At 71.2% G+C, this 53,357-nt stretch carries 48 protein-coding genes and 1 riboswitch; of the genes, 12 read left to right on the plus strand and 36 right to left on the minus strand.

Annotation, left to right across the window (positions count from 1 at the left end):
• Positions 1-110: 110 nt before the first annotated feature.
• The gene (locus tag AB0J36_RS25505) at positions 111-833 is read right to left on the minus strand and encodes a zf-HC2 domain-containing protein (RefSeq protein WP_355048256.1); all 723 of its coding nucleotides are present in this window, start codon (positions 831-833) and stop codon (positions 111-113) included.
• Entirely contained in the window at positions 830-1,345 is a 516-nt protein-coding gene (locus AB0J36_RS25510; RefSeq protein WP_357124632.1) for a sigma-70 family RNA polymerase sigma factor, read from the minus strand. The genes AB0J36_RS25505 and AB0J36_RS25510 overlap by 4 nt, the downstream gene beginning before the upstream one ends.
• A gap of 215 nt (positions 1,346-1,560) precedes the next feature.
• Here AB0J36_RS25510 and AB0J36_RS25515 point away from each other — a divergent pair, with 215 nt between their 5' ends.
• Positions 1,561-3,687, plus strand: a complete 2,127-nt coding sequence (locus AB0J36_RS25515) for a PhoX family phosphatase (protein WP_357392615.1) — start codon at positions 1,561-1,563, stop codon at positions 3,685-3,687.
• Between the two features lie 82 nt (positions 3,688-3,769).
• Here AB0J36_RS25515 and AB0J36_RS25520 read toward each other — a convergent pair whose 3' ends face one another.
• Positions 3,770-4,552, minus strand: coding sequence for an IclR family transcriptional regulator C-terminal domain-containing protein (locus AB0J36_RS25520; RefSeq protein ID WP_357123556.1), 783 nt, complete (start codon positions 4,550-4,552; stop codon positions 3,770-3,772).
• A gap of 154 nt (positions 4,553-4,706) precedes the next feature.
• On the opposite strand from AB0J36_RS25520, the gene AB0J36_RS25525 reads away from it, so the two are divergent.
• Entirely contained in the window at positions 4,707-5,939 is a 1,233-nt protein-coding gene (locus AB0J36_RS25525; protein WP_357392614.1) for an MFS transporter, read from the plus strand.
• A 48-nt stretch (positions 5,940-5,987) separates the two neighbouring features.
• Here AB0J36_RS25525 and AB0J36_RS25530 read toward each other — a convergent pair whose 3' ends face one another.
• The 26 genes from AB0J36_RS25530 to paaA all read right to left on the minus strand — a co-directional run bounded on the left by AB0J36_RS25530 (position 5,988) and on the right by paaA (position 33,384).
• The gene (locus AB0J36_RS25530; protein WP_357392613.1) at positions 5,988-7,073 is read right to left on the minus strand and encodes a polyprenyl synthetase family protein; all 1,086 of its coding nucleotides are present in this window, start codon (positions 7,071-7,073) and stop codon (positions 5,988-5,990) included.
• A gap of 90 nt (positions 7,074-7,163) precedes the next feature.
• Positions 7,164-8,717, minus strand: coding sequence for an NADH-quinone oxidoreductase subunit NuoN (gene nuoN / locus AB0J36_RS25535; RefSeq protein ID WP_357123547.1), 1,554 nt, complete (start codon positions 8,715-8,717; stop codon positions 7,164-7,166).
• Between the two features lie 115 nt (positions 8,718-8,832).
• Complete coding sequence (locus AB0J36_RS25540; RefSeq protein ID WP_357392612.1) at positions 8,833-10,368, minus strand: NADH-quinone oxidoreductase subunit M; 1,536 nt, start codon at positions 10,366-10,368, stop codon at positions 8,833-8,835.
• Positions 10,369-10,432: 64 nt separating this feature from the next.
• The gene (gene nuoL / locus AB0J36_RS25545; RefSeq protein WP_357175896.1) at positions 10,433-12,358 is read right to left on the minus strand and encodes an NADH-quinone oxidoreductase subunit L; all 1,926 of its coding nucleotides are present in this window, start codon (positions 12,356-12,358) and stop codon (positions 10,433-10,435) included.
• Positions 12,359-12,370: 12 nt separating this feature from the next.
• Positions 12,371-12,670 (minus strand): NADH-quinone oxidoreductase subunit NuoK, encoded by a 300-nt coding sequence (gene nuoK / locus AB0J36_RS25550; protein WP_355048264.1) that lies wholly within the window; start codon positions 12,668-12,670, stop codon positions 12,371-12,373.
• Complete coding sequence (locus tag AB0J36_RS25555; RefSeq protein ID WP_357123536.1) at positions 12,667-13,437, minus strand: NADH-quinone oxidoreductase subunit J; 771 nt, start codon at positions 13,435-13,437, stop codon at positions 12,667-12,669. Before AB0J36_RS25555 ends, nuoK begins: the two co-directional genes overlap by 4 nt.
• Positions 13,434-14,075, minus strand: a complete 642-nt coding sequence (gene nuoI, locus AB0J36_RS25560) for an NADH-quinone oxidoreductase subunit NuoI (protein ID WP_357175894.1) — start codon at positions 14,073-14,075, stop codon at positions 13,434-13,436. Before nuoI ends, AB0J36_RS25555 begins: the two co-directional genes overlap by 4 nt.
• Position 14,076: 1 nt before the next feature.
• Positions 14,077-15,429, minus strand: coding sequence for an NADH-quinone oxidoreductase subunit NuoH (gene nuoH / locus AB0J36_RS25565; RefSeq protein ID WP_357175891.1), 1,353 nt, complete (start codon positions 15,427-15,429; stop codon positions 14,077-14,079).
• On the minus strand, positions 15,426-17,918 hold the full coding sequence (locus AB0J36_RS25570; protein WP_357123529.1) for an NADH-quinone oxidoreductase subunit G: 2,493 nt from the start codon (positions 17,916-17,918) through the stop codon (positions 15,426-15,428). Before AB0J36_RS25570 ends, nuoH begins: the two co-directional genes overlap by 4 nt.
• Positions 17,919-17,973: 55 nt before the next feature.
• Positions 17,974-19,290: an NADH-quinone oxidoreductase subunit NuoF gene (gene nuoF / locus AB0J36_RS25575; protein WP_357175888.1), complete on the minus strand. Its 1,317-nt coding sequence runs from the start codon at positions 19,288-19,290 to the stop codon at positions 17,974-17,976.
• Positions 19,287-20,498 carry an NADH-quinone oxidoreductase subunit NuoE gene (gene nuoE, locus AB0J36_RS25580; RefSeq protein ID WP_357175886.1) on the minus strand — a complete coding sequence of 404 codons (1,212 nt, stop codon included), beginning with the start codon at positions 20,496-20,498 and terminating at the stop codon, positions 19,287-19,289. Before nuoE ends, nuoF begins: the two co-directional genes overlap by 4 nt.
• Positions 20,495-21,820 carry an NADH-quinone oxidoreductase subunit D gene (locus AB0J36_RS25585; protein ID WP_357175883.1) on the minus strand — a complete coding sequence of 442 codons (1,326 nt, stop codon included), beginning with the start codon at positions 21,818-21,820 and terminating at the stop codon, positions 20,495-20,497. Before AB0J36_RS25585 ends, nuoE begins: the two co-directional genes overlap by 4 nt.
• A complete protein-coding gene (locus AB0J36_RS25590; RefSeq protein WP_357175881.1) occupies positions 21,817-22,554 on the minus strand; it encodes an NADH-quinone oxidoreductase subunit C in 738 nt (245 codons plus the stop codon). Before AB0J36_RS25590 ends, AB0J36_RS25585 begins: the two co-directional genes overlap by 4 nt.
• Positions 22,551-23,228, minus strand: a complete 678-nt coding sequence (locus tag AB0J36_RS25595) for an NADH-quinone oxidoreductase subunit B (RefSeq protein ID WP_007454590.1) — start codon at positions 23,226-23,228, stop codon at positions 22,551-22,553. Before AB0J36_RS25595 ends, AB0J36_RS25590 begins: the two co-directional genes overlap by 4 nt.
• A gap of 14 nt (positions 23,229-23,242) precedes the next feature.
• On the minus strand, positions 23,243-23,608 hold the full coding sequence (locus tag AB0J36_RS25600; RefSeq protein WP_007454588.1) for an NADH-quinone oxidoreductase subunit A: 366 nt from the start codon (positions 23,606-23,608) through the stop codon (positions 23,243-23,245).
• A gap of 135 nt (positions 23,609-23,743) precedes the next feature.
• Positions 23,744-25,021, minus strand: a complete 1,278-nt coding sequence (locus AB0J36_RS25605) for a geranylgeranyl reductase family protein (protein WP_357123514.1) — start codon at positions 25,019-25,021, stop codon at positions 23,744-23,746.
• A gap of 139 nt (positions 25,022-25,160) precedes the next feature.
• A complete protein-coding gene (locus tag AB0J36_RS25610) occupies positions 25,161-25,385 on the minus strand; it encodes a hypothetical protein (RefSeq protein ID WP_357123511.1) in 225 nt (74 codons plus the stop codon).
• 114 nt (positions 25,386-25,499) lie between these two features.
• Positions 25,500-26,210: a demethylmenaquinone methyltransferase gene (locus AB0J36_RS25615; protein WP_357123508.1), complete on the minus strand. Its 711-nt coding sequence runs from the start codon at positions 26,208-26,210 to the stop codon at positions 25,500-25,502.
• Between the two features lie 128 nt (positions 26,211-26,338).
• Positions 26,339-27,589: an LPXTG cell wall anchor domain-containing protein gene (locus AB0J36_RS25620; protein WP_357392611.1), complete on the minus strand. Its 1,251-nt coding sequence runs from the start codon at positions 27,587-27,589 to the stop codon at positions 26,339-26,341.
• A gap of 364 nt (positions 27,590-27,953) precedes the next feature.
• The gene (gene mqnC, locus AB0J36_RS25625; protein ID WP_357123502.1) at positions 27,954-29,144 is read right to left on the minus strand and encodes a cyclic dehypoxanthinyl futalosine synthase; all 1,191 of its coding nucleotides are present in this window, start codon (positions 29,142-29,144) and stop codon (positions 27,954-27,956) included.
• 73 nt (positions 29,145-29,217) lie between these two features.
• Positions 29,218-29,613, minus strand: a complete 396-nt coding sequence (locus AB0J36_RS25630; RefSeq protein ID WP_357175875.1) for a hypothetical protein — start codon at positions 29,611-29,613, stop codon at positions 29,218-29,220.
• Positions 29,610-30,719: a 1,2-phenylacetyl-CoA epoxidase subunit PaaE gene (paaE, locus tag AB0J36_RS25635; protein ID WP_357392610.1), complete on the minus strand. Its 1,110-nt coding sequence runs from the start codon at positions 30,717-30,719 to the stop codon at positions 29,610-29,612. Before paaE ends, AB0J36_RS25630 begins: the two co-directional genes overlap by 4 nt.
• The gene (paaD, locus tag AB0J36_RS25640) at positions 30,716-31,222 is read right to left on the minus strand and encodes a 1,2-phenylacetyl-CoA epoxidase subunit PaaD (protein WP_363661198.1); all 507 of its coding nucleotides are present in this window, start codon (positions 31,220-31,222) and stop codon (positions 30,716-30,718) included. The genes paaE and paaD overlap by 4 nt, the downstream gene beginning before the upstream one ends.
• Complete coding sequence (gene paaC, locus AB0J36_RS25645; RefSeq protein WP_357123489.1) at positions 31,219-31,944, minus strand: 1,2-phenylacetyl-CoA epoxidase subunit PaaC; 726 nt, start codon at positions 31,942-31,944, stop codon at positions 31,219-31,221. Before paaC ends, paaD begins: the two co-directional genes overlap by 4 nt.
• A gap of 76 nt (positions 31,945-32,020) precedes the next feature.
• Positions 32,021-32,308, minus strand: coding sequence for a 1,2-phenylacetyl-CoA epoxidase subunit PaaB (gene paaB / locus AB0J36_RS25650; RefSeq protein ID WP_266248073.1), 288 nt, complete (start codon positions 32,306-32,308; stop codon positions 32,021-32,023).
• Positions 32,305-33,384, minus strand: a complete 1,080-nt coding sequence (gene paaA / locus AB0J36_RS25655) for a 1,2-phenylacetyl-CoA epoxidase subunit PaaA (RefSeq protein ID WP_357123485.1) — start codon at positions 33,382-33,384, stop codon at positions 32,305-32,307. The genes paaB and paaA overlap by 4 nt, the downstream gene beginning before the upstream one ends.
• Positions 33,385-33,755: 371 nt before the next feature.
• Between paaA and AB0J36_RS25660 the strand changes: the two genes are divergently transcribed.
• Positions 33,756-34,745, plus strand: a complete 990-nt coding sequence (locus AB0J36_RS25660) for a hypothetical protein (RefSeq protein WP_357175872.1) — start codon at positions 33,756-33,758, stop codon at positions 34,743-34,745.
• A complete protein-coding gene (locus AB0J36_RS25665; protein ID WP_357392608.1) occupies positions 34,745-35,707 on the plus strand; it encodes a hypothetical protein in 963 nt (320 codons plus the stop codon). The genes AB0J36_RS25660 and AB0J36_RS25665 overlap by 1 nt, the downstream gene beginning before the upstream one ends.
• Positions 35,708-35,821: 114 nt before the next feature.
• On the opposite strand, the gene AB0J36_RS25670 is transcribed toward AB0J36_RS25665, so the two are convergent.
• The 3 genes from AB0J36_RS25670 to AB0J36_RS25680 form a co-directional block, all read right to left on the minus strand.
• Positions 35,822-36,673 carry a menaquinone biosynthesis protein gene (locus tag AB0J36_RS25670; RefSeq protein ID WP_357392607.1) on the minus strand — a complete coding sequence of 284 codons (852 nt, stop codon included), beginning with the start codon at positions 36,671-36,673 and terminating at the stop codon, positions 35,822-35,824.
• 136 nt (positions 36,674-36,809) lie between these two features.
• Complete coding sequence (locus tag AB0J36_RS25675) at positions 36,810-38,120, minus strand: MFS transporter (RefSeq protein ID WP_357175867.1); 1,311 nt, start codon at positions 38,118-38,120, stop codon at positions 36,810-36,812.
• Between the two features lie 42 nt (positions 38,121-38,162).
• Positions 38,163-38,744 (minus strand): winged helix-turn-helix domain-containing protein, encoded by a 582-nt coding sequence (locus AB0J36_RS25680; RefSeq protein ID WP_363661199.1) that lies wholly within the window; start codon positions 38,742-38,744, stop codon positions 38,163-38,165.
• A 237-nt stretch (positions 38,745-38,981) separates the two neighbouring features.
• Between AB0J36_RS25680 and AB0J36_RS25685 the strand changes: the two genes are divergently transcribed.
• The 7 genes from AB0J36_RS25685 to AB0J36_RS25715 all read left to right on the plus strand — a co-directional run bounded on the left by AB0J36_RS25685 (position 38,982) and on the right by AB0J36_RS25715 (position 46,642).
• Complete coding sequence (locus tag AB0J36_RS25685) at positions 38,982-40,232, plus strand: DUF222 domain-containing protein (protein ID WP_357123467.1); 1,251 nt, start codon at positions 38,982-38,984, stop codon at positions 40,230-40,232.
• A gap of 361 nt (positions 40,233-40,593) precedes the next feature.
• Positions 40,594-42,915, plus strand: coding sequence for an AAA family ATPase (locus AB0J36_RS25690; RefSeq protein ID WP_363661200.1), 2,322 nt, complete (start codon positions 40,594-40,596; stop codon positions 42,913-42,915).
• Between the two features lie 234 nt (positions 42,916-43,149).
• Complete coding sequence (locus tag AB0J36_RS25695; RefSeq protein WP_357392604.1) at positions 43,150-43,791, plus strand: transporter; 642 nt, start codon at positions 43,150-43,152, stop codon at positions 43,789-43,791.
• The gene (locus tag AB0J36_RS25700; RefSeq protein WP_357392603.1) at positions 43,788-44,114 is read left to right on the plus strand and encodes a transcriptional regulator; all 327 of its coding nucleotides are present in this window, start codon (positions 43,788-43,790) and stop codon (positions 44,112-44,114) included. The genes AB0J36_RS25695 and AB0J36_RS25700 overlap by 4 nt, the downstream gene beginning before the upstream one ends.
• Complete coding sequence (locus AB0J36_RS25705) at positions 44,111-45,034, plus strand: ABC transporter ATP-binding protein (protein WP_357392602.1); 924 nt, start codon at positions 44,111-44,113, stop codon at positions 45,032-45,034. Before AB0J36_RS25700 ends, AB0J36_RS25705 begins: the two co-directional genes overlap by 4 nt.
• 11 nt (positions 45,035-45,045) lie before the next feature.
• A complete protein-coding gene (locus AB0J36_RS25710) occupies positions 45,046-45,783 on the plus strand; it encodes an ABC transporter permease (protein WP_357123452.1) in 738 nt (245 codons plus the stop codon).
• A 94-nt stretch (positions 45,784-45,877) separates the two neighbouring features.
• The gene (locus AB0J36_RS25715) at positions 45,878-46,642 is read left to right on the plus strand and encodes a VOC family protein (protein WP_357175845.1); all 765 of its coding nucleotides are present in this window, start codon (positions 45,878-45,880) and stop codon (positions 46,640-46,642) included.
• 22 nt (positions 46,643-46,664) lie between these two features.
• On the opposite strand, the gene AB0J36_RS25720 is transcribed toward AB0J36_RS25715, so the two are convergent.
• The 4 genes from AB0J36_RS25720 to AB0J36_RS25735 form a co-directional block, all read right to left on the minus strand.
• On the minus strand, positions 46,665-47,453 hold the full coding sequence (locus AB0J36_RS25720) for an ABC transporter ATP-binding protein (RefSeq protein WP_357123446.1): 789 nt from the start codon (positions 47,451-47,453) through the stop codon (positions 46,665-46,667).
• Positions 47,450-48,547, minus strand: coding sequence for an iron ABC transporter permease (locus AB0J36_RS25725; protein ID WP_357123443.1), 1,098 nt, complete (start codon positions 48,545-48,547; stop codon positions 47,450-47,452). Before AB0J36_RS25725 ends, AB0J36_RS25720 begins: the two co-directional genes overlap by 4 nt.
• A gap of 31 nt (positions 48,548-48,578) precedes the next feature.
• Complete coding sequence (locus AB0J36_RS25730; RefSeq protein WP_357175840.1) at positions 48,579-49,508, minus strand: ABC transporter substrate-binding protein; 930 nt, start codon at positions 49,506-49,508, stop codon at positions 48,579-48,581.
• Between the two features lie 110 nt (positions 49,509-49,618).
• Positions 49,619-49,682, minus strand: a riboswitch (cobalamin riboswitch).
• A gap of 165 nt (positions 49,683-49,847) precedes the next feature.
• The gene (locus AB0J36_RS25735; protein ID WP_357123437.1) at positions 49,848-51,725 is read right to left on the minus strand and encodes a M14 family zinc carboxypeptidase; all 1,878 of its coding nucleotides are present in this window, start codon (positions 51,723-51,725) and stop codon (positions 49,848-49,850) included.
• A gap of 212 nt (positions 51,726-51,937) precedes the next feature.
• Here AB0J36_RS25735 and AB0J36_RS25740 point away from each other — a divergent pair, with 212 nt between their 5' ends.
• Positions 51,938-53,275 (plus strand): C39 family peptidase, encoded by a 1,338-nt coding sequence (locus AB0J36_RS25740; RefSeq protein WP_357123434.1) that lies wholly within the window; start codon positions 51,938-51,940, stop codon positions 53,273-53,275.
• Positions 53,276-53,357: the final 82 nt, after the last annotated feature.

The following is a 53,357-nucleotide window of genomic DNA, read 5'->3' on the forward strand; positions in this document are numbered from 1 at the left end:
GCCCCCCACCACCATTTGGGCCGGCCAAAAAACCCCAACCACAAACCCCCCCCCCCACGGGGTGGGGGCGGGGGTGGGGGGCGGGGTGGGGGGCGAGCCTGGGGGCGGGGTTAGGGGACTGCGTAGGTGAGCAGGGGGGTGCCGTCGGCTCGTTGGAGTTCCACGCTGACCAGCTCCGCGTCGGTGAAGCGGGTCATGCCGGTGAACACCAGGTCGTCGCCGGGCGCGGCGAGCCAGGAGCCGATCTGTTCGCTCGCGCCGCTCGGGCCCTTCGCCACCAGCCGGAACGGGTACGCCTTGCCGTAGCTCGTCCGCGCGTCGTACCCGCAGTGCATGGTGATCTCGGTGCCCCACTTGCTGCCGGTCAGACCGATGTCGGCGTGCACCGGACCGGCGAGTGCCACCGGCCGCATGGCGACCATCGACACCTGCGGGGCGGGGCGCGAAGTGCCCTGCGCCCCCGGGTCAGGCGGCGGGGCGACCGGTCGGGGCAGCACGGCAGCCGTTCCCACGCCGACCACCAGGGCCAACGCGGCGGCGGCCAGCGTCGTCAGGGCGTACCGGCGACGGGTCCTGGTCCGTTCGCGGCGCCGGCGCGCCCGGGCCTCCTCGAGCAGCGCGGGCGCCCGGGGCGCGGTCGGCGGTGGCAGGAACTGTTCCAGGCCCGCCGGGTCGAGGCGGCCGAGCAGTCCCGGTAGGACGGCGATCTCGGCGACGGCATCCCGGCACGAGGCACAGCCGGCGAGGTGCCGCTCGTAGGCCGCCCGCTCGGCGGGGGCCAGGGCGCCCAGCACGTACGCGCCGTCGTCGTGCGCGAACTCGCACCGGGTCATCCCGTCACCCCCATCTCGGCCAGGACCAACCGTAGTGAGCGCAGCGCGTAGTGGGTGCGTGACTTGACGGTTCCCGGCGGCACCCCCAGCCGCGACGCCGCCTCCGCCACCGACCGCCCCTGGTAGAAGCACTCCACCAGGACTTCACGGTGGGTCGGGCTGAGCCGGTTCAACGCCTCGGCGACGGTCCACGCCTCGACGGCGCGCTCGGCCTCGTCGACGACCTCCGGCGGCTCGGGAATCTCGTCGGTGAACACCTCACCGACCCGCGTGGAGCGTCGACGCCAGGCGTCGATGGCCAGGTTGCGGGCGGTCGTGAACAGCCAGGCCCGCACGGAGCCACGTCGTGGGTCGAGGGACTCGGGATGCCGCCAGGCCCGCAGCAGCGTCTCCTGCACCAGGTCCTCGGCCCGCTGCCGGTCGCCGTTGACCAGCCGCAGGGCGTGTGCGTACAACGCCTCCGCGTGCTCGTCGTGCAGCGCCCGCAGCAGTTGGGCGTCATGGTCGCTGATGGCGGTCTCCTCACTTCCGGCGCGGGTCCGGCGGTGCGTCCGCCCGGGAATACGTGTGGTGACGCCGAACGGTTCAGCCCGAGGTCAGACCACTGGTGGCCGGGCAGGTGTTCACGCCTGGTTCACATCGCGGCCGACGACCGCTCACCGCGTCCTCCTAGCGTCCGGCTGGTACGCCGCCTGTCGCGCCACCCACTCACCTGGAGGCTTCTCCCATGAGCGACCGTCCCCGGCTGCTCCCGCTGTTGACCGGCAAGCGCCACGGCACCCGTGACGCCATGACCTGCCTGTACCGCTGCGGCAACGCCTGTGACCACCCGGTACCGAACACGTCCGAGAACGCGTACTTCGGTGACGTGGTGGACGCGGAGGTCTCCCGGCGCGGCGTGGTCCGGGCCGGCGCGGTCGGCGCCCTGGTGCTCGGCTTCGGCGGCGCGGCGGTCGGCGCGCTGGCCGGCGCGGCCCCCGCCAGCGCGGCCCCCACCACCCCGGACGTGCCGGAGAACTTCGGCTTCGGCCGTCCCACCACGGGTGTCGGCAGCGGCGCGCTGACCTTCAAGCCGATTCCGCCGAACAAGCTGGACACCCTGGTCGTGCCGAACGGCTACGACCACGCCGTGGTGATCAAGTGGGGTGACCCGGTGCTGCCGGGCGCGCCGGCGTTCGACCTGCACCACCAGAGCGCCGCCGCGCAGTCGAAGCAGTTCGGCTACAACAACGACTTCGTGGGTGTGCTGCCGCTGGACAAGCAGGGCAGGAGGGCGCTGCTCGTGGTCAACCACGAGTACACCAACGAGGACCTCATGTTCCCCGGGTTCCCCGGCCTGGACGGACTCTCCGTGGAGCAGCTGCGCACCGCAATGGCCGCGCACGGCATGTCCGTGGTGGAGCTGGAGCGGGTCGGCGGCACCGGGCAGTGGAAGCCCGTGGGCAACGGCCGCCGGCCGTACAACCGGCGGGTCACCGCGCTGAGCACCAAGTTCGACCTGACCGGCCCGGCCGCCGGCTCGGCCTGGCTGAAGACCGCCGCCGACCCGAAGGGCCGTACGGTCGTCGGCACGCTGAACAACTGCTCCGGTGGCGTGACCCCGTGGGGCACCGTGCTGTCCGGCGAGGAGAACTTCAACCAGTACTTCGTCGGCGCCGACGCCGCGCCGGCCGACCTGAAGCCGAAGTTCGACCGCTACGGCATCACCACCACCGCTCGCTACCCCAGCGGCAGCCGCAAGTGGGAACGCGCCGACGAGCGCTTCGACCTGGCCAAGCACCCCAACGAGGCGCACCGGTTCGGCTGGGTCGTCGAGATCGACCCGTTCGACCCGGAGAGCCGTCCGCGCAAGCACACCGCGATGGGTCGCTTCAAGCACGAGGGCGCGAACGTCATCGTCGCCAGGGACGGCCACGTGGTCGCGTACATGGGCGACGACGAGCGGTTCGACTACCTGTACAAGTTCGTCTCGGACAAGAAGTTCCTCAAGGGCAACTCCTGGGCCGCCCGCAAGCACAACCTGACCCTGCTGGAGTCCGGCACGCTCTACGTCGCGCAGCTCGACCAGACCAGCGCCGCCGAGATCGACGGCTCCGGCACGCTCCCCACCGACGGCGCGTTCAACGGTCGGGGTCGCTGGATCAAGCTGGTCAGCGGCAACCGGTCGTTCGTCGACGGGATGACCGCCGCGGACGTGCTCACCTTCGCCCGGCTCGCCGGTGACAAGGTCGGCGCGACCAAGATGGACCGTCCCGAGGACGTCGAGCCGAGCCACCTCACCGGCAAGGTGTACGTGGCGCTGACCAACAACACCGACCGCGGCAAGGCCGGCAAGGCGGCCGCGGACGAGGCCAACCCGCGCAACGCCAACAAGCACGGGCAGATCCTGGAGCTGGTCGAGGAGCGCGACGACAACACGGCGGAGACGTTCGCCTGGTCGCTCCCGATCGTCTGCGGCGACCCGACCGACCCCTCGACCTTCTTCTCCGGGTACGACAAGACCCAGGTCTCGCCGATCTCCTGCCCGGACAACGTCGCCTTCGACGCCACCGGCAACCTGTGGATCTCCACCGACGGCAATGCGCTGGGCAGCAACGACGGCCTCTTCGCCACCGCGGTCGAGGGTCCGGAGAAGGGCCACCTCAAGCAGTTCCTGACCGTGCCGATCGGCGCGGAGACCTGCGGTCCGTTCATCACCGGCGACAACCGCTCGGTGTTCGTCGCGGTGCAGCACCCGGGCGAGATCACCGGCGCGTCGGTGGAGAACCCGGCCTCGAACTGGCCGGACGGCGACTACGCCAAGCCGGGCGTGGTGGTCACCTGGCGCCTCGACGGCGGCCCGGTGGGCAGCTGACGTTCCCCTGGCGGTTCGGCGCCGGACCGCCCCGAGAGGCCCTCTCCCAGCCCGGGAGAGGGCCTCTGGCGCGTCCGGCGGGTCAGTGGTCGGCGGCGATGCCGTCGGCGACCGTACGGGCGACGGTGAGCAGCTTCGCGCGTACGACACGGGCGGAGGTCATCATCTCGCTCGCGGGCAGGGCGCAGGCCAGCACGACCCGACGTTCCATGTCCTTGTCGGGTGCGACGAGCACCGCCGCGCAGGCCACCCCCTGGCGGAACTGTCCCAACTCCAACTGCATCCCCCGGCGGTCACCGGCGGCCAGGTCGGCCTCGAACGTCTCGGTGGCGGTAAGCGTGGCGCTGGTGAAGGGACGCATGCCGTACTCGCGGAGATAGCGGAAGCGCTGCTCGGCGGTCAGGGTGGCGAGCAGGGACTTGCCGAGAGCGGTCGCGTGGGCCCCCTCGTCGAAGCCGGGAACGAGATCTTCCAGATACGGCGAACGGTGCCCCTCGGCCACCGCCGTGATGGCGACCTGACCGCCGACGAACCGACCCAGGAAGTGGCTGTAACCGGTGTCGACGGCGGCGCGTCGCAACGTCTCGCCGACCACCGGTGGACCCCGGAACGCGGTCACCAACTCGCGGTAACGGTCGGCCACCTCGAGACCCACGATGTACGTGCCGTCCTCGCGACGGATCACGTAACCCTCGTACGCGAGGGTGCGGACGAGGTGGTAGGTGGTGGCCACGGTCAGCTCACACCGTCGGGCGATCTGCTTGACGGTCAGGCCCTTCGGGGCACGACCGACCGACTCGAGCACCCGCAGTGCTCGGGACACGCTGCGGATCAGGTCCGAAGGTTCTGCCAAGGGGTCGCGCACAACCACCTCCGCCGCCGGGGACTTACACCATATGAAAAACAGGCCGCGTGCGAAATGCCTGTTCGGGTCGAGGATGCCAGATCACCATCCACTCCTCGTACACCAGCGGTCACCAGGAGTTGCCTGAGCGCGACTCGCGTAGGTTTGCCTCACGATGACCCACACCGTCCTCACCCCCGCGCCCGTCCGCACCCGCCCCATCCGGGCCAGCGCCGGCGCCGTGGTCACCACCGTGGCCTGCGTACTGCCCGTCTTCCTGCTCGGCGGCCTCGCCGTGCAGATGGGTGCGGATCTCCGCTTCTCCCCCGCCGGGCTTGGCCTGGCCGTCTCCGTCTACTTCGGCGTGAGCGCGCTGACCTCGGTGCCCTCCGGACGCCTCGTCGAGCGGTACGGGCCGGCGCTGGTGGCCCGCTGCGCCATCGTGCTGGCCTCCGGGTCGATGCTGGCCGTGGCAGCGCTCGCCCGCTCGTACGAGGCGCTGCTCGCCCTGCTGGCGCTCAGCGCCGCCGCGAACGCCCTCGGCCAGCTCGCCAGCAACGCGGCGCTCGCCGAGCACGTCCCGCCGCGGAGGCAGGGCCTGTCGTTCGGCGTCAAGCAGGCGGCGATCCCGGTCTCGACGCTGTTGGCCGGCGCGGCGGTGCCCACCATCGCGCTCACCGCCGGCTGGCGTTGGGCGTTCGTGGTGGCGGCAGTCGCGGCGCTGACCACGCTGCCGGCCGTACCCCGGCAGGTGTCCGGTCGTGCGCGTCGGGCCGACGGGACGCGCGGAGGCCGGGCCACGACGGCCCTGGTGGTCGTCGGCGCGGCGGCGACGTTGGCGGCGGGCGCGGCCAACGCGCTCGGCACCTTCCTGGTCGACTCGGCCGCCGCCCGGGGCCTCTCGCCTGCTCTGGCCGGCCTCACCCTGACCCTGGGCAGCGCGGTCTGTGTCGTCGCCCGGGTGGGCGCTGGCGGACTGGCCGACCGGCGGGCCAACGGTCACGTCGCGCTCATCGCCGCGATGCTGGTGATCGGGGCGGTCGGGCTGGGCCTGCTCGCGGTGGCCGGCCCGGTGCCGCTGGTGGCGGGCGTGGTGCTCGGGTTCGGTCTGGGCTGGGCCTGGCCCGGCCTCATGACCTTCGCGGTGGTCCGGCTGCACCCGCAGGCTCCGGCCGCCGCCACCTCGATCACACAGACCGGGGTGTACGCGGGCGGCTGCCTCGGCCCACTGAGCCTCGGCCCGCTCGCCGCCCACCTGGGCTACCCGACAATGTGGGCCACGGCCTCGGTGTCGATGCTGCTGGCCGCCGCCCTGATGCTGACCGCCAGCCGCCTCCTACCAACCCCTCACCCCCGAGCCGGTGATCATGAAGTTGTTGCCCCATCACACGGCGTGTCGAGGCAATAACTTCATGATCAACGAAGCTGGGGGTGCCGCGCTGGAGGGGCGTGCTGGTCAGCTTGTGCGGTCGGCTATGTAGTCGCAGAGCGACTCCAGGGCCTGGCGGGACGAGTTCGCGGGGAGCGGGGCCAGACAGGCGCGGGCGTCCTCGGCGTAGCTGCGCACGGTCTCCCGGGCACGCTTGAGCGCCGGGCTCTCCCGCAGCAGCCCCAGCGCCTCGGCGTGCAGCGCGTCGTCGGTCAACGGACCGGTCGCCAGGATCTCCCGCAGCCGCACCGAGGAGGCGTCGGAGTCGTCGGCCGCACGGGCGTAGAGCACCGGGAGCGTCGGGACCCCCTCGCGCAGGTCCGTGCCGGGCGTCTTGCCCGACTGCACCGACTCGGACGCGATGTCGAGCAGGTCGTCGGAGAGCTGGAAGGCGACGCCGATCGTCTCGCCGTACCCGGCGAGCGCCTCGACGTGCTGCGCCGGAGCGCCACTGAACATGCCGCCGAAGCGGGCCGACGTGGCGATCAGGGAGCCGGTCTTCTCGGCGATCACGCTCAGGTAGTGCGCGACCGGGTCGTCGCCGGCACGCGGCCCCACCGTCTCGGCGATCTGCCCGTGCACGAGCCGGGCGAAGGTGCGCGCCTGCAACCGGACGGCCTCCGGGCCCAGGTCCGCCGCGATGTCCGCGGCGCGGGCGAAGAGGTAGTCGCCGACCAGGATGGCGACCGAGTTGGTCCAACGCGAGTTGGCGCTCGGCGCACCCCGCCGCACGTCCGCCTCGTCCATCACGTCGTCGTGGTAGAGGGTGGCCAGGTGCGTGAGCTCCATCACCACGGCCGCCGGGACCACCCGCGCGCCCGTGGGATCGCCGAACTGGGCACCGAGCGCCACCAGCAGCGGCCGGAACCGCTTACCCCCGGCGTCGAGAAGGTGCCGGGCCGCCTCGGAGACGAACGGGTCGGCGCTGGCCACACTCGCACTCAGCTCGACCTCGACCGCTTCCAGCAGGCCCAGCACGGATGCCTCGACGCGGGGATCGGCGAGATGAAGGCCGAGCGCGCCGAACTGACTCATGCTCGCCCGACCCCGGCGACCGCCGGAACCGGTGGCACCTGAACGCTCGCCAGCCGGAATCACCACACCATCAACCATGCCACACCCGTTCTACCTGCTCCGGATCGGGGATACGCAGCGGGGGCCGGCACGCTGTCGCGCGCCGGCCCCCGGTGGTAGAGCCACGTCTCACCGCACGAATTCGGCGGCTCCGGTAGCCAGGTCGAGCAGCGGCGCCGGGGCGACACCCAGCACCAGGGTGGCCAGCACGCCGATCATCAGGGCGGCGGAGGTGAGCCCGCCCGGCACGGTCACGGTCGGGGTGGACTCGCCCGGCTCGGACAGCCACATCATCACCACGACCCGCAGGTACGGGAACGCGAGCACCATGCTGGTCAGCACACCGGCGATCACCAGCCACGCCTGACCGCCCTCAAGGGCCGGCCCGAAGATGGCGAACTTGCTGGTAAATCCGCTGGTCAGCGGGATACCGGCGAAGGCCAGCAGGATGAACGTGAACAGCGCGGCGAAGAACGGCGAGCGCCGGCCCAACCCCGCCCACCGGGACAGGTGGGTGGCCTCGCCGTCAGCGTCCCGGACCAGGGTCACCACGGCGAACGCGGCGAGCACCGAGAAGCCGTACGCGACCAGGTAGAACATCGTGCCGGACAGCCCGTCCTTGCTCGGGGCCAGCACGCCGACCAGCAGGTAGCCGGCGTTGGCGATCGAGGAGTACGCGAGCAGCCGCTTGATGTCGGTCTGGGTGACCGCGAGCACCGCGCCCAGGAGCATGGTCAGCACCGCCACCGCGCCGAGGACCGGGGTGAAGTCCCAGCCCCCGCCCTCGAACGCGACGTGGAAGACGCGCAGCAGGGCGCCGAACGCGGCGACCTTGGTGCAGGCCGCCATGAAGCCGGTGACCGGGGTCGGCGCACCCTGGTAGACGTCCGGGGTCCAGACGTGGAACGGGGCCGCGGCGGCCTTGAAGAGCAGACCGATGGCGAGCAGCGCCATGCCGGCGAAGAGCAGCACCGGGCTGGCCGGAGACTCACTCACCGCCGCGTTGACGGTCGCGAAGTCGACACCGGCGGAACGGCCCGGAACGCCCGCGGTGAAGCCGTAGATCAGGGCCACACCGAACAGGAAGAACGCCGAGGCGTACGCGCCGAGCAGGAAGTACTTCATCGCCGCTTCCTGGCTCAGCAGCCGCCGGCGGCGAGCCAGCGCGCAGAGCAGGTACAGCGGGAGGGAGAAGACTTCCAACGCGATGAACATGGTCAGCAGGTCGTTCGCCGCCACGAAGATCAGCATGCCGCCGATGGCGAACGTGACGAGCGGGTACACCTCGGTGAGGCCGTTGCGGCCCTCAGCCTGCTTCCGGTCGTCGGCCGACTCCGCCGTCACGGCGGCCTGGGCGACGAACGCGCCGCCCCGCTCGACGGAGCGGTCGCCGATCAGGAGCAGCGCCATGGCCGCCAGCACCAGGATCGCGCCCTGGAGGAACAGCGTCGGCCCGTCCACCGCGATGGCCTGACCGGCCGTGATGAGCCGGTCGTCGGCGTTGAGGACCACCATGGTCAGCGCGGCGAGCACGGCCAGCAGTGCCAGCGTCAGCTGCACCAGGTGTCGCGAGCGCCGGGGCACGAAGGCCTCGACCAGCACGCCGAGCAACGCGGTGCCCAGCATGATCAGGATCGGGGCGAGCGCCGCGTAATCGAGCGACGGCAGTTTCAACTCGGTCACTGTGCCGACCTTTCGTTCGCGACTGCGGGGCTCCGCTGCGCTGCACTCCTCGCGCTCACCGATGCCGACCTTTCGTTCGCGACTGCGGGGCTCCGCTGCGCTGCACTCCTCGCGCTCACCGGCCTGCCTCCTGGAGAGTGCCGCCCACCGATGGGGCGGGGTCGGTCCTGCCGATGTCGTCCATGGTCGCCTGGACGGCCGGGTTGATCACGTCGGTGACCGGCTTGGGGTAGAAGCCGAGCAGCACGATCAGCGCGATCAGCGGGGCGACCACGACCTTCTCCCGCAGGCTGAGGTCCCGGCGCATACCGTCGACCTCGGTCAGCGCCGGGTTGAGCGTGCCCTGCGTGGTGCGTTGCACCATCCACAGCACGTACGCCGCCGCCAGGATGATGCCGACCGTGGCGATGACCGCCACCGGCTTGTTCACCGTGAACGTGCCGATCAGCACCAGGAACTCGGAGATGAACGGCGCGGTCCCCGGCAGGGCGAGCGAGGCCAGACCGGCGAAGAACAGCACACCGGCGAGCACCGGGACCAGCTTGCCGGCACCACCGAAGTCACTGATCAGCGCCGAGCCACGCCGGGCGACGAGCATGCCCACCACGAGGAAGAGCAGGCCGGTGGCCAGGCCGTGGTTGAGCATGTAGAGCACCGCGCCGGTGCCGGCCTGGGTGGTGAACGCGAAGATGCCCACCCCGATGAACCCGAAGTGCGCGATCGAGGTGTACGACACCAGCCGCTTGAGGTCGTTCTGACCGACCGCCAGCAGCGCCGCGTAGATGATGCCGATCACGCCCAACGCCAGCGCCCAGGGCGCGAACCACTTCGACGCCTCGGGGAACAGCGGCAGGCAGTAGCGCAGGATGCCGAACGTGCCGACCTTGTCCAGCACACCGACCAGCAACGCGGCGGCACCCGCCGGGGCGGCGCCACCGGCGTCCGGCAGCCAGGTGTGGAACGGGAAGAACGGGGCCTTGATGGCGAACGCGAGGAAGAAGCCGAGGAACAGCCACCGCTCGGTGCCGGTGCTGATGTCGACCTGCGAGAGCGCCTGCCAGTCGAACGTCTTGCCACCGACCACCCACAGGCCGATCACCGCGGCCAGCATGAACAGACCGCCGACCAGCGAGTAGAGGAAGAACTTCACCGCCGCGTACTGCCGCTGGTGGCCGCCGTAGCTGCCGATCAGGAAGTACATCGGCACGAGCATGACCTCGAAGAACACGTAGAACAGGAAGACGTCGGCGGCCGCGAAGACGCCGATCATCGTGCTCTCGAGGATCAGCAGCAGCGCGAAGTAGACCGGGATGGACCGCTTCGACGACTCGGCGTCGTGCCAGGACGCCAGGATCACCAACGGCACCAGCACCGCGATCAGCATCAGCATCACCAGCGCGATGCCGTCGGCGGCGAAGGTGAAGTTGACGCCCCAGTTCGGGATCCAGGTGTACGACTCCCGGAACTGGAACCGGTCACCGACGGCGTTGAAGCTGACCCACATCACCACCGAGAGCACCAGTACCAGCAGCGACCAGGCGAACGCCACCTGCTTGGCCAGCTCGGGCCGGTGGCGCGGCAGGAAGGCCACCGCCAGAGCGCCCACCAGTGGCGCCACGGTGAGCACCGAGAGGAACGGGAAGTTGGACATTATGCGGCCTTACCTCCGTGGTGGATGCGTGGTCCGCCGGCGGGGGCGGGCGTCTTCGGGTCGGTCATGCCAACCACCCCGCCTGCACCGCGAGGAACGCCGCCATCACCAGCAGCGCGCCGGCCAGGATCGAGGTGGCGTACGAGCGGACGAAGCCGGTCTGCATCCGCCGGAGTCGACCCGAACCCCCGCCGACGGCGGCGGCGAGCCCGTTGACGAGACCGTCGATGCCCCGGTTGTCGAGGAAGACCAGCGCCCGGGTGAGGAAGATGCCCGGCTTCTCGAAGACCGCCTCGTTGACGGCGTCGGTGTAGAGGTTGCGTCGGGCGGCGGTGACCAGGATCCCGGCCGGCTGCGGCGCGGTGGCCGTGCCGGCCCGGAACAGGAACCAGGCCAGGCCGGCGCCGAGCACGGTGACCAGCAGCGACAGCGTGGTGATCACGAGGTGCGAGAGGACCGGCTCGTGCTCCGCGTGCTCGCCGCCCAGACCGGCGGTGGACGTCAGCCAGTCCGGCACGGAGGTGGAGAGCAGGAAGCCGGCGCCGACCGAGCCGATCGCCAGCAGGATCAGCGGAATGGTCATCAGCTTCGGCGACTCGTGCGGGTGCTCGATGTCCTCGGTCCACCGCTTCGGACCGTGGAACGTGAGCACGAACAGCCGCGTCATGTAGAACGCGGTCAGGCCCGCACCGAGCAGCGCGGCACCGCCGTAGAGCCAGGCGGTCCAGTCCTCCCGCTCGAAGGCGGCCACGATGATCGGCTCCTTGGAGAAGAAGCCGGAGAACGGGAACATGCCGATGATGGCCAGCCAGCCCATCATGAACGTCAACCAGGTGACCTTCATGTACGTCGACAGCCCACCGAAGCGGCGGATGTCCACCTGGTCCTTCATGCCGTGCATGACCGAGCCGGCGCCCAGGAACATGTTGGCCTTGAAGAAGCCGTGCGCCAGCAGGTGCACGATGGCCAGCGCGTACGCCCCGCCGCCGAGACCGACGCCGAGGAACATGTAGCCGATCTGGCTCACCGTCGACCAGGCGAGCACCCGCTTGATGTCGTCCTTGGCCGCGCCGATGATGCAGCCCATCAGCAGGGTGAGCGCGCCGACGCTGACCACCACGAGCTGGAGCGTCGAGTTCGCGGAGAAGATCGGGTTGGAGCGGGCGATCAGGTAGACACCGGCGGTGACCATGGTGGCGGCGTGAATGAGCGCCGACACCGGGGTGGGGCCCTCCATCGCGTCCGGCAGCCACGCCTGCAACGGGAACTGGCCGGACTTACCGGCCGCGCCGAGCAGCAGCAACAGGCCGAGGACCAGCACGGTGGTGCCGGTCAGTGAGCCGACGCCGTTGAAGACCTCGTCGTACTGGGTGGTGCCCAGGGTCGCGAACATGATGAAGATGCCGATGGCGAGGCCGGTGTCACCGACCCGGTTCATCAGGAACGCCTTCTTGCCGGCCGTGGCGGCGCTCGGCCGCCCGTACCAGAAGGAGATCAGCAGGTACGACGCCAGACCGACGCCCTCCCAGCCGAAGTAGAGCATCACGTAGTTGTTGCCGAGCACCAGCAGCAGCATGGCGGCGACGAACAGGTTGAAGTACGCGAAGAACCGGCGGCGACCCGCGTCGTGCGCCATGTACTCCACGGCGTACAGGTGGATCAGGAAGCCGACGCCGGTGATGAGGAGCACGAAGACGGCGGCCAGCGGATCGAACAGCAGGCCGAAGTCGACCCGCAGGTCACCGACCGCGATGAAGTCCCACAGGCTCAGCTCGACCGACTTGTTCTCCAGGCCTCGTAGCTGGAAGAAGGACGCCAGCCCGAGCACGAACGCGGCGCCGATGGCCGCGACGCCCAACCAGTGCCCCCAGCGGTCGGCCCGCCGGCCGAGCAGCAGCAGGATGGCCGCGCTGACCAGCGGGATCGCCACCAGCAGCCAGACGCCCCCGAGCAGCCCCGTGGCCTGGGCGTATTCCACAGTCTCTTCCACCGGTGGACCCCTTTAGTACTTCAGCAGGTTGGCGTCGTCGACGCTCGCCGAGCGTCGCGTCCGGAAGATGGCCATGATGATCGCGAGGCCGACCACGACCTCGGCGGCGGCCACCACCATCACGAAGAACGCCATGATCTGGCCGTTGAGGTCACCGTTGATCCGGCTGAAGGTGACCAGCGTCAGGTTGGCCGCGTTGAGCATCAGCTCGACACACATGAACAGCACGAGCGCGTTGCGCCGGACGAGCACCCCGGCGGCGCCGATGGTGAACAGCACCGCGGCCAGCACCAGGTAATAGTCAGGAGTCACCGGTCGGTCCCCTTCAGAGTGGTCTCCTGCGCGGTCAGCTCACGCACCGGCAGGATGTCCGGCGTGCTCCGCTCGGTGAGCCGGCCGTCCGGCAGTCGCGCCGGGGTGGCCACCGAGGAGGAGGTCGCGAAGACGCCGGGGCCCGGCTTGGGGCCCGGGTAGTTGCCCGGCGCGAAGCGGGCCCGCATGGTCGCCGGCTGGTCCATCTTGTCCTGCTTGCGCCGCTCGACGTGCGCGAGCACCATGGCGCCGACCGCCGCGGTGATCAGCAGCGCCGAGGTCAGCTCGAACGCGAAGACGTACTTCGTGAACAGCAGGCGGGCGATGCCCTGCACGTTCCCCTCCGCGTTGGCCTCGTCCAGGCCGACGGCGGTGGAGCCCTCGACGGCCCGGTAGAGGGCGCCGCCGACGAGGCCGGCGAAGCCCAGCCCCAGCACGATCGCGGCGACCCGCTGACCGCGCAGGGTCTCGATCAGCGAGTCGGACGCGTCCCGACCGACGAGCATCAGCACGAACAGGAAGAGCATCATGATCGCGCCGGTGTAGACGATGATCTGCACCATGCCGATGAACGGCCCGGCCTGGAGCACGTAGAACACGCCCAGGCAGAGCATGGTCAGCACCAGCCAGAGCGCCGAGTGCACCGCGTTGCGGGCCGCCACCATCCCGATCGCGCCGATCAGCGCGAGCGGCGCGAGGATCCAGAAGGTGACCTGCTCGCCGCCGGACACCCCGCCCGCCGCGGCGAGCACCGTAGACGTGGTCATGCGTTCTCTCCCTTGCCGACCGCCGCACGCTGGGCGGCCTGCTCGGCGCCCGGGAACGTCACGCCGGGGTGCTCCTCGACCTGGTGGCGGCCAGGGCCCATCGGTGACGTCTCGGCACCGGCGGAGGTGCCCGGGTTGTCCAGCGCGCCGACGTAGTAGTCCTTCTCGCTGTCACCCAGCCGCATCGGGTGCGGCGGCTGCTCCATGCCCTCCAACAGCGGGGCGAGCAACTGCTCCTTGGTGAAGATCAGGTCCTGTCGGTTGTCCCGGGCCAGCTCGTACTCGTTGCTCATGGTCAGCGAACGGGTCGGGCAGGCCTCGATGCAGAGTCCGCAGAAGATGCACCGCGCGTAGTTGATCTGGTAGGTGCTGGCGTACCGCTCACCCGGCGAGAAGCGCTGCTCGTCGGTGTTGTCGCCGCCCTCGACGTAGATCGCGTCCGCCGGGCAGGCCCAGGCGCACAGCTCGCAGCCGATGCACTTCTCCAGGCCGTCCGGGTGCCGGTTGAGGATGTGCCGCCCGTGGTAGCGCGGCGCCGAAACCGGCGGCTTGAACGGATAGTCGGTGGTGACGACCTTCCTGAACATGTGCGAGAAGGTGACACCGAATCCCTTGAACGTTCCGGTGATCGCGCCCACGTCACACCTCCCTGGAGTCCGAGCCGGCGACGATGTTGGCCGGCTCCCGCTCGGCGACCACGCGCGTGATACGCGGGCTCGGTGGTACCTGTAGATCCATCGGCGGCAGCGGGAAGCTCCCGTACGGCCGGCTGTCGACCTGCTCCTGCGTGGTCGGCTTCGGCTGCGGCTTCCGGCTCGGCCAGAAGAGCGTGGCGAGCAGCAGGATGCCGGCCGGGATACTCACGGCGATGACCTTGCCGCGGGTGTCCCAGTCCTCGATCGAGCGCAGGCCCGACAGGACCAGGATCCAGACCAGGTTGATCGGCAGCAGAACCTTCCAGCCGAAGCGCATGAACTGGTCGTAGCGCAGTCGGGGCAGCGTGCCGCGCAGCCACACGAAGACGAAGACCAGCGCGATCACCTTGCCGAAGAACCAGAGCATCGGCCACCAACCGGAGTTGGCGCCCTCCCACAGCGTGATCGGCCAGGGCGCCCGCCAGCCGCCGAGGAACAGCGTGGTGGTGACCGCGGACATGGTCACCATCGCGACGTACTCGCTGAGCATGAAGAGCGCGAACTTCAGCGAGCTGTACTCGGTCATGAAGCCGGCGACCAGCTCGGACTCGGCCTCGGGTAGGTCGAACGGCGCCCGGTTGGTCTCACCCACCGTGGCGATGAAGAAGATGACGAAGCTGGGCAGCAGCAGGATCGCGTACCAGCCCGGGGCCGGGATCTCGGTGCCGAAGATGGTCAGCCGGGTGGCGTCACCCTGTGCGGCGACGATCCCGCTGGTACTCATCGTGCCGGCGGTCATGAAGACCGCCACGATGCTCAGGCCCATCGCGACCTCGTACGAGATCATCTGGGCGCTCGACCGGAGACCACCGAGCAGCGGGTACGTCGAGCCGGAGGCCCAGCCGCCCAGCACGATGCCGTAGACGCCCATCGAGGAGCAGGCCAGCAGCAGGAGCACGGCCACCGGCACGTCGGTGACCTGCAACGGCGTGTGGTGGCCGAAGATGCTCACCATCGGGCCGAACGGCACCACCGCCAGCGCGGTGACCGCGCAGATCACCGAGATCGTCGGTGCGAAGAAGTAGACGACCTTGTCGGCCGCCTTCGGGAGGATGTCCTCCTTGAAGGCCATCTTCAGGCCGTCGGCGAGGGTCTGCAACAGGCCGAGCGGGCCGACCTGGTTCGGGCCGGGCCGCACCTGCATGTAACCGACCACGCGCCGTTCGAACCAGACACCGAGCAGGGTGGCCAGCAGACCGAACGCGAAGGCGAAGACAATCTTGCCGAGAACCAGCCACCACGGATCCCGACCGAAGTCGGCAAGCGTCGGGTCCTGAGCCAGGACGATCGAGTTCACTGGTTACCCCCAGAACTGAGGATGGTCTCGTCGGCCGCCACGCGCCCGGCCGGGATGGCCGTACCCGATGCGGGAACGGAGATCCGGACGACCGTGCCGGACGTCGCCCCGAGGCTGCGTCGCACGGTCGAACCGGGTGAGTTCGTGGGCAGCCAGACCACGCCGTCCGGCATCTCGGTGATCTCCGCCGGCAGGGTCAGCGCGCCCCGGTCGGTGCCGACCGTGACCGCGTCACCGTCGGCGACACCGAGCGCCTCGGCGGTGCCCTTGCCCAGCCGGACCACCGGCGGGCGGGCGGTGCCGGCGAGGTTCTCGTCGCCCTCGGTCAGGGTGCCGTTGTCGACGAGCTGGTGCCAGGTCGCCAGCACGGCCTCCCCGGCGGCCGGGTGCGGCACGGTGCCCGGCGACACCGACGGCGCGGACGGCCGGGACATGCGCGTGGCCGGCAGCGAGCCCAGCTCGCGGCGGACACTCGGCACGTCGGCGGTGCCGAGGCTTACGTCGAGGAGCGCGGCCAGCGCGTCGAGCACCCGCCCGTCGGTCATCGCGGCGGTGTTCAGCACCGCCTCGAACGGACGCAGCCGGCCCTCCCAGTCGAGGAAGCTGCCGGCCTTCTCGACCACCGGGGCGACCGGCAGCACCACGTCGGCCCGCCGGGTCACCGCGCTGGCGCGCAGTTCCAGGCTGACCAGGAACGGCACCGCGTCCAGCGCGGCCTCGGCCAGCCGCGGGTCGGCCAGGTCGGCCGGGTCGACGCCGCCGACCAGCAGCGCGCCGAGCTGTCCGTTGGCCGCCGCCGCCAGGATGCCGTCGGTGTCCCGACCGGCCTGGCTGGGGATCACCCCGGCCGGAATGTCCCACGCCTCGCCCAGTTCGGCCCGCGCGGCCGGCTCGGTGACCAGCCGGCCCCCGGGGAGCAGGTTGGGCAGGCAGCCCGCGTCGACCGCGCCGCGGTCACCCGCGCGCCGCGGCACCCAGGCCAGCTTCGCACCGGTACGCCGGGCCACGTCCGCCGCGGCGGAGAGCCCGCCCGGCACACCGGCCAGCCGCTCACCCACGATGAGGATCGCGCCCGGCGCGCTCAGCGCCTCGGTGACCGTGGCGTGCTCGGCGAGCACGCTCGCCTCCTCGCCCGGCACGACCCGGGCCAGCTTGGCGCCGAGCTTCTCCAGGCCGCGGGTGGCGAACGGCGCCAGCGCGTACACCGTCAGGGTCTTCTTCAGGTACGCCTTGCGCAGCCGCAGGAAGAGGATCGGGCACTCCTCCTCCGGCTCCAGGCCCACCAGCACCACGGCCGGCGCGTTCTCCACGTCGGTGTAGGTGACGTCGGTGACCCCGGCGACCGAGCTGGCCAGGAAGTCGGCCTCCTCGCGGGAGACCGGCCGGGCCCGGAAGTCGATGTCGTTGGTGTTCAGCGCGACCCGGGCGAACTTCGCGTACGCGTAGGCGTCCTCGACGGTCAGCCGACCGCCGGTGAGCACCGCCGTGCCCTGGCCGCCCTCGCGGGCCGCGTGCAGCCCTTCGGCGGCCCGGGTCAGCGCCTCACTCCAGGACGCCTCCCGCAGCTCACCGGTGTGCTCGTCGCGGACCAGCGGGTTGGTCAGGCGGTCGGCGGCCCGGGTGTACTGGAAACCCCACCGACCCTTGTCGCAGTTCCACTCCTCGTTCACGGCCGGCTCGTCACCGGCGAGCCGGCGCAGCACCTTGCCGCGCCGCCAGTCGGTGCGCTGCCCGCAGCCGGCCGAGCAGTGCTCGCAGACGCTCGGGCTGGACACCAGGTCGAACGGACGGGCCCGGAACCGGTACTGCGCGCCGGTCAGCGCCCCCACCGGGCAGATCTGCACGGTGTTGCCGGAGAAGTAGGAGTTGAACGGCACGTCACCGTCGTCGCCCTGCTCGCCGTACGCGTCGTCCCGGTAGATGTTGATTTCCTCGGCGGACGACCGGCCCATCAGGTCGATGAACTTGTCGCCGGCGATCTCCTCGGAGAACCGGGTGCAGCGCTGGCAGAGCACGCAGCGCTCGCGGTCCAGCAGCACCTGGCTGCTGATCGCCATCGGCTTCTCGTACTCGCGCTTGTGCTCGTGGAAGCGCGAGTCGGTGCGGCCGGTGGACATCGCCTGGTTCTGCAGGGGGCACTCGCCGCCCTTGTCACACATCGGGCAGTCCAGCGGGTGGTTGAGCAGCAGCAGCTCCATCACCCCCTCCTGCGCCTTCTGGGCGACCGGGGAGGTGAGCTGGGTCCGGACGACCATGCCGTCGGCGACGGTCTGGGTGCAGGAGGCGACCGGCTTGCGTTGCCCCTCCACCTCGACCAGGCACTGCCGGCACGCGCCGGCCGGGGCCAGCAGCGGGTGGTCGCAGAACCGGGGGATCTCGGTGCCCATCTGCTCGGCGACCCGGATCAGCAGCGCCCCCTTGGGGGCGGTGACCTCGACGCCGTCGATGGTGAGGGTGACGGTCTCGGTCTGCTTGGCTACGTCGGTCATCAGAGTCGCCCTTCATTCGCGACTGCGGGACTCGCAAGCTCGTTCCTCGCGCTCATCAGTGCGCCCCTACCAGGGTCTTCTCCGACAGCATGGGAGCTTTACGACCCTCGATGTAGTCGAGGTAGTCCTGCTTGAAGTACTTCAGCGACGAGGTCACCGAGCTGGTCGCACCGTCACCCAGGCCGCAGAACGAGCGGCCGAGGATGTTGTCGCAGGTGTCCAGGAGGGTGTCCAGGTCCTCGTGGGTGCCCTGGCCGGAGAGGATCCGCCGGTAGACCCGGACCATCCAGTAGTTGCCCTCCCGGCACGGGGTGCACTTGCCACACGACTCGTGGTGGTAGAACTCCAGCCACCGGTACGTCGCGTAGACCGGGCAGTCCTGGTCGGAGAAGATTTGCGTGGCCGTGGTGCCCAGGATCGAGCCGGCCGCCGCCACGCCCTCGAAGTCCAGCGGCACGTCCAGGTGCTCGGCGGCGAGCAGCGGGGTCGACGATCCACCCGGGGTCCAGAACCGCAGGTTGTGACCGGGCTGCATGCCGCCGGCAAGTTCCAGCAGCTCCCGCAGCGTGACACCCATCGAGCACTCGTACTGGCCCGGGTTGGCGATCCGGCCGGAGAGCGAGTAGATCATCGGTCCGGAGGACTTCTCGGTGCCCATGGACTTCCACCAGTCGGCCCCGCCGAGCACGATCGGCGGGACGCTGGCGATGGTGCCGACGTTGTTCACCACCGTCGGGCTGGCGTACAGGCCGTGGGTGGCCGGGAACGGCGGGCGCAGCCGGGGCTGCCCCCGGAACCCCTCCAGCGAGTCGAGCAGCGCCGTCTCCTCGCCACAGATGTACGCCCCGGCGCCGGAGTGCACGACCAGCTCCAGGTCGAAGCCGCTGCGCAGGATGTTGCGACCCAGGTAGCCCTTGTCGTACGCCTCCTGGACGGCGTTGCGCAGCCGCCGGGCGGCGTGCACGGCCTCGCCCCGGATGTAGATGTAGGCGCGGCTGGCCCGGATCGCGTACGACGCGATGATCACGCCTTCGACCAGCGCGTGCGGATCGTGGGTCATCAGCGGGAGGTCCTTGCAGGTGCCCGGCTCGCCCTCGTCGGCGTTGACCACCAGGTAGTGCGGCTTGCCGTCCCCCTGCGGGATGAAGCCCCACTTGAGACCGGTGGGGAAGCCGGCACCGCCACGACCGCGCAGCCCGGAGTCCTTGATCAGCTGGATCAGGTCATCCGGGTGGGCCTTGAGGGCCTTGCGCAGCGCGGCGTAGCCGTCGAGCTGCTCGTAGGTGCCGATCCGCCAGGCGTCCGGTGACAGCCAGCGCTTGGTCAGCACCGGCGTCAGCTTGGCCAGCGTCTCCGGGCGGGGAGTGGTCACTTGTGGGCCCCCGTTTCGCTCGCGGCGGCGGGGTCCGTGCCATCCGCGTCCGCCGACGCTTCGGTGAGGTTGCGCTCCTGCGCGCCGGTCGAGTCACCGGCGGGCTTACCGTCGCCGGCCGGGGCGTTGGCCGCCGCGCCGGCGGCCTGGGCCGCCTGCGCGTCGCGCGGTCCCGGCGGCGAGGTCTCCGCCGGCACCTTCGTGCCGGGCGCGTCCGGCACGGCCGTCTCCGCGTCGGGCTGCCGGGTCTCGGCGGTACGCACCTGCGGCGACTTGTCGTCCGGCGCCTTCACGTCCGGTGCGGTGCTGCCGGTGGCCGCCGCCGGCTCGACCCGCTCGGCGGTGCCGGCCGTACCCGTGGGGGTGGCCGCGCCGTCGCCGCTGGTGACCGGGGTGGCGGGGGCCGCAGCCGGGGTGGCCGCTCCGTCGCCGCCCTTGACCGGCGCGGTGCTGGCCTCGACGGGTGCCGGCTTGGCGGCCTCCGCCTTCGCCTTCGCCTCGGCGGCTGCCTTGTCGGCCTCGGCCTTGCTGCGGATCGGGGTGTTCGGGTCGAAGCCCGGCACCGAGACGCCGTGCTCCTGCGCCAACCGCAGACCCCGCAGGGTCGGCTCACCCGGACCGCCGTCGGCGACCGCGCCCTCGCGCTCGTCGGCGAAACCGGCGAGCTGCACCGCCATCTCCTTGAGCGTGCACAGCCGCGCGCCGCGCGTCGGCATGGGCCGGCCGCCCGCGCGCAGCTCGTCGACCACACCGACCGCCGTGGACGGGTCCACGCCGTCGAAGAAGTCGTAGTTGACCGTCATCACCGGGCCGTAGTCACAGGCCGCCAGGCACTCGGCGTGCTCCAGCGTGATGGTCCCGTCGGCGGTCGTCTCGTCGTGCCCGACACCCAGGTGCTCCGCGAGGGTGTCGTAGACCTCCTGGCCACCCAGCACGTTGCACATCGTGTTGGTGCAGACGCTGACCAGGAAGTCGCCGGTGGGCTTGCGCTTGTACATGGTGTAGAAGGTGGCCACGGCCCCGACCTGGGCCTTGTTCAGCCCCAGCACCTCGGCGCAGAACGTCACCCCGGCCGGGGAGACGTACCCCTCCTCGGACTGGACCAGGTGTAGCAGCGGCAGCAGGGCCGAGCGGGACCGGTCCGCCGGGTAGCGGGCGATGATCTCGCGTGCCCGCTCCCGCGTCTCGTCAGTGAACGTCGTCGTCATCGGTCACAACCACCCATCACGGGATCCAGCGAGGCGCCGCCGGCGATCACGTCGGCGATCAGGCCACCCTCGGCCATCGCCGGGAGGGCCTGGAGGTTGACGAAGCTCGGCTCCCGGTAGTGCACCCGGTAGGGCCGGGTGCCACCGTCGGAGACGGCGTGCACGCCCAGCTCGCCGCGCGGCGACTCGATGCCGACGTACACCTGGCCGGGTGGGACCCGGAAGCCCTCGGTGACCAGCTTGAAGTGGTGGATCAGCGACTCCATCGACTGACCCATGATCTTCGCGACGTGCTCCAGCGAGTTGCCCATGCCGTCCACGCCGATGGCGAGCTGCGCGGGCCACGCGATCTTGCGGTCGGCGACCATCACCGGGCCCGGGCGCAGCCGGTCCAGCGCCTGCTCGACCAGCTTCATCGACTCACGGATCTCGGCGAGCCGGACCTGGTAGCGGCCCCACACGTCGCCGTCGGGGTGGGTCGGCACGTCGAACTCGTACGTCTCGTAACCGCAGTACGGCATGGTCTTGCGCAGGTCCCAGGCGAGCCCGGCCGAGCGCAGCACCGGACCGGTGATGCCGAGCGCCACGCAGCCGGTGACGTCCAGCACCGCGACGCCCTTGGTCCGCTCGGTCCAGATGGGCTGACCGGAGAGCAGGTCCTCGTACTCCTTGAGCTTCTTTGGCATCATCTTGAGGAAGTCGCGGATCTTGCGGATCGCGTCGTCCGGCACGTCCTGCGCCACACCGCCCGGCCGGACGTACGCGTGGTTCATCCGCAGGCCGGTGATGGTCTCGAAGATGTCGAGGATGTACTCCCGCTCGCGGAAGCCGTACAGCATGATCGAGATGGCGCCCAGCTCCATGCCGGTGGTGGCCAGCCAGACCAGGTGCGACGAGATCCGGTTGAGCTCCATCATCAGCACGCGGATGGTGGTGGCGCGCTCGGTGACGTCGTCGGTGATGCCGAGGAGCTTCTCCACCGCGAGGGCGTACGCCGTCTCGTTGAAGATCGGGGAGAGGTAGTCCATCCGGGTCACGAACGTCGAGCCCTGGACCCAGTTGCGGTACTCGAGGTTCTTCTCGATGCCCGTGTGCAGGTAGCCGACGACCGAGCGGGCCTCGCGGACCGTCTCGCCCTCCAGTTCGAGGATCAGACGGAGCACCCCGTGGGTGGACGGGTGCTGCGGCCCCATGTTGACCACGATGCGCTCGTCGTTGATCGGGTCGGTGCCCGACACGACCGTGTCCCAGTCCCCACCCGTGACGGTGAAGACCCGGCCCTCGGTGGTCTCGCGTTCGGTCGCGTAGTTCGACGTGGTCACTGGTAGGACCTCCTCCGGTCCGGCGGCGGAATCTCGGCGCCCTTGTACTCGACGGGCACGCCACCGAGCGGGTAGTCCTTGCGCTGCGGGTGGCCCTCCCAGTCGTCCGGCATGAGAATCCGGGTCAGGTTGGGGTGGCCGTCGAAGACGATGCCGAACATGTCGTACGCCTCCCGCTCCTGCCAGTCGGCCGTCGGGTAGACGGCGGTGACGCTGGGCAGGTGCGGAGACTCGGCGGAGACGGCGGCCTCCAGCCGGATCCGACGCCGGTAGGTCATCGAGGTGAGCAGGTAGACCACGTGCAGCCGGCGCTCGTCGGCGCCGAGGTAGTCCACCCCGGACACCGAGGAGCACAGCTCGAACCGCAGCGCGAGGTCGTCACGCAGTACCTGGCAGACCTCGGCGATCCGCTCGGGGCGGATGTGCAGGGTCAGTTCGCCCCGGTCGACGACCACCTTTTCGATGGCGTCGCCGAAGGCCGGGTACGCCTCCTCCAGCGCGTCGCGGACCTCGTCGAAGTACCCGCCGTACGGCCGGGCGGCCTCCTCGATCGGCTGGCGCGGGCGGACCAGGCCGCCGTAGCCGGACACGTCACCGGTGCCCTGGTTGCCGAACATCCCGCGGCCGGCCGGGCTGGCCGGCGGGTACTCGGCCGGGGCGGTCGCGCTGGCGCCGGGCGGCGTTACCGGCACCGGCACCCCGCCGTCGTTGGTCTTGTCCGTGGGAGACGTCATTTCGGGCCTGCCTGCGGGTGGAGATGGTTCTGGGCGTTCATCCAGTTCTCGATCCGCAACTGCTCCTCGCGCCCCTCGCGGACCGCCTGGGTCCACTCGGCACGCCGGGCCTTGTCGTTGCGGTAGGAGGACGGCATCGAGCCGTACGGCACGACCGGGACGTCGCCGCGCTCCTGGCGGGCCGCCAGCATCTTGCGACCGTTCGGGCCCAGCGGCTCGTACATGATCTTCTCGCGGAGCTTGAGGATCGCGTCGATGAGCATCTCCGGCCGGGGCGGGCAGCCGGGCAGGTACATGTCGACGGGTACGACGTGGTCGACGCCCTGCACGATGGCGTAGTTGTTGAACATGCCGCCGCTGCTGGCGCAGACGCCCATCGAGAGCACCCAGCGGGGCTCGGCCATCTGGTCGTAGATCTGGCGCAGCACCGGCGCCATCTTCTGGCTCACCCGGCCGGCCACGATCATGAGGTCGGCCTGTCGGGGCGAGGCCCGGAAGACCTCCATGCCCCAGCGGCCCATGTCGTAGTGCGGACCACCGGCGGCCATCATCTCGATGGCGCAGCAGGCCAGGCCGAAGGTGGCGCCCCACACGGACGACTTCCGAGACCAGTTGACCAGCTTCTCCACCGAGGTGAGCAGGACGCCGGCGGGAAGCTTCTCCTCGATGCCCATCTGACGTTCCTTCCTCAGTCCCAGTCCAGGCCGCCGCGCCGCCACACGTAGGCGTACGCGACGAAGACCGCGACGATGAACAGGACCATCTCCACGAAGCCGAAGATCGGCAGAGCGTCGAACGAGACCGCCCAGGGGTAGAGGAAGATGATCTCGATGTCGAAGACGATGAAGAGCATCGCCGTCAGGTAGAACTTGATCGGGAACCGCCCGCCGCCGACCGGCTGCGGGCTGGGCTCGATGCCGCACTCGTACGCCTCGAGTTTGGCCTTGTTGTAGCGACGGGGACCGGCGAAGCGGGCGGCGCCGACGGAGAACAGCGAGAACGCCGCGGCGAGGGCGAACAGCCCGATGATCGGTGCGTAAGGCGAGAGCGACATCGTTTTCTCCTGCTCGTCCTTCCCTGCCGTCAGTGCTTGACGAAAATCACACTATTCACGTCCCTCGCGGTGGCTGCCGGCGGGGGTCGATCTTTGTCGGCTCCGAGGCTGTGACCAGCACCGATGCCGTCCCAACTAGACGGCTGGCGCCGCCTTCGTCATCGCATTGATGACCCGGTCCATCGCGTCCCCACCCCGGGGGTCGGTCAGGTTGGCCAGCAACTTGAGGACGAAACGCATCAGCGTCGGATGGGGCATGCCGTGTTTGGTGGCGATCCGCATGATCTCCGGACGGCCGATCAGTTTCACGAAGATGCCACCGAGGCGGTAGTAACCGCCGAGGCGGGCCTTCAGCTCGTTCGGGTACGCCAGGAGCGCCCGCTCCCGCTCCGGCCCGGCCGGCCGCGCGAGCGCCTGCACCGCCACCTCGGCGGCCAGTTCGCCGGACTCCATCGCGTACGCGATGCCCTCGCCGTTGAACGGGTTGACCATGCCGCCGGAGTCGCCGACCAGCAGGACGCCACGGGTGTAGTGCGGCACCCGGTTGAAGCCCATCGGCAGGGCGGCGCCGAGGATCGGGCCGTCCGCGTTGGTCTCGTCGGTCATCCCCCACTCGGCGGGGGTGTTGGCCAGCCAGTCGGTGAGCAGCCGGCGGTAGTTGGTCTTGCCGAACGCGGAGGACGAGTTGAGCACGCCGAGGCCGACGTTGACCCGCCCGTCGCCGAGCCCGAAGATCCAGCCGTACCCGGGCAGCAGGTTGTCGCCGCTGTCCTTGCTGCGCAGCTCCAACCACGACTCCAGGTAGTCGTCGTCGTGCTTGGCCGGCGAGTGGTAGTAGCGGCGGACGGCCACGCCGATCGGCCGGTCCTCCCGCTTGGCGAGCCCGAGCGCGAGCGGGAACCGACCGGAGACGCCGTCGGCGGCCACGACCAGCGGGGCGTGGAAGGTGGCGGGCTCCTTGCCGGGCCCCACCTCCGCCTGCACGCCGGTCACCCGGCCGTCGTCGTCGAGCACCGGGCCCAACACGTTGACGTTGGTCCGCAGTTTGGCGCCGGCCGCGACCGCGCGCTGGGCGAGCAGGTCGTCGAAGTCCAGCCGGGTACGGACCAGCCCGTAGTTCGGGAAGCTGGCCAGCTCCGGCCAGTCCAGTTCCAGGCGTACGCCGCCGCCGATCACCCGCAGGCCCTTGTTGTGCAGCCAGCCGGCCTCGGGCGAGGTGTCCACGCCCATCCGGATGAGCTGGCGCACCGCGCGCGGGGTCAACCCGTCGCCGCAGACCTTCTCCCGGGGGAACTCGGTCTTCTCCAACACCAGAACCCGTACGCCGTGCCGGGCCAGGTGGTACGCAGTCGCCGATCCACCGGGACCGGCGCCAACGACGATGACATCGGCGTCGTGTTCCACCGCGGTCATTCGCGCCTCCTCCCGCACGCTCGTGAAATGCTTCACAAGCCAGACGGGACGAGTGTATGACCGGCGTCATACCTGCGCAGGATCAGGGGTACCTAACTCGCCGATGTGACAGCCGACGACCGTCCACAGCAGCCGACTGTCAGGCCGGGCTGGGCGCGTCCAGGCCGGCGTCGACCCGGATCGTCTCCGGCAGATGCTCCCGTAGCGCGCCGCCCGCCGCCCGGTCCAGGGCGGCCAGCACCTCGGCGACCACCTGCCGGACGTCCGTCGGGTCCGCGCCGGCCAGCGCGCGCAACTGCGTGATGAGTTCGGCCGCGTCGTCGTCGGTGGCGGCCACCGGGCTCGCCGGGTCTGCTCCGGTCATGCGGACGAGCGTACGGCGCAAAGTGGACTAAAGTCGGATATTCCTGAAACGCGCAAGCGTCTCGCGTGCTACGCGCGGACGTCTCGCCGGGCTACGTCCGGACGTGTCGCCGGGCTACGCGCGGACGGCCCGGTGCAGCGCGACCACACCGCCGGTCAGGTTGCGCCATCCCACCCGACCCCACCCCGCCGCGGCCACCCGCCCGGCCAGCGCCGCCTGGTCCGGCCACGCCCGCACCGACTCGGCCAGATAGACGTACGCGTCGGGGTTGCTCGACACCGCGCGGGCCACCACCGGCAGCGATCGCATCAGGTACGACAGGTACACCGTCCGGAAGACCGGGTTGATCGGGGTGCTGAACTCGCACACCACCAGCCGACCACCCGGCCGGGTGACCCGGGCCAGCTCGCGCAGCGCCGCGTCGGTGTCGTTGACGTTCCGCAGGGCGAAGGAGATGGTCACCGCGTCGAAGCTCGCGTCGGCGAACGGCAGCCGCAGCGCGTCACCGGCCAGCAACGGCACCTCGGGACGCACCCGCTTGCCGACCTGGAGCATGCCCAGCGACAGGTCCGCCCCCACCGCGTACGCCCCGGACTGGGCCAGCTCGCGGGTCGACACACCGGTGCCCGCTCCCACGTCCAGCACCCGCTCACCCGGTCGCAGCCCCAGGGCCGCGCGGGTGGCCCGCCGCCAGGAGCGGTCCTGCCCGAAGGCGAGCACGGTGTTGGTCAGGTCGTAGCGCTCGGCCACGCCGTCGAACATCGCGGCGACCTCGTGCGGTTGCTTGTCGAGACTGGCGCGCTGGCCCTGCGGGGTACGGCTCACCCCGTCCACTCTGCCAGCCCCGCGCGAGCCCTCGGCCGCTGGGTCCGCGTACCCCACGGTGGTCGGCGCCGCCGATATGCGCGAGGGCGGGGTGGTCGCCCACCCCGCCCTCGCGTCGCGCCTGCGGGTCAGTCGGTCGACGTCTCGTCGCCGGGAGCGACCATGACGACCTTGCGGCGGCGGGAGAGCACCAGCAGCGCCCCGCCGACGAGCAGGATCAGACCACCGATGCCGCCGATCAGGCCGGCCTGCACACCGGTGACCGGCAACCCGCCGCCACCGGAGCCACCGCCGCCGGTGGTCGGCGACGTGCTCGTGCCCGGCGTCGTCGTGCCGCCCGGAGTCGGGGTCGCGGTCGGCGTCGGGGTCGCGGTCGGCGTCGGGGTCGGCTGCGCGCTGAGGTCGATGAACACGTCGAACTGCGCGGTGTTGTCCACCTCGTCGGTCTCGGTGAACGCCCGGCGCTGCGCGCCGGAGGCGTCCCGCGGCGCCTCCTCGGGGCTGCCCTGGGTGGCCTCGAGACCGGCGGCCCAGACGAACCCGGGCCGGAGCACCGACTCGGTGACGTCCTCGCCGACCTTCACCCGGACGTCGGCCGTGTAGAACTGCCCAGGCTTCAGCACGACGCCACTGTCCTCGCAGTAGGCGTTGGCGAAGCCGCCCAGCGGCTGCTCGACGCAGCCCTCCGGCAGCTTGGCGAAGGTGACGCCGGCCGGCAGCGTGATCCCGTACGCCACGCCGGTCGCCTTCTTGCTGCCGTCGTTGTAGACCGCCCAGTCCAGCGGCGCGCTGTCGCCCCGCTTGACCGGCTTGAGGCCGGACTCGCCCGCCTCGTCGCCGTCCACCGTCACGTCGGCGTAGACGTCCTGCACCCAGGTGGTCAGGTCGTAACCCGGCTTGGCGACGGTGATGTCGTGCCGCACCTTGTTGTCCCGCGGGTTCGGGTCGGCGGTGGCCGAGCTGATGCTGACCACCAGCGTGCCGGCGTCGCCGCGACCGCCGGTCGAGAAGATCGGAATACCGAAGTCCTCCGTGGTGCCGGCGGCCAGGTCGCCGAGCAGGCAGGTGAAGGTCGTGCCCTTGAGGTCACAGCCGTCCGGCGCGAGGACGCCGACCTTGCGGTTCTTCAGGCCCTTCGTCTCCACGGTGACCCGGACGTCCTTGGCGTCGACCGCGCTTCGGGTGTTGTCGACCTGGAACTTGAACGGCTTGGCCTTGGCCGCCTTGACGCCCTGAGCCAGCTCGTAGCTGAGCGGCACCAGGGCCAGGTCGGCCTGGTCGGCGGCGTGCGCCGGGGCGGCGACGGTGGCCACGCCACCGGCCGCGAGCAGGGCCACGACGCCGGCACGAACCAGGGCCGAGCGGTGGAACGCTGTCATCAGTCCCCCGGGGGTAGGGAAGAAAATAGGATCGGTTGCGCCGAACGAGCGGACGTTATCGGAGGTCGATCTCCCACGCCAGCGTGGCGGCGGGTTTTCAACCGTCCGGCCTGGACCCGGCACACGGATCGGGCGGGATGGTCACCCATCCCGCCCGTACCGCCGTGCGTTATGTGAACGACCCTCATGGGCCGATGGAGGACGCGCCTCAGGCAGACGGCCGCACGCTATCCGCCGACGATCATCTCCACCAGACCCGCACCGGGCTATGCGCCGGCGAGCCGACCGGGAGGACCCGTACCGCCGAGTGGACGCAAGCGGAAGCAGGATCCCCGGTCAGCCGAACGGCCGGCCGCGACGTACCTCAGTTGACCTCGACGAGCGGCAGCGACCGGCCCGCGCCGCCGCCGGGCAGCGCGATCGACGAGAAGTGCGAGACCACCCGCTCGTCGGTCGGGTCGTCGGCCGGCGTGTGGTGCACCGCCAGCCGGTTGTAGAGGGTGTCGCGCTGCGCCGGGATCCGGTCGGCAGAGCGGATCATGCCGATCAGCTCGTGCAGGTTGGAGCGGTGCCGGGCGCCGGCGGAGGAGATCACGTTCTCCTCCAGCATGATCGAGCCGAGGTCGTCCACGCCCATGTGCAGGGCGAGCTGCCCGACGTCCTTGCCGGTGGTCAGCCAGGACGCCTGCAGGTGCGGCACGGTCTCGAAGAAGAGCCGGGCCACCGCGACCAGCCGCAGGTACTCGAGCGTGGTCGCCTGCGTACGACCCTTGAGGTGGTTGTTCTCCGGCTGGTACGTCCACGGGATGAACGACCGGAACCCGCCCGTACGGTCCTGCACGTCGCGGATCATCCGCAGGTGCTCGATCCGCTCGGCGTGCGTCTCGCCGGTGCCCATCATCATGGTCGCGGTCGACTCGACACCCTGCCGGTGGGCCAGCTCCATGACCTCCAGCCAGCGCTCGCCCGACTCCTTGAGCGGGGCGATGGCCCGGCGCGGGCGCTCGGGCAGCATCTCCGCGCCGGCGCCGGCGATCGAGTCGAGGCCGGCGGCCTTGATGCGGGCGATGGCCTCGTCCAGGCTGACGCCGGAGACCTTGGCCATGTGCAGGATCTCGCTCGGCCCGATCGAGTGGATGACCAACTGCGGGTACGCCTGCTTGACCGAGGAGAACAGCTCCTCGTAGTACTCGACGCCGTAGTCCGGGTGGTGCCCGCCCTGGAGCATCACCTGGGTCGCGCCCAGCTCGACCGCCTCGCCACAGCGACGCAGGATCTCTTCGGTCGGGTGCGTCCACCCCTCGGCGTGCTTCGGCGCGCGGTAGAACGCGCAGAACTTGCACGCCGTCACGCAGACGTTCGTGTAGTTGATGTTGCGATCGATCAGGTAGGTGACGACGTTGTCCGGATAGCGCCGCCGGCGCACCGCGTCCGCCGCCTCGCCCAACGCGTGGAAGGGCGCCTCGGTGTAGAGCAGCAGGGCTTCCTCGGGCGTGATCCGCCCGCCGTCCGCGCCACGCTGCAGGATGTCGTCGATCTCCCGGCTCACCGTCACAACCCCGAGCCTACGTCGCCTCACCCGGCTCGACCGCCAGGCCCCGTCGAGGTGCGGCACGTCCCACAGCCGGTCAGCTCTCGCGTACCTCGATGCGTATGTCGTAGGTGTCCCGCAACTCTGCGGCGAGCACCGGGCCCGCCCACGCCGGCACGTACGCCTCCCACCACGGCTCTTCACGCTGCGCCGGCATCCGCTGCTCGGAGAGCACCGCCCGGAACCGCTCATCCGCCGCCGCGACCCGCTCCCGAACCCACCCCATCTGCGGAAAGCCGAACAACCGTTCGTCGGTCAGCACCCTGTCGATGGTGTGCCGGATGCTCAGGTCGAACCAGTACTCGTCGAGGATGTCGTCGTAGCCCTCCTCGCAGAACTCGACGACCTGCTCCCACCCCTCCACGAGACCGGTCGGACGCTGGCCCCCGGTCACCTCGGCGAACCGTTGCACGAACTGCCGGTCGTCGGTCATGCGTCGTAGTCGACCGTGAGCTTGTCGGTGGTCGGGCTGGACTGGCAGGTCAGCACATAGCCGGCGGCCACCTCGTCCGGCTCCAGGGCGTAGTTGCGGGCCATCGTGACCGACCCGTCGACGACCTTCGCCTTGCAGGTCGAGCAGACACCGCCCTTGCAGGCGTACGGCAGTTCGCCGCGCACCTTCAACGCGGCGTCCAGCACCCGCTGCTCCCGGCCCATGGTGAAACTCGACGAGCGGCCGTCCAGGACGATGGTGACGTCCGTCCCGACGCCCGGCTGCTCGGTGGGACGCGCCACCGGCTCGGGCGGCGCGTCGACGTGGAACAGCTCGGTGTGCACGGCCGACTCCGGCAGACCCCGCGCGGTCAGCACCTCCCGGGCGTCGACCACCATGCCGTACGGCCCGCAGAGGAACCATTCCTCGATCAGCTCGCCCGGGACGATGGTGCCCAGCAGGCGCCCCAACCGTTCGGCGTCGATCCGTCCGGACAGCAACGGCGACTCGCCCTGCTCCCGGGACAGCACGTGCACCAGGTGCAGCCGGGACGGGAACCGGTCCTTCAGGTCGGCCAACTCCTCGGCGAACATCACGGTGTTCGCCGTGCGGTTGCCGTACACCAGGGTGAAGGTGCTGGCCGGCTCGACGGCCAGGGCCGTCGCGACCAGCCCGAGCACCGGCGTGATGCCGGAGCCGGCGACGACCGCGCCGTAGTGGCGGACCCGGTCCGGCGCGAACGCCGTGGTGAAGGCGCCCAGCGGGGGCAGCACCTCGACCGTGTCGCCGCCGCGCAGCGCGCCGCACGCGAAGGCCGAGAAGGCGCCGCCGGGAACCTCCCGCACCCCGATCCGCAGCCGGCCGCGCCGGCCCAGGTCGTCGGGGGTGGAGCAGATGGAGTACGACCGGCGCACGTCCTCGCCGTCGTCGGTCACCCGCCGCACCGTCAGGTGCTGCCCCGCCTGGAAGGCGAAGGTCTCCCGCAACTCCTCGGGTACGGCGAAGGTGACCGCCACGGAGTCGTCGGTGAGCCGGTCGACGGCGGCGACCGGCAGCGGGTGGAAGGCCGGCCGGCGACGGACCGGCCGGGAGATGGTGACTGTCACAGCGCCTTCAGGTGGTCGAAGGGTTCGGAGCAGGAGCGGCAGCGCCACAACGCCTTGCAGGCGGTCGAGCCGAACCGGCTGACCTGCTCGGTCTCCGGGGAGCCGCAGAGCGGGCAGCGGACCGCGAGGGTCAGCGCCACCACGTCCGGGGCGGACGCCGGGGCGGGCGGGGCGATCCCGGCGGACGCGAGCTTGGCCCGCCCGGTGTCGGAGATCCAGTCGGTGCTCCACGGTGGGCTGTAGACCGTTCGCACGTCGACGTCCGGGTAACCGGCCTTCGCCAGGGCACGGCGCACGTCGGCCCGGATCACGTCCATGGCGGGGCAGCCGGTGTAGGTCGGGGTGATGGTGACGACGACCCGACCGGTGATCCGGTCCTGCTCGACCTCGCGGAGGATCCCCAGCTCGTCGATGGTGATCACCCGGATCTCCGGGTCCACCACGCTCGCCGCCGCCGTCCACGCGTCGGTCCGACTCCGCTGTGCGGTCGCTCCCGCGCTCACCACTGCGCCCCCGGGTGGGCGCGGTGCAGCACCTGCATCTCGGCCAGCAGGTAGGACAGGTGCTCGGTGTGTACACCGGCCCGCCCGCCGGTCGGCGCCCAGCCGCGCTCGGGACGGGTGAGCGTCGCCTCGGCCAACACCGGACCGACGACCTCGTCGAACGCCGGCCACAGACCCGCCGGATCGACCGGCGCCGCCGGGTCCGCCCCGAAAAGCTCATGGGTGTACGGCCAGACGTGGTCCACGGCCTCCTGCATCCGGCGGTGCGACTCCTCGGTGCCGTCACCGAGCCGCCTCACCCACAGCGCGCCGTGGTCCAGGTGGTACGCGGACTCCTTGCGCGCCTTCGCGCCGATCGCGGCCAACCGCTCGTCCGCGCAGCCGGCGAGCGCGGTGTAGAGCGGCACCTGGTACGCCGCCAGGAAGAACAGCTTCGCCATGGTCACCGCGAAGTCGCCGTTGGGCAGCTCGACCAGGAGCACGTTGCGGAACTCGCGGTCGTCGCGCAGGTACGCGAGCGCGTCCTCGTCCCGACCTGCGGCTTCCAGCTCACCCGCGTACGACAGCAGCAGCCGGGCCGCGCCGAGCTGGTCGAGGGCGATGTTGGCGAGCGCGATGTCCTCTTCCATCTCCGGCGCGCGGGTCGCCCACTCGGCCAGCCGCTGGGCGGCGACCAGCGCGTCGTCGCCCAGGCCGAGAGTGAAGGCGAAGGGCCCGTTCACGCCACCACCTCGCTCCGCTCGGCGGCGACGCGAAGCGCCCCGTTGCTGGGCTGGCTGGTTCGCTCGCTCCGCTGGCTCACAGGTGTGCCACCCCGTCCGGGACCTCGTAGAAGGTGGGGTGGCGGTAGACCTTGTCGGCGGCCGGGTCGAAGAAGGCGTCCTTCTCGTCCGGGCTGGACGCGGTGATCGCGCCCGCCGGCACCACCCAGATCGACACGCCCTCCTGGCGGCGGGTGTATAGGTCACGGGCGTTGCGCAGGGCCAGCTCGGCGTCCGGGGCGTGCAGGCTGCCGACGTGGGTGTGCGACAGGCCCCGCCGTGCCCGGACGAAGACCTCCCACAGAGGCGAGTGTTCGTTGCTCACGCGGCCACCTTCTCCCTCGCGTCGGCCCGCTTGGCGGCGTACGCCGCGGCGGCCTCGCGTACCCATGCGCCGTCGGCGTGGGCCGCCCGACGGTGCGCCATCCGCTCCCGGTTGCACGGTCCGTTGCCCTTGATGACCCGCATCAGCTCGTCGTAGTCCGGCTGGCTGTAGTCGTACGCCTGCCGCTCCTCGTTCCAGCGCAGGTCGTCGTCGGGAATGCGGAGCCCGAGGACCTCGGCCTGCCCGACGCACATGTCGACGAAGCGTTGGCGCAGGTCGTCGTTCGAGAAGCGCTTGATCTTCCAGGCCATCGACTGGGCGGAGTGGGTGGAGTCGCCGTCCGGCGGACCGAACATGGCCAGCGACGGGTACCACCAGCGGTCGACCGCGTCCTGGGCCATGGCCTTCTGCGCCGGGGTGCCGTGCGCGAGGGTGTGCAGGATCTCGTACCCCTGGCGCTGGTGGAACGACTCCTCCTTGCAGACCCGGATCATCGCCCGGGCGTACGGCCCGTAGGAGCAGCGGCACAGGGGCACCTGGTTGACGATTGCCGCACCATCCACCAGCCAGCCGATCGCGCCCACGTCGGCCCAGGTCAGGGTGGGGTAGTTGAAGATCGAGCTGTACTTCTGCCGGCCGTCGAGCAGCAACCGGACCAGTTCGTCGCGGCTGATGCCGAGGGTCTCGGCGGCGGCGTAGAGGTAGAGGCCGTGGCCGGCCTCGTCCTGGACCTTGGCCAGCAGGATCGCCTTGCGCTTGAGCGAGGGCGCCCGACTGATCCAGTTGCCCTCGGGCTGCATGCCGATGATCTCGGAGTGGGCGTGCTGCGCGATCTGCCGGATCAGCGTCCGCCGGTACGCCTCGGGCATCCAGTCGCGCGGCTCGATCTTCTGCTCCGCGTCGACCACCTCGGTGAAGTAGGCCGCCAGATCCTCGTCCGGCGCCGGGCCGCCGCGCCGTTCACGAGCGGCGGCGGCGCGCAACTCGGCCTCGGCCGCTTCGACCTCGCCGAGCAGGCCCGCGCCGGGCGCGTCGTCCGGTGCGTCGCCGGGGGCGGAGAAGTCGTTGCCATACATGAGGACAAGTGTTACAGCTTGCGCCCGAATGCACTAGGGGGTGTAACAGGAAACCCGAGTGACGTTCCGTCACCGATGGGCAGATCTCCGCTACCCACCGCAACACCGGCGTTTATGACGTGGCTCACGGAAAGGAGGTCAAATCTCCCATAAGGCGCAAAGCGCCGGGATTTTCTCCCGATTTCGCACGTTGCCCGGTGTCGCCCTCTGGCGATCGGCCCGTCCAGACGTAGACTTCTGCCGGTCACACGATCGGCTGCCCCCACGCCGGCTTCACAGAGGCCACCTCCCCCGGCCTCGGCGCACGCACCGGTCGCCCCGGACAACGAAGCCGGTCCCCCCGGCCCTGACATCTGGAGCTCACCCAACTCATGCGATCTCGCGTGACCATGGTGTTCGCCGTCGTGGCGATAATTCTCGGTGGCGTCCTACTGGTCCCCACCGCGTACGCCCGACTGTCCAGCGACGTCGGCGAAGGCGGCGGTGGTGGCGGCGCCGCCACCAGCAGCGTCGCCGCGCCCGCGCCGGCCCCGCCACCACCTCCCACGCTGGCCGCGGGCCGCGTGTCGGTGGCGTTCAAGGGTGAATTCTTCTCGTGGGCGCTGCTCGACCGGAAGACCGGCAAGGTCTCCGGATCGTCGAACATGAGCGCGACCAGCTCCACCGAATCGATGATCAAGGCGTGGATCGTCTCCGACTACCTGCGCCAGCTCAAGGACAGGGAGCCGCCGGCCGGGCTGAAGCAGGCGGCCAGCCTCGCCATCATCGACAGCAACGACGCCGCGGCCAACAAGGTCTACGCCGCCGCGGGTGGGTCGTACAAGCCGTCGAAGAGCAGCATCCCGGACCCGGTGATCCAGCGGGCGATCAAGACCTGCGGCCTGACCGACACCAAGCGCGGCAACACCGAGCCCTACACCGGATACTGGAGCTTCACCCGGATGTCCCCGCGCGACGCCGTCCGGCTCGGCGACTGCATCGCCGACGGTAAGGCCGCCGGCCCGAAGTGGACAAAGTGGGTGCTGGACCAGATGGCCAAGGTCCGGGGCAGCACCGACGCCCAGCGGGCCAGTTCCGGTGGCGGCCGCTGGGGGATCATCGACGGTCTACCCAAGTCGATCACCGCGCAGGGGCCGGTCAGCATGAAGAACGGCTGGACACCGATTGCCTCCGACGGAAACTGGCACGTCAACTGCCTCGCGGTCAACGGGAAGTGGAGTCTCGCGGTGATGCTGCGCTACTCGATCAAGCTAGGGCTGGACTACGGCGCGAAGGTCTGCGCCAGCGTCACCACCCAACTGGTCACCCCGCAGCCCGGCGCCGCGCTCAAGGTGCCGCAGCAGCCGGTCGGGAAGCTCTGATGGCCGGGAACCGGCGGGCCGATCGACGCGGTGCGGGCGAAACCTCGCCGCTGCGCCTGATCGCCGTCGCGGTCATCCTCATCGGGCTGGTGCTGGTCTCGCTACGCCTGCTGCCCGGGTCGCCGTTCGAGTCGGCCGCCGCCGCCAAGTGGGGTGACTCCGAGGCGACGACCAGCGACCGGTCCACCAACGCGGCCACCGACCGCAGCGCCCGCCAGCCGGCCCCGCCGAGCCCCAGCCCCAGCCCTTCGCTGACGCCGCTGCCGTTCGAGGCCAAGAACCTCGACCTCGACATCGAGGGCTGGTACTCCTGGAGCGTCCTCGACCGCCGGACCGGGAAGATCATCGGTTCGAAGAACATGGGTGAGACCAGCACCACCGCCTCGCTGATCAAGTCCTGGATCGTCGCCGACTACCTGCGCCGCGCCGCCGAGGCCGGCCAGACGCCGAGCGACGCGAAGCTCGCCGACGCCACCCGCATCATCCGGGACAGCGACAACACGCGGGCCGAGCAGTTCTACAACTCGGTCGGCCGGGACGCCTCGATCCGGCGGCTGCTCTCCATGTGCAAGCTGACCGACAGCAGCGTCGCCCCGGACAAGGGCTGGTCCCGTACCGCGCTCTCCCCCCGCGACACCGCGCGACTGGGCAACTGCATCGCCACCGGCACCGCCGCCGGACCGAAGTGGACCAAGTGGCTGCTCAACGAGATGAAGCTGGTCCGGGGCGCCGGTGACTTCGGTATCCGCAAGGCGTTCCCGCCCGCGCAGCAGAAGCAGATCGCCATCAAGAACGGGTGGATCGACCGGACCGCCGAGCAGGAGATGCACATCAACTGCCTGGCCATCGGCGACACCTGGACGATGGGCGTGATGGTCCGCTACCCGATCAACATGGGCTACGAGTACGGCATGAAGAACTGCCAGAAGATCACCGAGGCGCTGCTGCGCCCCGGCACCTGACGGCGGCTGCCCTTCCGCATCCGAGCGCCGCTCTGCCTGGCAGAGCGGCGCTCCGTCCATTTCATGGCGCTCAGCGTCCTTCGCGACGCGGCGGCTCCACGGCCCGGCGGCTGGTCAGCCGGCGAAGAACTCGGGACCGCCGTCCGGCAGCGGGGGGACCTCGCCGAGCGCGGCGACCCGCCGGGCGAACTCGCGCAGCCCGGAGACCTGCCGCTCGCCGAGCGAGAAGTCCAGGGCCCGGAAGTACGTGGCCAGCGTCGCGGCGTCGAACGCCTCCCACCGCGCCGCCGCCTCGGCGACCTGGTCCAGCTCGGCGAGGCAGAGGTCACGCGAGCGCAGGAACGCCTCGTGCACCTCCTTGACCAGGCCCGGGTGCGCGGCCGCGAAGTCGCGGCGGACCGCCCAGACGGCGAAGACCATCGGCAGCCCGCTCCAGTCCCGCCAGGCCTGCCCCAGGTCGGTCACGGTGAGGCCCCGCAGCGGCGCCTCGTAGTACGCCCGCAGCGCCACGTCCCCGATCAGGACCCCGGCGTCGGCCTCCAGCAGCATCTGGGTCAGGTCCGGAGGGCAGCGGAAGTACTCGGGCCGCACCCCGTACCGCTCGGTGAGCAGCAACTGCGCCAGCATCACCCCGGTCCGCGACGTCGAGCCGAGCGCCACGCGGGCGCCGTCCAGATCGGCGAGCGGTCGGGTGGAGACCATGTTGACCGAGAGCACCGGCCCATCGCTGCCGACCGCCAGGTCCGGCAGGAGGAGCAACTCGTCGGTGTGCTTCAGGTACTCCATCAGCGTGATCGGACCGATGTCGAGGTCGCCCGCCACCAGCGCCGCGCTCAGCCGGTCCGGGGAGTCCTTGTGCAGGTCGACGTCGAGCAGGCTGCCCGAGCGCATCAGGCCCCAGTAGATCGGCAGGCAGTTCAGGAACTGGATGTGCCCGACCCGCGGGCGTGCGACGCGCTCAACCATGACCCGACCGTATCCCTGGCCTCGGGATCCAGCCCGGCGGGCCGGCCCGGAGTGGCCAACCCCGCACCGGACCCACCCGATCGCGGGCCCTCCGACGACGTCACAGCCGGCCGCCCACGTTCGGTGGGATGCGCGTTCACCCGCCCCCCGGGTCTCGTCCAGCCACGTCTCCGTCGGGCCGGCGTGCCGCCCGCACGACGACCGGCACGAAGAGCAGCACCACCAGGAGCCCGGTCGCCCCCACCACCGCGATCAGTGGCCGAGGTGGGATTCGGGTGAGCAGGGCGCCACCGATCAGGTACCCACCCATTGAGCCACCCTGCACGGCCGCGCCGTAGGTGGCGTACGCCCGCGCGCGCATCCGCTCGGGCACCCGCCGAGCGGTGAGGAGGTTGGCGAAGACGTTCCCCGCGCCGTTGGCCGCGCCGCCCACCAGCCAAAGTGGCACCAGCAGGGCCGCAGCGGGCACCCTCGCGGCGAGCAGCACCATCAGACTGCACCCGGCCAGCGTGATCAGCACGCCGCGGACCAACGCACTGTCGTCCTCGATCCGGCGTACGAGCCGCGCCGCCAGCCAGCCGCCCGGCAACATTCCGGCCATCCAGGCGGCCCCGATGAGGCCGTACGTGGTGGCCGACCCACGCAGGGTCTCCCGGATGAAGAACACTTCGATCACGTTGATGCCACCGATCGCCGCGATCACCACGGCGGTACTGACCACCATGACGACCATCAGCGGGTCCCGGCGGAGCCGCCAGCCCTGCGCCGTACCGGCCGGCGTTTCGGGGCTACCGGCGTTCTGCTCGGCGCGGCTGGACTGCTCGGCGCGGCTGGACTGCTCGGCGCCGTCGGGATGGTGGCTCGCGGATCGCCAACCACCGCGCCGAGTTCGCAGCGCGAGGCCCGCGACCACGAGCGCGAGGTAGGTCGCGGCGTCGATCAGCAGTGGTACGCGGGTGCCGAACTGCCCCACCAGCAGGCCGGCAAGCACCGGACCGCCGAGCGCGCCGAGGGAGACGGCGGTCTGGCTGATCGCGCTCGCACGCGGCAGGTCGGCCGGGCGGACCATCGCCGGGAGCAGCGCCGCCAAGCAGGGCTGGGTGACCGCGAGACCGCAGGCGAGCAGCGCCACGAGGGCCACGACGAGGACTGGGTCGTCGGCGACGGCGAGCAGCAGGCAGATCACGGTCTGCGCCAGCCCGGTCGTCACCAGCACGGTACGGCTGTCCACCCGATCGGCAAGCCGTCCGGCGAGCGGGGCCAGCACCACCAGGGGAAGGGTGGCCGCGAGCAGCAGTCCCGAGACGGCGAGCCCTCCGGCACCGGCCCCCTGCAGGGCCAGCGCGAGCGCGGTGGCCGCGAGGAAGTCCCCGCAGATCGTGGTGCCGCGAGCTGCGGCGGCGATCCAGACGTCCGTCCAACGCGACGTGTCACTTGTGAAGGACATACTTCGAAAATAATCCTTCACAAGTGACCGACACAACCCCTTCTATGCCAGCGGCACCGCCCGATACTGGACCGTGACGGAACGTGCACCCGTCGGCGCGTCGGTACGACGTCGAGGGTGATACGGCCTCAGCAGCGCCAGGACCGCCTCATTCAGGGCGGCCAACTCGTCCGCGGTGAGCAGCAGCAGGGTGTCGTGGAACAGCGCCACGTCGTACCACTCGGCGGGCTCATCCCCCGCCCGCCGCAACCAGTCCCGAGTCCGTTCCATGGCACGGGCGGCGTGCGCCTCCACGAGCGCCTGCTCAGCCGCACGCCCCTCGGGACCGGCCTCGCGGCCCGCGTCGACCATCCAACTGACGCCCGGCGTACGCCACACCCGCTCCCGCGCGTCCCCCCGGCTGGGCGCCTGCTCAACCAGGCCGAACTTCGCCAGCGCCCGCAGGTGGTAGCTGGTGGCGCTCGGCGACAACCCAGCGATTTCGGCGCATTCGGTGGCGGTGCCGCCGCCCTCGCGGCTGCTCAGGTACTCGATGATCGCGATCCGGGCCGGATGCGCCAACGCCCGCATCACCTGCGGATCGCTGATCGTCTTCCGACGCGACTCGGGACTGGCCTCGGTCATGCCCCCATGATCCCGGCCACCCGCCCGACCCGCCATCAACCCCGCGCGCCGCCCCCGCGGCACGCGCCGTCGAACCGTGGAAGCGCTGAAGGGTTGGCACCCCCGCCCCCTGGCACAGGGGCGTCGTGGTCACGCGACGCAGGCCCGCGTGGCGGAGGTGCGGCGCCGCCGAAAAGGTTGACCACAGGGCGGCCCTTCGGGAGGAAAAATGTCGTACACCTGTTCTAGGGTCAGTCCATGTTGGGGGCGTTGGCGCAGGCGGGTGGCGGTGTCGACGCCTGCGCCGACACCGCGCCGTGGGCCCTTCCCGACGACGAACTGCTCGCGGCGCTGGACGCGTCGCACGCCTTGGCGCAGCGCCTGGCAACCATCCAGCTCGCTCTCGTGCGCGAGCTCGACGGCCGTGGTCTCGCGGTCGCCCAGGGCGCATCGTCCACCGCCGTCTGGTTACGGGAGCGGCTGCGGCTGTCCGGGCGGTCGGCCCGCCAGTTGGTCCAGCTCGCCGCCACCATCGACGCGTCGCCGCCGACGGTCCGTGCCGCTCTCCTGGACGGCCGCCTCACTGTGGAGCAGGGCAAGGTGGTGGCGGAGACGATCGCGGATCTCCCCGTCGAGGCCGGCCCGGAGGTGGCAGAGAAGGCCACCGAGTTACTGATCGCCTGGGCCGACCGCTTCGATCCGACCACCCTGAGTCGCCTCGGCGAACGCGTCCTCGCGCACGTCGCGCCCGACCTGGCCGACGAGGCCGAGCTGGCGGCCCTCGAGCGGGCCGCCGAGCGGGCCGAGGCTCGCCGGCACGTCACCCTCTCCGAGCCGAAGGACGGGCAGGTACGCCTCACCGGCAACCTCGACACCGAGACCGCGAGCCTGCTGCGGGAGGCCGTCGATCCGCTCTGCACCCCGGCCGGCGAGCACGACGACCGCAGTCCGGGCCAACGCAGGGCCGACGCACTCGGCGAGATCTGCCGGCTGGCACTGCGCACCGGCCACCTGCCCGACAACGGTGGAGACCGGCCGCAACTGGTTGTCACCATGTCGCTCGACGCGCTGGTCAACGAGCTCGGCGCGGGCACCCTGGACACCGGAGCGCGTCTCACGCCGGGCGCGGTCCGCCGCCTGGCCTGCGATGCCGCCGTGCTGCCGGCGGTCATGAACGGCAACAGCCAGATTCTGGACGTCGGGCGTCAGCGCCGGCTCTTCACCGGTCCGCTGCGGCGCGCGCTGGTGCTCCGCGACGGCGGCTGTGCCTTTCCCGGCTGCGACCGGCCATCCCGTTGGTGCGACGGCCACCATGTGCGCCACTGGGCCGACGGCGGCGCCACGACACTGGGCAACGCGGTCCTGCTCTGCGGGCATCATCACCGAATCCTGCACCGGGGCGACTGGGTCGTCCGCGTCGCATCGGACGGCCAGCCCGAATTCCTCCCACCCGCCTGGCTGGACCCGCTGCGCTCCCCACGCCGCAACCTCTACCACCGGCGCTGCTGAGCACAAGTGGTTCATCCCGCCACACGTCACGGCACCCACAGCAAGACGTGCTCGTCCTTCGTGAGCACGTCTTGGGGGAACGCCACGACAAGGCGACGCTCCCGCTCGCAGCTCGGCCCCGACAGGCGGCCCGCTGTCGCGCGGGCTCGGGCGTAGCTATCACTCAAGTCCACGACGCGCCGACTCGTCCGGGTGGTTGGCTCGGTAATTCGGTGGAAGGGGCGGCCGGGAAGGCGTAGGGTTGCAGCCCGCTTGACGGCCGAGGTGAGCTGCACCGGAACGGACGTCGTCGCGCCGGGAGGTCGGCCATCCGTCCCCGGAAACGCGAGCGAGCAGCAGATGTGAACGATGGGACGTCAGCATGCCCGCACCTGACCTCGACATGGATCTCGACACGGATCTCGCGTCCGAACGCACTCACCTGGCCAACTCCCGCGCGGCCCTGCGCCGGATGCGGGAGCGGGCCGAAGCCCTCTTCTCGACCGGTGACCAGGTCGCCGGCGACGCCTACGCGGCGGAGACCCTCGGCCGCACACTCGCCCGCCGGGTCGCCGAACTGGCCGACGACCCCACCACGCCGCTGTTCTTCGGCCGCCTCGAATTCGGCGGACATGCACCAGACGAGGACACCGCAACCCGCCTGACGCCGGCAACCAGCAACAGCCCGACCACCAGCATCCCGGCCAGCGGCAGCGGCAGCAGCACAAGCAGGAGTGCCGGCAGCCTAGGCGGCGGCAGCGCCAGCGGCAGCGGCAGCGCCAGCGCCAGCGGCAGCGCCAGCGCCAGCGGCAGCGGCGGCAGCGCCAGCGGCAGCGGCAGCGGCGGCAGCGCCAGCGGCAGCGGCGGCGGCGGCGGCGGCGGCGGCGAGCATGCTGGTCGGCGGTACCACGTGGGGCGGCGGCATGTCACCGATGAGCTTGGCGAGCCGCTGGTGCTGGACTGGCGGGCGCCGATCTCCCGCTCGTTCTACCGGGCCAGCGCTCGTGACCCGCAGGGTGTCGCGGTGCGGCGGCGGTTCGGGTTCAGCAACGGGGTGTTGACCAGTTTCGAGGACGAGCGGCTGGACCGCGGCGAGGAGCTGGGCACGGCCAGCCGGATCCTCACGGCCGAAATCGAGCGACCACGCGTGGGGCCGATGCGCGACATCGTCGCCACCATCCAGCCGGAGCAGGACGAGCTGGTCCGGGCCGACCTGGCCGACTCGATCTGTGTGCAGGGGGCACCGGGTACCGGGAAGACGGCCGTCGGCCTGCACCGGGCCGCGTACCTGCTCTACCTGCACCGGGAGCGGTTGCGTCGGGCGGGGGTGCTGATCGTGGGGCCGAACCGGGCGTTCCTGTCGTACATCGCGGCGGTGCTGCCGGCCCTCGGCGAGGTCGAGGTCGAGCAGGCCACCGTGGAGGAGCTGATCTCGCGGGTTCCGGTGCGGGCGGTGGAGACGCCGGCCGCCGCCGCGCTGAAGCACGACGCGCGGATGGCGACCGTGCTGCGCAGGGCGGTGCAGGCCCAGATCGGTACGCCTACCGACTCGATCACCGTCTCCGACGGCTCGTTCCGGTGGCGGATCGGGCTGGAGCCGCTGCACCGGATCGTCGAGGAGACCCGACGGGAAGGGCTGCCGTACGGCACCGGTCGGGAGCGGGTCCGGGCGCGGGTGGTGAGTCTGCTGCAGCGGCAGGCCGAGTCGCGGCGGGCCGAGTCGCCCGGCGACGCGTGGCTGCGCCGGATGGGCCGGTGTCGGCCGGTGGTGGACTTCCTGGACGCGGTCTGGCCGGCACTTACCCCGGAAGGGCTGGTGCACGGCCTGCTCGCCGACCCGGCCCGCCTCGCCGCCGCCGCGGACGGGCTGCTCAACGACGCCGAGCAGGAGTTGCTGGTGTGGGCGAAGCCGGCGCGTACCCCGAAGGCCACCCGCTGGACCGCCGCGGACGCCGTGCTCGTCGACGAGGCGGCCGGGCTGTTGGAGCGACCTTCCGGGTTCGGGCACGTGGTGGTGGACGAGGCGCAGGACCTGTCCCCCATGCAGTGTCGGGCCATCGCCCGCCGGAGTGAACACGGTTCGATCACGCTCCTCGGTGACCTCGCGCAGGGCACCGCGCCGTGGGCGGCGACCGACTGGCGGGAGTCCCTGACACACCTGGGCAAGCCGGACGCCGTGGTGGTCCCGCTGACGGTCGGCTTCCGGGTGCCCGCCGCGGTGGTGGCCTTCGCCAACCTGCTGCTGCCGGCGCTCGCGGTGGACGTACCCCCGGCAGAGTCGCTGCGTCACGACGGCGGCCTGGAGGTGCGTACCGTGGCCGACCTGACCGCCGCGACGGTGGCCGAGGTGCGCGCGGCGCTCGCGCACGACGGGTCGGTGGGCGTGATCGCCGCGGACGACGCGGTCGACGGGCTGCGCGCGGCGCTGGCCGCCGACGGCGTCACCACCGCGAGCGCCGACGACGTCACGGCCGCCCAGCGGGTCACGGTGGTGCCCGCGACGCTGGTCAAGGGCCTGGAGTACGACCACGTGGTGGTGGTCGAGCCGGCCGCGATCGTCGCGGCCGAGCCGCGCGGGCTGCACCGGCTGTACGTGGTGCTCACCCGCGCGGTGTCCCGGTTGTCGGTGCTGCACACCGAACCGCTGCCCGCGCCGTTGCTGACCGCGCCGCAGGCCGCGCCGCTGGCACCGGTGCCGCTGTAGGTCGCCGCCCGCAGATCCCCTGAACGTCGACCGCGTCCTGGGGCACGGCCGACTCCTGCCGCGGATGCCCGGACGTCGACCGCGTCCTGGGGCACGGCCGACGCCTGTCGCACGTACCCGGGCGTCGGGCACGTCCTGAGGCACGGTCGGCGGGCAAGTGCGCGGCGTCTCTGTCGGCAACCGGGCAGTCGCGCGGGGCACACAGGTTCAACTTTGCATCGTAAAGTAGTTTGCATGGGGCCCGACGACGACGACCTTCCACCCTCCGACGCCGCCACCGCTCTCCGGCTGATCGACGACCAGCGCGCCGCCACCGTGCGCCGCCTACAGCCCGACGCCCGGCTGCTCTACTGGCCGTGGGGCGTGGCCTGGCTGATCGGTTTCGGGCTGTTCTTCCTGCGCTTCTCCCCGGGTGGTCGGGTGCTGGTCGCGCTGCCCGACTGGCTGCCCCTGACCGTGCTCTTCGCCCTGCTGATCGTCGCCGGGGCGATCCAGGCGGTGGCGGGCGCGCGGGCGTACGGGCAGGTGACCGGCGACTCGGCGGTGCGGGGTCGCTGGTACGGGTGCGCCTGGGCGCTGGGCACGGTGAGCGTCTACGCGGCGGTGGGCCGGGTGTCCGAGCACCTGCCGCACGACCTGGCGGGCCTGCTCTGGTCGGCCGCTGCGGTGGGCCTCACCGGCGCGCTGCACATGGCCGGCGGCGCGATCTGGCTGGACCGGGACCTGTTCCGTCTCGGCGTCTGGGTCAGCGTCATCAACGTGGTCGGCGCGATCGCCGGGCCGGGTTGGCACGCGCTGGTCATCTCGGTGGCCGGCGGCGTCGGCATCCTGGTCGCCGGCGCAATCGCCCGACTGCGCCAGCAAGGGCGCTCGTGACCGACCTCGATCCGGTCATCCACGCCCAGGCACGGCTGCGGGTGGTCGCCGCGCTCTCCACGCTCGGCGACGGCGACCGAATCACGTTTCCCCGGCTCCAGGAACTGCTCGCGATGACCGCCGGCAACCTCTCCGTCCACCTCCGCAAGCTGGAGGACGCCGGCTACGTCGAGATCAGCAAGACCCACCGTGGACGTACGCCGGCCACTCTGATCCGGCTCAGCCGGCGCGGTCGGCTGGCGTTCGAGGAGTACACCGAAGCGATCCGGAGCCTGCTCGACCCCTCCCCTGCGGACTCCACAGCGTCGAAGGAGCAGTCATGACCCTCGCCCGCGCCGACCAGGTCAGCCGCCGGTACGGCGACGTCCTCGCCCTCGACCGCGTCGACCTGGAGGTCCGGGCCGGCGAACTGGTCGGCCTGCTCGGCCCGAACGGCGCCGGCAAGAGCACCCTGATGAACCTGCTGGTCGGTCTGCGCCGACCCACCTCCGGGCGGGTCGAGTTGAACGGCCGCGACCCGCGCGACCCGGAGGCGCGGCGGCAGATCGGCGTCACCCCGCAGGAGACCGGTCTCCCGGGCACGCTGCGGGTCGGTGAGGTCGTCGACTTCGTCTCCGCCCACTACCCCGACCCGGTGCCCCGAGGCGAACTGCTCGACCGTTTCGGCCTGGGCGACCTCGCCCGGCGGCAGACCGGCGGACTGTCCGGCGGCCAGCGTCGCCGGCTGGCCGTGGCGCTGGCCTTCGTCGGCCGGCCCCGACTCGTCCTGCTCGACGAGCCGACCACCGGCCTGGACGTCACCGCCCGGCACACCCTGTGGGACGCGATCCGGGCCTTCCACGACGACGGCGGGACGGTGCTGTTGAGCAGCCACTACCTGGAGGAGGTGGAGGCGCTCGCCCGCCGTGTGGTGGTGATCGGGCAGGGCCGGGTGCTCGCCGACGACACCGTGGACGCCGTACGCGGCATCGTCGGCGTACGCCGGGTCAGCCTGGTCACCGACGAGGTGCCCGACCTGCCCGGCGTCGTCCGCGCCGAACGGGTCGACGGACGCCTGCACCTGCTCACCACCGACTCCGACGAGTTGGTCCGGGCGCTGGTCCGCTCCCAGGCCGCCTTCACCGACCTGGAGGTCCGGCCCACGTCGTTGGAGGAGGCGTTCCTCGCCCTCACCGGCGGGACCGACACGCCGTCGCAGGCCCCACCCGCTGCCGCCGCCAGCGGCCAACCCACCGCCGTCTGAGGAGGCGCACCGTGCAGCTCGCCCTGGTCCACGCCCGCTACCAGCTTCTGGAGATCATCCGGATTCCGGTGGCCGTCTTCGGCAGCGCCTTCTTCCCCGCCGCCGCGATGATCTTCTTCGTGGTGCCGTTCACCGGCGACGATCCGGTCGGCGCCACCTTCGCCACCGCGTCGATGATCACCTTCTCGGTGATGAGCGCCAACATCTTCCAGTACGGCGTCGGCGTCGCCGAGGACCGCGACCAGCCGTGGAGTCCGTACACCCGGACCCTGCCGGCCGGACCGGCGCCCCGGTTCGCGGGCCGGGTGCTGGCCGGCCTCGCGTTGACGTACCTGTCGCTGATCCCGGTCGTGGTGATCGGCGCGACGCTCACCCCGGCCCGGGTCACCGCGACGGCGTTCCTGCTTACCGCCGTCATCGTGGCCGTCATCTCGGTGCCGTTCACGCTGATGGGCCTCGCCATCGGCTACTCGCTGCCCAGCAAGGCGGCGATCGTGGTGGCCCAGGTCGTCTTCCTGCCGCTCGCGTTCGGCGGTGGACTGCTCTCCGCGCCGGGCGACGCGCCCGGCTTCATCGAGACGATCGCGCCGTTCCTGCCCACCCGGGGCGCGGCCGAACTGATGTGGTGGGCGGTCGGCGACTATCCCGTCCAGCCACTCGCGATGATCATGCTCGCCGTCTGGATCGTGCTCCTCGCCTCGCTCGCCGCGTGGGCGTACCGACGGGACGAGGGTCGCCGGTTCAGCTGACGATTCGTCCGTTTCCGCCCCGTGCCCCAGCGGGACGGTGCCAGGATTCCCGCAGGGGGCCCGCCCGTGGCCGCCCGCCGAGAGGGGTCTTGACGTGAGCACCGTCCCGCCGGGCACGCCGTGCTGGGCCGACCTGGCCACCCCGGACCTGACCGACGCACGGCGCTTCTACCCCGAACTGTTCGGCTGGACCGGACGGGTGACCCCGGAGCCCGAGGCGGGTGGCTACACCGTCTTCCTGCTCGACGGCAGGCCGGTGGCCGGTGTCGGACCGCCCGCCATCGAGGACCAGGTGCCGATCTGGTCGACGTACATCGCCACCGACGACGCGGAACTGGCCGCCGGACGGGTCGAACGGGCCGGCGGGCAGGTCGTCGTACCGCCGTTCGAGGTCTTCGACCGGGGCTGGATGGCCGTGTTCTCCGACCCGGCGGGCGCGACGTTCAGCGTCTGGCAGCCGCTGGCGATGCCCGGGGCCGAGGTGTTCAACGTGCCCGGCGCGATGAGCTGGAACGAACTGGTCACGCCCGACCCGGAGGGCGCGAAGGTCTTCTACGAGCTGGTGTTCGGCTGGCAGCCGGACGAACAACCGGTCGGCGGCATGACGTACACGGGGTGGCGGCTCGGGGCGCGGATCGTCGCCGGGATGATGCCGCCGCTGGGCGACGGCTACCCGGCCGACCTGCCCGCGTACTGGACGGTGTACTTCGCGGTGACCGACGCGGACGCCGCCGCCGCGCGCGCCGCCGAACTGGGCGGGACCATCCTGGTGCCACCGCGGGACATCCCGACCGGCCGGTTCGCCGCCCTGCGCGACCCCCAGGGCGCCCTCTTCTCGGTCATCGACCTGGGCCCCTGACCCGGGAGCCCTGCCGCCCGGGTCACGAACCGGGGCGGACGGGGACCACCAGGGGGCCGTTGGTGCCGGGGAGCACCCGGACGCTCGCCCGGTAGTGAGTCGCGAGGAGGTGTTCGGTCAGCACCTCGTGCGGCGTGCCGGTCGCCACCACCCGCCCCTCGGCGAGCATGACCATCCGGTCGGCGTACTCGCCCGCGAGGGAGAGGTCGTGCATGGTGGCGAGCACCGTCAGGCCGTGTGCCCGGCGCAACTGGTCGACCAGTTCCAGGACCTCCTGCTGATGGCCGATGTCCAACGCGCTGGTCGGCTCGTCGAGCAGCAGCAGCGTCGCGCCCTGGGCGAGCGCGCGGGCCAGGAAGACCCGCTGTCGCTCTCCCCCGGACAGGGTGGCCAGCTCGCGGCGGTGGAAGCCGCCGAGGTCCAGGCGGTCCAGCACGTCGTGGACGGCGGTCACGTCGGCGGCCGACTCCCGACCGAGCGGCGGGATGTACGGGGTACGCCCGAGCAGCACGTAGTCCAGGACCGACATGCCGGGCGGCACCGCCGGGGACTGCGTCACCGTCGCCACCACCCGGGCGCGTTCACGGCGGTGCAGCGCGCCGCTCGGCGTACCGAAGAGGGAGATGGCGTCCGGCGCGGGCAGCAGGCCGCCGACGGCGCGCAACAGGGTCGACTTGCCGGCGCCGTTCGGGCCGATCACGGTGACCCACTCGCCGACGGCGACGGTGAGGTCGACGCCGGTGAGGATCGGCGTGCCGTCCAGGCTGACGTGCAGCTCGCGGACCTCGACGGCCGGCGCACCCGGAGTCACGTGAGAACCCGGCGGGCGGTCCGCAGCACGAGGACGAAGAACGGGCCGCCGAGCAGGGCGGTGACCACGCCGATCGGTATTTCGGCCGGGGCGGCGGCGGTACGGGCGACCACGTCGGTCAGGGCCAGGAACGCGGCGCCGAACAGCAGCGACAGTGGCAGGATCACCCGGTAGCTCGACCCGGCGAGCAGCCGGACGGTGTGCGGCACGATGATGCCGACGAAGCCGATCAGGCCGGTCGCCGAGACCGCCGCGGCGGTGCCCAGGGACGCGGCGGCGATCAGCAGGTACCGGGAGCGCTGCGGGTGCAGGCCGAGGCTCGTCGCCTCGTCGTCGCCGAGCGCGAGGACGTCCAGCTCACGACGGTGCAGCAGCACCACGACCGTAGTCACGGCCGCGTACGGCAGCACGAGCAGCACATCGTGCCAGCCGGCGGTCGCCAGCCGGCCGAGCAGCCAGGAGTAGACCGGTTGGATGCTGTCGGCGTGGCGCTGGAGCAGATACGTCTGCCCGGCGGAAAGGAACGCCGAGACCGCCACCCCGGCCAGGATCAGCATGGCCGGGGACCGGCTCCGCCCGCCGGCCGCGCCGAGCAGGTAGGTCATCGTGACGGCGAGCAGCGAACCGACGAACGCGGCCAGCGGGATGGTCAACGGCAGCCCGGAGATCGCGCCCTGCCGACCGACGCCGCCGAGGGCGATCACCGCGGTGACCGCGAGGCCCGCGCCGGCGGCCACTCCGAGCAGGTACGGGTCGGCCAGCGGGTTGCGGAAGACGCCCTGGTAGCAGCCACCGGCGAGGGCGAGCAGACCGCCGACGAGCAGACCCAGCACGACCCGGGGCAGCCGCAGTTCGGTGACGATGGCGATTTCCCGCTCGTTCAGTCCACTGTCGAGGTGCACCCCGGGGATCAGGTTGAGCAGCTCGATGGCGACGCTGCCCGGTGGCAGGCTGACCGGTCCGAGCGACACCCCGGCGACGAGCGCGACGAGCACCGCGAGGACACCGATGACCAGCCAGCGCGCACGCAGCCCGGCGGGCCGGGACGCGCGAGGCGTACCGGCCGGCCGGGTGGCGGGTGCTCCAGAGGTCATCTGCGACGTTCCGGTCACGGACCGACCACGGTCACGCGGGCACCTTGGCGACCGCGTCGATGATCGTCCGGAGCAGGTCGACGACGCGCGGGCCCCAGCGGGAGGCGATGTCGTCGTCCAACGTGACGACCTGGTTGTTCTTGACGGCGGTGAGCCCGGCCCAGCCGCTGCGGGCCTTCACCGAGTCGGCGTTCTGCTGGCAGCACTTCGAGTCGGCCAGGAAGACGAAGTCCGGGTCGGCCTTGACGATGACCTCCTGCGACAGCTGCGGGTAGCCGCCGTTCTTGCCGTCGGCGTCGGCCGGGTCGGCGATGTTGGTCAGGCCGACGAGGCTGTAGATCGAGCCGATGAAGGTCTTGCTGGTCGCGCTGTACAGCTCCGGGCCCAGCTCGTGGTAGTAGGTGAGCTTCTCGGTGCGCTGGGGCAGGTCCTTGACCAGCTTGGCGATGTCGTCCTTCATCCGCTTGGCGACGTCGGCGGCCTGGTCGGCGTGCCCGGTCAGGGTGCCCAGGTCGGTGATCTGCTGGTACGAGTCGTCAAGCGTGGTCGCCGCCGGGGTCAGGTACACCGGGATCTTCAGCTTGCTGAGCTGGTCGACGATCTTGTTGGTGTCGTTGGAGAGCACCACCAGATCGGGGTTCTTGCCGGCGATCGCCTCGGCGTTCGGCTGGAAGCCGGACAGGTCGCTCTTGGGCGCCTCAGCCGGGTAGTTGGACTGGTCGTCGACGGCGCTCACCTGCGGGCCGGCGCCGATCGCGAAGAGCATCTCGGTGGCGCTGGGCGAGAGCGACACGATCTTCTCGGGACGCTTGTCGAGCGTGAGCGAGCCGACCGTCACCGGGTAGCTGGCGGCCGCGGTGCCGGCGGCCGGCTTGTCGTCGGTCTTCTCCGCGCACGCGCCGAGGGCGAGCGCGGCGACCGCGAGGGTCGCGGCGAAGAGCCGAGGGGTACGTCTGAACATGGGGCCTCCTGTCGGTCGAGGAGTGTGGTGCTTCGCCGACAGGACTTCGGTACGCCCGCCCACGAGGCGCCCTTCCTCGAGAGCGCGTGTCGCGACCCCTCCGCAGGCGACCTGGCTCGTCCCCGCCGTCGGCGGGGCATCACAGTTGCGGGACAGCGCCGGTTTCACACCGGCTTCGCTGCGGATTGGTCGCTAAGACGGTAGCGCACCGCCGGGACGTGCCGGATCGATCAACGACCGATCGACGTACGACGATCAGGCGTGGGGCCTTTGTCCAGGATCGGGAGGCTCGGAAGCGGGTGGTGGGGCCCCGCAGGGGCGGTACGGGGCCCCACCCGCTCAGGAGGCCGTGATGGTGACGTTGTCCACAGCCGCCTCCACCAGGCTCGCGCCGGACGCGTCCGCCGCCTCGACGAGGATGCGGACGGACTGCCCGGCGTACGGGCTCAGGTTGAGGCTCGCCACCGCCCAGCTCCCGTTCCGGTTGCTGGCCGCGCCGGTCTGGGTGAGCAGGGCGGTGGTGCCGCCGCTGTGCACGACGCTCACCCGCAGGTAGTCGGCCGACGAGGCGTTCGAGCCGTGCGCCAGGTACCAGGCCAGCGAGAGGGTCAGCGTGCCGGACGACGGCAGGGTCACCGCCGGCGACCGGGCGCTCGTCACACCGCCGTCGACGTCGTAGTCACCGGCCGCCGAACCGGCGAGCCGGCCGGTGACCAGGTCGTTCGAGCCGGCGTACGGGGTGAGCTGCTTCGCGCCGGAGGAGGTGGTCGCCTGGGCGGCGCCCACCTCGAACGCTCCGAGGGTCGCGGTGTCGGTGCCGGACGGGTTGATCGTCCAGCCGGTGGCGGTCTCGAAGGTGTCCGACCAGACCGTGGTGCCCCCACCGCCACCGCAGTACTGCGACTGCTTGCCGATGGCCCGGTACGGGCAGTCGGCGTACTCGCTGAGCATGAGTACGGCCTCGCGGTTACGGGTGGTCTGTGCGGGGATCACCTCGTCGGGCGGGTAGAAGCCGCCACCGCCGGAGGAGCCCGGGTACATCTCGAAGGTGTACGCCCAGATGCCGTGGGTGGCCCACATCCAGTCGATGCTGGTGCCGTCGGCGATGTACAGGTCGCTGGACTGCTCCGGCGTGTAGCTGTTGGTGGCCGCCATCTGCTGACCGATGGTGGCGAAGGTGTTGTACTGGTCCGCGCTCATCCCGGTGGCGGTGTTCGCCGTGGTGTAGCCGTACGGCCAGAGCACCAGTTGCGAGTACGTGTGGAAGTCGATGTTGGCCTTGATCTGCTGGACGCCACCGACGACGCGGCTGTTCACGAAGTTGCGCAGCGCCTGCGTCTCCGGCGCGGAGAACGCCGACGGGCCGCGGTACGTCTCCGACGAGGTGGTGCCGGACGACCCGCCGCAGCAGCCCCACTGGTAGGACCAGTTGCGGTTCAGGTCGGTGCCGACGTTTGACGAGCCGCTGTTCGGCTGACGGTTCTTGCGCCAGGACCGGTACGACCCGGTGGCGATGTCGTACTCGCTGCCGTCCGGGTTGACGGTCGGCACGATCCAGATCTCCCGGCTGTTGACGATGTTGGTGATCCGGGAGTCGCTGCCGTAGCTGTCGGTGAAGAGGTTGAGCAGGTAGATCGCCATCTCGACGGTCAGGTGCTCACGGGCGTGCTGCTGGGCGTTGAACAGGATCTCCGGCTCGTTCTCGTCGGTGCCGACGTTGTCGGAGATCTTCACGGCCATCAGGTCGCGGCCCTCGTACGACGTACCAATGCTGATCTTGCGGGCGATGGCCGGGTGGTCGGCGACGGCCTGGTTCACGACGGCGGTCAGTTCCGCGTAGTCGTGGTAGTTGGAGTCGGCGGGCGGGAACGCCAGCGTGCCCACCTCGCCCGCGCCGCGTTCGGCGCTCGGTGGCGGGGCGAGCGGTTCCAGCCGGAAGCCGAGCTTGCCGATCGCGGCGGCCTCGGCGGCGGTGGCCGAGACGTGCAGGACGCCGTGCTCGGAGTAGTCGATGGCGGCCCCGGTGCGGGCCACCGCGTTGCGGTCGGCGAGGGTCCGGGGCCCGAGGACCCGGTAACCGGCGGCGGCCGACTCGGCGGTGCGGTCCGGCGTCGGCTTGGCGGCGACCGGTCCGGCGGCGACGGTGACGATTCCCAGTCCGGTGACGACGGCGAGCACCAGGACGCGGCGGAGAGAGTGAGGTGGGCGGAGGGCCATGGACTACCTCCTCAAAGGGCGGAAGATCCCGCTCGGTGATGCACACTTCACCATCAGTCACATGGTCATATCAATATCGATCGCCGCGAAATCCATCCCAGGTTGACCATCGCTGCGGCAATGATTTTCTGCCGCTGAACATCTGGCGAAACTTCCTTCCAAGCGGAAAACTGACCAGCGACGATGCCCCCACTCGACACCGCGGAGCACCCATGGCCCCCTCCCGCCTGCACGCGGCCGCCCTCGCCGGCGTCAGCGCGCTCACCCTGCTCGCCACCGCGGCCCCCGCCGCGGCGGCCCGGCCACCCGCACCCGCCCACGACGAACAGATCACCTTCCAGGACTGGTCCGGGCCCGCCGACTGGCACCGTGGCAGCCAGGCCGGCACCCGCGTCGTGCCCGGCCCGCGCTCCGGCGTCACCCTGGCCCGCCCCACCGGCACCACCGAGTACGCCGACCCGCACACCGGCGTCACCCGCACCTGGGAGTACGGCACCTGGACCTCGCCCGTGACCCGGATCGGCTTCGACGCCACCGAACTGATCGCCTCCTGGAACGCCGAGACCCCCACCGGCACCTGGATCCAGGTGGAGATGCAGGGCGGTTACACCAACGGCGACCAGACCCCCTGGTACGTCCTGGGCCGCTGGGCCTCCGGCGACACCGACATCAAGCGGACCAGCCTCGACGGGCAGGGCGATCCCTGGTCGACGGTCTGGACCGACACGTTCAGCATCGACGACGCCGACGCCGGGGTGCTGCTGCGGTCGTACCAGCTGCGGCTGACCCTCTACCGGACCCCCGGGCAGACCGCCGCCCCGGTGGTACGGATGCTCGGCGCGATGAGCTCCGCCGTGCCGGACCGGTTCACCGTCCCGCCGAGCGCCGGGCACATCGCCTGGGGCGTCGAGCTGCCGGTGCCCCGCTACTCGCAGAACGTCCACAAGGGGCACTACCCCGAGTACGACGGCGGCGGCGAGGCGTGGTGCTCACCCACCTCCACGGAGATGGTCGTCGAGTACTGGGGTCGCAAGCCCTCGACGGCCGACACGTCCTGGGTGGACCCGACCTACCCGGACCCGACCGTCAACCACGCCGCCCGGATGACCTTCGACTACGCGTACGACGGCGCGGGCAACTGGCCGTTCAACACCGCGTACGCGGCCAGCTTCCCCGGCCTTGAGGGGCGGGTCACCCGGCTGCACTCCCTGGACGAGCTGGAGCGTTTCATCGCCGCCGGCATCCCCGTGGTGACCAGCCAGTCCTTCCTCGCCAGTGAGCTGGACGGGGCGAACTACGGCACCTCGGGGCACCTCTTCGTGGTGGTCGGCTTCACCGCCGACGGTGACGTGATCGTCAACGACCCGGCCTCGTCCAGCAACGACGTCGTCCGCAACGTCTACAAGCGCACCCAGTTCGAGCAGATCTGGCTGCGTACCAAGCGCACCAACGCCAGCGGCGGAGTCTCCGGCGGCTCCGGCGGCGTCGCCTACCTCATCAAGCCCGAGTCCAAGCCCTGGCCCAAGGCCCCCGCCTCCACCAACTGGTAACCCCCCCCCCCCCCCCCCCCCCCCCCCCCCCCCCCCCCCCCCCCCCCCCCCCCAACGCGGTGGTAAGTATGTTGTGGTGGAA

This window comes from Micromonospora sp. NPDC049662 (genome assembly GCF_040675055.1).
GTDB lineage: Bacteria > Actinomycetota > Actinomycetes > Mycobacteriales > Micromonosporaceae > Micromonospora.

Coding starts and splice junctions, on each gene's coding strand:
- AB0J36_RS25505 (WP_355048256.1), bottom strand. CDS start 833: ATGACCCGGTGCGAGTTCGCGCACGACGACGGCGCGTACGTGCTGGGC.
- AB0J36_RS25515 (WP_357392615.1), top strand. CDS start 1,561: ATGAGCGACCGTCCCCGGCTGCTCCCGCTGTTGACCGGCAAGCGCCAC.
- AB0J36_RS25525 (WP_357392614.1), top strand. CDS start 4,707: ATGACCCACACCGTCCTCACCCCCGCGCCCGTCCGCACCCGCCCCATC.
- AB0J36_RS25530 (WP_357392613.1), bottom strand. CDS start 7,073: ATGGTTGATGGTGTGGTGATTCCGGCTGGCGAGCGTTCAGGTGCCACC.
- AB0J36_RS25540 (WP_357392612.1), bottom strand. CDS start 10,368: ATGTCCAACTTCCCGTTCCTCTCGGTGCTCACCGTGGCGCCACTGGTG.
- AB0J36_RS25555 (WP_357123536.1), bottom strand. CDS start 13,437: ATGACCACGTCTACGGTGCTCGCCGCGGCGGGCGGGGTGTCCGGCGGC.
- AB0J36_RS25570 (WP_357123529.1), bottom strand. CDS start 17,918: ATGACCGACGTAGCCAAGCAGACCGAGACCGTCACCCTCACCATCGAC.
- nuoE (WP_357175886.1), bottom strand. CDS start 20,498: ATGACGACGACGTTCACTGACGAGACGCGGGAGCGGGCACGCGAGATC.
- AB0J36_RS25590 (WP_357175881.1), bottom strand. CDS start 22,554: ATGACGTCTCCCACGGACAAGACCAACGACGGCGGGGTGCCGGTGCCG.
- AB0J36_RS25595 (WP_007454590.1), bottom strand. CDS start 23,228: ATGGGCATCGAGGAGAAGCTTCCCGCCGGCGTCCTGCTCACCTCGGTG.
- AB0J36_RS25600 (WP_007454588.1), bottom strand. CDS start 23,608: ATGTCGCTCTCGCCTTACGCACCGATCATCGGGCTGTTCGCCCTCGCC.
- AB0J36_RS25605 (WP_357123514.1), bottom strand. CDS start 25,021: ATGACCGCGGTGGAACACGACGCCGATGTCATCGTCGTTGGCGCCGGT.
- AB0J36_RS25610 (WP_357123511.1), bottom strand. CDS start 25,385: ATGACCGGAGCAGACCCGGCGAGCCCGGTGGCCGCCACCGACGACGAC.
- AB0J36_RS25620 (WP_357392611.1), bottom strand. CDS start 27,589: ATGACAGCGTTCCACCGCTCGGCCCTGGTTCGTGCCGGCGTCGTGGCC.
- AB0J36_RS25630 (WP_357175875.1), bottom strand. CDS start 29,613: ATGACCGACGACCGGCAGTTCGTGCAACGGTTCGCCGAGGTGACCGGG.
- paaA (WP_357123485.1), bottom strand. CDS start 33,384: ATGTATGGCAACGACTTCTCCGCCCCCGGCGACGCACCGGACGACGCG.
- AB0J36_RS25660 (WP_357175872.1), top strand. CDS start 33,756: ATGCGATCTCGCGTGACCATGGTGTTCGCCGTCGTGGCGATAATTCTC.
- AB0J36_RS25665 (WP_357392608.1), top strand. CDS start 34,745: ATGGCCGGGAACCGGCGGGCCGATCGACGCGGTGCGGGCGAAACCTCG.
- AB0J36_RS25670 (WP_357392607.1), bottom strand. CDS start 36,673: ATGGTTGAGCGCGTCGCACGCCCGCGGGTCGGGCACATCCAGTTCCTG.
- AB0J36_RS25675 (WP_357175867.1), bottom strand. CDS start 38,120: ATGTCCTTCACAAGTGACACGTCGCGTTGGACGGACGTCTGGATCGCC.
- AB0J36_RS25680 (WP_363661199.1), bottom strand. CDS start 38,744: ATGACCGAGGCCAGTCCCGAGTCGCGTCGGAAGACGATCAGCGATCCG.
- AB0J36_RS25685 (WP_357123467.1), top strand. CDS start 38,982: ATGTTGGGGGCGTTGGCGCAGGCGGGTGGCGGTGTCGACGCCTGCGCC.
- AB0J36_RS25690 (WP_363661200.1), top strand. CDS start 40,594: ATGCCCGCACCTGACCTCGACATGGATCTCGACACGGATCTCGCGTCC.
- AB0J36_RS25695 (WP_357392604.1), top strand. CDS start 43,150: ATGGGGCCCGACGACGACGACCTTCCACCCTCCGACGCCGCCACCGCT.
- AB0J36_RS25705 (WP_357392602.1), top strand. CDS start 44,111: ATGACCCTCGCCCGCGCCGACCAGGTCAGCCGCCGGTACGGCGACGTC.
- AB0J36_RS25725 (WP_357123443.1), bottom strand. CDS start 48,547: ATGACCTCTGGAGCACCCGCCACCCGGCCGGCCGGTACGCCTCGCGCG.
- AB0J36_RS25730 (WP_357175840.1), bottom strand. CDS start 49,508: ATGTTCAGACGTACCCCTCGGCTCTTCGCCGCGACCCTCGCGGTCGCC.
- AB0J36_RS25735 (WP_357123437.1), bottom strand. CDS start 51,725: ATGGCCCTCCGCCCACCTCACTCTCTCCGCCGCGTCCTGGTGCTCGCC.
- AB0J36_RS25740 (WP_357123434.1), top strand. CDS start 51,938: ATGGCCCCCTCCCGCCTGCACGCGGCCGCCCTCGCCGGCGTCAGCGCG.